Raw genomic sequence first — 43,628 nt, forward strand, 5'->3', positions numbered from 1 at the left:
CACGTGGTATCCGACGCACGACGCGCCCTTCCGCACGCCGTTCATCACGCGGCACGTGCGTGCCATCGCCCGCGACCACGACGTCCACGTGGTCCACGTCCAGCTCCTCGACGGTTCGCCCGTCACCCAGGAAACTTACGACGGCGTTGCGGTCACCCGGGTGGGCTTCGATCCGCGCAAGCCACTCACCATGGTCAAAGCGCTGGCCGAGATCCGGCAGTGGGCGCGGTCCTCGGATGTCGTACACACTATGGCCTTCTCGTCGGCCCTCATCGCTGCGCCGGTCGTGGGCCGTACGCCGTGGGTGCATACCGAGCATTGGAATGGAGTCCTGTTCCCGGAGCACGTGAATCAGCTGTGGGAACGCACCGCGTGGCTGCGTCATGTACTGCGCCTGCCCAGGGTTGTCACGGGCGTGAGCACCTTGATGACCCGCAAACTCGAGGAGTTCGCTCGCCCCGGAGCCACGGCGTTGATCGGCAACGTGATCGACCACGCGCCGCAGGTCGCGCCCCTTCCCGACGACGCCGCGCTGCGTCTCATCGCCGTGGGTAACGCTACCGAGCACAAGGGTGCACTGGTCGCGGTGGATACGGTCGCCTGGTTGCGCGCACAAGGCCACGACGCCTCGCTCGTGTGGGACGGGGACGGGCCAATGAGGGAGCGAGCGCAGCAGCGCGCGCGGGAACGGGGAATAGCGGATCACGTGGATTTCCAAGGTTTCCGCGGCACCGAGCAATTGTGGGGTGACCTCGCTGAATCTACCGTCTTTGTCCTTCCTTCCAAGTCCGAGACGTTCTGTGTGGCAGCAGCCGAAGCGCTTGCCGCCGGCCGACCCGTGATCATGGGTGACCAGGGCGGTCAGGGCGATTTCATCACGGAGCGCAACGGCCGCATGGTGTCCGAGCGAAGCCCGGAGGCCTTCGGCCGAGCGGTCCTCGATCTGACCCACGACCCCGCAGCGGCATCACCGGAGGAGATGGCACGGGAGATCCGAGCCCGCTACGGATCGGATGCCGTCAGTGACCAACTGACCGAGCTGTACCGCCGCGCGCAAGGCGGCGAGCGCCGTCGTTGACCGGTGTGAACAGACGCTCGAGCTGCGTTGGCTTTGACCCGCGGCTCAGGTGACCGATAAGCTAACCTTCGTTGTTTTCTTGCCGGGCCCGTCCCGAACGGAAATGCGACGTGGAGACGTGCCAGAGCGGCCGAATGGACTTCACTGCTAATGAAGGGTCCGGATTAAACCGGACCGGGGGTTCAAATCCCCCCGTCTCCGCCAAAAAATCTGAGGGCCTCACATGTGAAATGTGAGGCCCTCAGTCGTGCCGTGACCTATCTAACAGTGATTTGCAGGTGTAAACTCCGAGCCACTAGCAGTTCGGAATTCCTGCCAACGGACGTCAGTCAATGAGGGCCAGCGCTGATCACGGCGACAGGGGGCTGTTTCCTAGGGGGAAACCATGAAAAAGAGCTCCGCAAGATCCTTTCTGACACTCTCACTCTCGGCGCTGTTGATCGCCACGGCCGCACCTGCGGTGGCGGCACCGCCCGAGGGACCATCACCGGAACAGCAAGCCCAAGTTCAGCCACCCACCGTGGGCGGCATCGGGTCGCTCGGTAGGGGTACCGCCACCCAGGGCACGGTGTTGCCGGAAACCGACCGCATCGTCGTGAAATTCAAGGATCAGGTGCCCGAGGTCCAGAAGGAAGATGTCCTGACCGAGGTGGAGACCACCACCGAGATCGAGGACCCGGAAATCGTCAAGACCACCGGTAACGCCGAGGACGTCGTGGAATCTGACACGATGCTCAACAAGGCCGAGCAGGAAGCCGTGGTCGAAACCATTGAGGAAGATCCGGCCGTCGAATCGGCCGAACCAGATCAGATTGTGGTCAATGCGCTCGCCGCCCACGCCGGTACCAAACCCAATGACCGCTACTGGGGCTATCAATGGGGCCCCAGAAACATTGGCGTGCCGGATGCCTGGTGGCAAGGTACCGGGGACGGCGTGGTGATCGGCATCGCGGATACCGGCCAGATCAACCACCCGGACCTGAACCAGCGCACGGTCCGCGGCTACGACTTCCTGTCCGATCTCTATCACTCACGCGACGGCAACGGGCGGGACAGCAACCCCCAGGACATTGGCGACTGGAGCCCGGGTCGACCCAGCTGGTGGCATGGTGCGCACGTCGCGGGCATTGCGGCGGCCCACACTAATAACCGCACCGGCATTGCCGGGGTCGCCCCGGACGCCAGGATCCAGCACGCACGCGTGCTGGGTGCCGATGGTCGCGGCTACGTCTCGGATATCGCCGACGGCGTGATGTGGTCGGCCGGCATTGCCATCCCGGGAGTCCCGCGGAACACGACGCCTGCCAAGGTCGTCAATCTCTCCGAAGCATGGGACGCCTCGACCTGCGCGCCCGTGATGCAGAACGCGGTCAACCGCATGCACCAGATTGGCGTACCTCTCGTGGTGGCGGCGGGCAACGCGCGCAAGAGTGCGAATCTGGCCTCGCCGGCCAACTGTGGTGGCGCGATTGTGGTGGGAGCGACGTCGTCCCACAACCGGATGACCGGCTATTCGAACTGGGGGCCGATGGTGGATGTCGTGGCACCGGGTGGCGATACCAACGCGCAGATCTGGTCCACGGTCAACAACGGAAAGTTCTCCCTGGGATCGCCCACGTACGGCGATCTGAGCGGAACGTCCATGGCGGCCCCGCACGTGTCCGGTGTGGTGGCGCTGATGAAGGAGCGCAACCCGAACCTGGGTGTGGAATCCATTCGTAACACCCTGCGCAACACCGGAGTTAATGTGAGCGGCTACCGCAAGGTGGACGCGAATCGTGCTGCTCGCGCGGTGGCGCCGACGGCGCGCGGTGCGATCGCCAGCTACTATAACTCTCGGGGTGGTGCGGCTGTGTACGGTGCCCCGACCACAGGTGAGCAGAGCACCGGAGTGGGTGGAGTGGTGCAGACATTCGTGAAGAACGGCCGGGCCACCAAGATCTACTGGTCCTCCCGAACCGGCGCTCGAGAGGTGAAGACTTGGTCAGGCATTGGGGCCAGGCACGTCTCGCTGGGCGGCGCTCGCGGGGTGGGCATCCCGTTCAACAACGAACAACCGACCTCCACGGGCGGGGCATACCAAACGTTCGTGAACCCGCAGACGAACAAGACCACCAAGATCCTGTGGAGCTCGCGCAGCCGTGCCAACCCGATCGTTGAGCGTTCGGGCATCGGTCAGACCTGGGCGCGCAACGGCTATGAGGCTAAGGCTGGGTACCCGACCACCGGCGAAGTCCGGACCTCGACCGGTACGTATCAGCGCTTCCTCAACATCAAGACCGGAGTGCGGACCCAGTACACCTGGACTCCGCGCGGGGGAGTGAAAGTGACGCGACTGTAAGGACCATTCGACCCGTCGATTCACCGTGACCAATAGTTCGTTACGCGAAGTCACTAATGCTGACAGACGTAGGGTCCCGCTTGAAACAAGCGGGGCCCTACGTCTGTCCCGGGACGAGACCGGCAATTTAGTGCGCTGCCGGTTCGGATCCCTCCACCGTCACGCGGTTGTTCTCCGGAGTGGACTTGCGCATGAAGAGCGTCAGCACGAACGCCACCGCACCCAGCGCAGTGGCCGTGAGGAAGGCCGCGTGAACGCCCGGAATCGCATCGGTGGTCGTAGAACCGTCCGGGTTCTGGAGCACCGTGGTGCCCGCTTGCATGATGCCCACCAACAGCGCCGTACCGGCCGCACCGGCCACCTGCTGGAGGGTGGACAGCGTTGCCGAACCGTGTGAGTAGAGCTTGGGCGGCAACGGGTTCAGGCCTGAGGTGAACGCGGGGGTGAAGATCATGGCCAGGCCCACGGACATCGCAACCTGGAGTACCACGATCCACCACACGGCAGTATCGGCCTGCAGCCGTGAGAAGTTGAACATCACGAACGTCAGCAGCGCCGCACCGGGCACGGCCAGCGGACGGGGCCCGTACGCGTCGAACAGACGACCGATCACGGGACCCAACAGGCCCATGATCAGGCCACCGGGCAGCAGAATCAGACCGGTCTGGAGCGTGTCCAGTCCGCGAATGGTCTGCAGATACAACGGCAGCACAATCACGCCGCCGAACAGGGTCATCATGGCGATGGCCATGAGTGCCACGGACACGGTGAAGTCGCGGTGTTTGAAGGTGCGCAGGTCCAGGAAAGGATTGTCCTTGCGCTGCAATTGAAGCTGACGCAGTGCGAATGCCGCCACGAGCAGGACACCGAGGGTCAGGATGACCGCACCGCCACCGGCGGACGTGGCCCATCCCATGAAGGAATCGGAATCGCCGCCCTGTGTGCCGCCGGCACCCACCGTGGACAGACCGTGCACCAGAAGACCGAAGCCGAAGACGGACAGCACCACGGAAAGGATGTCCAGCCGCAAGTCGCCACGCGAACCGACGTCCTTCAGACGGGTCAGACCGATGATCAAGGCAAGCACGGCAATAGGGAGAACGAACCAGAAAATGCTGCGCCAGGGAAAATGCGCCAGGATGAATCCGGAAATCGTGGGGCCGAGGGCCGGAGCCACGGAAATCACAATGGACACGTTGCCCATGACCAGGCCGCGGCGTTGCTTGGGAACCAGCGTGAGAATGGTGGTCATCAGCAACGGCAACATGATGGCCGAGCCGAACGCCTGGACCACGCGAGCCACCAGTAGGACCGCGAAGCTGGGGGCCAGGGCAGCGAGCAATGTGCCCAGCGCGAAGGACCCCATGGCCAGGCCGAAGACGGCTCGCGTGGAGAACTTCTGCAGCAGGAAGCCCGTGGTCGGGATGACCACGGCCATGGTCAGCATGAACGCGGTGGCCACCCACTGCACAGTGGCAGCGTCAACATGCAGGTCCTCCATCAAGTGGGGGAGTGCCACGTTCAAAATGGTTTCGTTCAGGATGACCACGAAGGCCGCGATCAGCAGAACGGCAATGGTTCCCATCGCGCCCGGAGCGATCTGCGGTGGGTGTTCCGCGGTGCCGCCCGATGCGGGTTGAGAGGGTGAAGAAGGCAAAGATGATCTCCAACGTCGTAATGTCTTGAGGATGTGCCCGTTGGCAGATCTGTACCAGGGCCGTCAGCCAGGATAGCCATGGTGACTTGCCAGTGGTTAACGGCCCTTCGGATTCTCGAGCATCTGCCACATGAACTCGTGGGAACGGGCGTGCAGCGCCGCAGCCTGTCGGTTGTCCGAGGCACCCGCGTGGCCGCCGTCCGTGGCCTCGTGGAACCATACGTTCTGGTGCCCCTGATCGAGCATTTTCGCCGCCATCTTGCGGGCCTGAACGGGCCCCACCCGATCATCGGAGGTTGCGGTCCAGATCAGAGCGGGCGGATAACACATCACGGGTGACAGCAGGTGGTGGGGGGAGAACGTGCGGATGTACTCCCATTGCTCCGGTTGCTCGGGGTCACCGTATTCCGCGATCCACGAGGCCCCGGCCGAGAGCTTGGTGTACCGGCGCATGTCCAGCAGAGGCACACCGCACGAGATCGCACCGAACAGCTCCGGGTAGGTGGTCAGCATGTTGCCCACCAGCAGTCCGCCGTTGGAGCCGCCGGCGCACGCGAGTTTCCTGGCGGTGCATACGCTGCGTCGATGCAGATCCTCCGCGACCGCCGCGAAATCCTCGTACGCACGGTGGCGGTTTTCCTTGAGTGCGGCGGTGTGCCACGACGGCCCGTATTCGCCACCACCGCGAATATTGGCCACCACGTAGACGCCCGTGCGACCGCGCTGGTCCTCCCGGGTCAACCAGGTGATCCCGGTGGCTCCCGAATATCCCGGGGTGCGGGAGACCTCGAAACCTCCGTAGCCGCTGAGCAGCGTGGGGTTCAGCCCGTCCAGCTCCAGATTGCGCGGGCCTACCTGGAAATACGGCACGCGCGTACCATCCGCGGACGTGGCGAAATGCTGAGTCACGTCCAGACCCTGCGCGTCGAAGAACGACGGCGCTCGCTTCAGGATTGCGGGCTCGCTCGCCGGGCGTTCGGTGCTGTCTGCAGTGCCTTCGGGGCCGGAGACTTCGGGCAGGGAACCCCGCCCCAAGGAGGACGGTGTGAGGTACCCGGTAACCGAGAAGAAATAGTCGTTGCCGACCTCGGGATCTTCATCGTCCACGGCCCACGCGGAAGCGCTGTGCAGCGGCGGGATGCCCGGCAGGGGAGTGAGCTCCCACTCACCGGGCACCGTGGAGTAGAGCGCGGAGGAGACATCATGCAGGGTGTTGAGGATCAGGTGGTCGCGCGTCCAGGACCACCCCTCCAGACTCGAGTGTGCGTCCGGAGTAAAGACCGATTCCACGGAGCGGTCGCCGTTCATGAACGCTCGGAGATCCGCGGCGAGCAGACAACCGGCGGGGTACTCGGTCCCGTTGAGTTCCAGAGTGTGCCGCGGGCGTATCAGGAGCCACTGTTTGTGGAGATCCACGCTCACCGTGGGGTCCAGGTCGAGTTCAACCCACTGCTCCTCGCTCCACAGGTATGTGCGCACCGTGAAGAAATCCACGAGATCCATGGCGATCACGCGTTCGAAGCCGGGTGTGTGGTCCTTGTAGACCGCGGCCTGGGCGTGGTCAGCGGGCACCTCGAAAATCACGGGAGCGTGCGCGGTGTTCTGCCCGCGGGACACTCGGCGCACCTGGCGCGGATATGAGGACTCGGTCATGGAGCCGGGGCCGGTATCGGTCGCCACGAATACGGTGTTCGCGTCCACCCAGGAAACGGAAGACTTGGCCGTGGGGACGTCGAAGCCACCGGTCACGAATTCCCGGCTCTCCAGGTCGAATTCCCGTGTGCGCACGGCGTCGCCACCATCCGGGGAGAGCCTGACCAGAGCGCGCTGCCACTGCCCGTCGGTGTACTGCGGTCGCAGCAGCCGAGCACCGGAGAAGACCCAGTCCACGTTCTCGGTGCGCGCCAATTCATCCACGTCCAACAAGACGTCCCACTCGGGGCTGTCGCTGACCCAGGACTCCCACGTGGTGCGCCGCCACAGCCCGCGCGGGTGCTGAGCGTCCCGCCAGAAGTTGTAGTAATAGGGCCCGTGCTTGGTCACGGCCGCAATGCGGAAGGGGCTGTCCATCACGTCCACGACGCGTTCGGTCATGGACGTGAGTTCCGGGCCGTCCACCAATGTTTCAGTGCGTCGGTTCTGCTCCCGCACCCACTCCATGGGGCGCTCGCCGTGAATGTCCTCGAGCCACAAGAACTCATCGACAAGCTCATCCTCGAGATGCGTGGGAGAAGTAGAAGTGGTGACCATGGGCCCATGCTACGGGCGGGGTAAGACACGCACAGATGGCTCGTTATCCTGGTGGTCATGGTGAGTCAGCGACGAGTGGTAGTGGTAGGTGCGGGCCCCCGAGGGCTCTCCGCGGTGGAACGGCTGACGGCGCAGGCGGCACAGACACGCGCCCGGGTGCACATAGATCTGGTGGACCCCTTCCCTCCCGGAGCCGGCCACGTGTGGCGCACCGATCAATCACTGCTGTTCCTGATGAACACCCCGTCCCTGTTCCCCACGGTGATCGCGCCGGACGGCGCCCTGGCGGTGGATCCGCTGGCCGAGGTGCGGAACATGAGCTTCGACAGGTGGCGGCGCGGCGTCGTCGACGGCAGCATCACCCCGGTGAGCGCCCTTGATCAGGCCGAACGCGATGCGCTGGAGGCGCTGACCTCGCAGGACTTCCCGCCTCGCGCCATCTACGGGCGGTATCTGGAGTGGATCTTCACGACCCTCAACAACCACCTGCCGAGCAACGTGACCCTCACCGTCCACCGCGCTGAGGCCGTGGACGCGTGGGTTCACGAAGAGGCGCGGCACCGTTACGCCGTGGAGCTCGCGGGCGGTCAGTCGATCCCCGCGGATGCCGTGGTGCTTGCACTGGGCCATTTGGACGCCCACCTGCGCCCCGGCCAGAAGGAACTGGTGGACGGTGCGGCCGAACACGGTCTGACGTACTGGCCGCCCACCGTGCCCGCCGATGCGCCGTGGGCGGACCTCCCCGAACAGGAAACCGTGCTCGTACGCGGCATGGGTTTGAACTTCTGCGACGCGCTCGCCCAGCTTACCGAAGGCCGCGGCGGCACGTTCGAGCCGGATAAGAACAACCCCGAACGGTTGATTTACCGGCCGTCGGGCAAGGAACCGCACATCGTCGCGGGCTCACGCCGCGGCACGCCCTACCGCGCTAAGCCGCAGCTCGAGGGTTACTACGCACACACCCTGGAGACTCGGTTTTTCACGCTCGAGGCCGTCCAGAACCTGCTCGATACCAGCAGCGAACAGCTGTCGTTCGAGCGCGATTTGTGGCCCCTGATCCGCAAGGACGCGAATTGGAACTACTACCGCGTCCTGGCGCGCACCTCCCCGGATGCCTTCACCCAGCCCGCGGGCGAGTTCTTACGCAAGTTGGACGCCATCCTTCTTGATGACGACGGCGCTCGCTGGTCCCAGCGCGTCGAAGCCTTGGTTACGGCCTCCGTGGTGCCGGGCAGGCAGCTCCAACAAGAACGATTGGCGCGACCTTTCGAGGACGTCAACTTCGACAGCCACGATGAGTACGCCGCCGCGGTGGTGCATTATTTGGACCGGGACGTTCACGGCTCGCTGCGGGGTGAGGACGACCCCGTCAAGATGGCCATTTCATCTCTCAACGCGGCCCGCACCGTGCTCAAGTGTGTCCTGGCAGAGGCCGGAATCTCGGACTCGTCCTGGGTCAATGAGCTGCGACGGGATTTCGAGCCCTTCGTGGAAGGTCTGGCTTCGGGTCCGCCCGTGTTGCGCATCCAGCAGTTGGCGGCCCTGACGCGGGCGGGTGTGGTGCGGTTCCTCGGCCCCGAGCCTCGCTTCGTGGTGGACCGCAACGAGGGCTGCTTCGTGGCGGCGTCGCCGTGGGTCAGCGATACGCCCGTTCGTGCTCGCTGGCTTATCGAGGCCATGTCGCCCGCCAACGATGTGCACCGCAACATCTCCCCGCTGCTGTCCAATATGCACGAGCGCGGTTTGGTGCGCGGCAAGCTCATGGAAACGCGCGACGGCGCGAGCCCCGTCACGAGCACGGGTCTGGACGTGAGCGCGAGCGCCCGCCGCGAGGACACCGCTTTGGGCGGCCTCACACTCGGCACCGGGGCCTTCGCTTATCGCGTCGTGGGGCAGAAGGACGCCGTGGAGCCCGGGATCTTCGTGCTGGGTCTGCAGCTGTCCTCGGTGCAATGGGGCGTCTCGATTGCCGCTGAGGCAGAGGCACCGGCGCACCTGGGTGCCCGCACTATCGCGGATGCGGATCAGGTGGCGCAGGCGATCCTGGCGGAGTAACCGGCTCCGGCCAGCCGTCCCGCTGCACCTCACCCAGTCATCGGGACGGCAGCGGCCACGAGCACAATCGATGAACCCTCAATCGGTCAACCGCGCGAGGGAACTACTCGGCGTCCATCAACGCGTAGACGCGCGACGGGCTGCCGGTGCCACCTTCGATGGGCAGCGGTGCAACCACCAGCAGTGCCCCGGTGGGTGGTAGCTCACTGAGGTTCTGCAGCGACGTGATGCCGTACTTGTCGTTGCCCAGCAGGTAGTAGTGCATGGGGAAGGCCGGATCCAGGGCGCCGGCGGCTCCGGCGTCGATGCCCACGGTCTCGACACCCACACCCGAGATCGCTCGTTCCTCGCCGAGCCAACGGGCACACTCCACCGTGAAACCGGGGCTGTGGGGTCCGTTCTCGTCCTTGTTCAAGAAGGCATCCCGATCCTGAGCGAAGCGATCCCAACCGGTGCGGAACAACACCCAGGCGTTGTCCGGGATGGCACCGTGCTCGGCCTCCCACTCCTGAATGTGGGAAACGTCCACCAAGAAATCTGCGTCCTGTTCGGCCTCCGCCGTGAAGTCCAGCACCACGGCCGGTCCGATCAGCCGGGCGGGTTCGATCTGGGAGACGTCCTTGCCCTCGCGACCCGTGGCCCAGTGCACGGGAGCATCGATGTGCGTGCCGATGTGCTCACCGGTGTGGATGTTGTGGTGTTTCCAGAAGGGACCGGGCTCGTTGTAGGCCGACACTTCCTCCAGTGAGAAGTCGATCAGATTGGAAAACGGTTCCGGCAGCTCCAGCGTGGGTGTGGTGGCGCTGAGCTTGTTGGTGAGATCGACCAATCGAACCTGCTGATCGGTCAGTGCCCGGGTGAGTTGCGAGATGACGCCCACGGCGTGCTCCTTGTCTATGCCTATGAATGGTGACGGATGTCTGCTGAGGGAAAGGATCGGTTGATGGTGCGGGGTGCTCAGTGGCCCTTGAACGCTTCAGCGAGCCACCAGGCTCCGCCGTCCGAGGTGATGCGCGCGTCCACGACCAGCGGGGTATCGCGCGCTCCATTGAGCCAGTCGGTGATACCGGACAGATCGGCGACCGTCCGCACGGTCGCTCCGTGGGCACCGTAGCCTCGGGCGATCGCAGCGATGTCCGTGTCCGGGAAGGTCACCGTTTCAAGGTCCTTGTTCGAGGCCTGATCGAAATGATGGATCTCGGCCCCGTACGCGGAGTCGTTGTAGACCAGCACCACCAGGGGTAGCCCCAGGCGCACGGCCGTTTCCAGTTCGGAGATGGCCATGAGAAAGCCGCCGTCTCCGGTCGCGAGCACGGGGAGCCGCTCAGGTTGCGCGATTGCCGCTCCGATGGCGGTTCCCAACCCCAGGCCAATGGACTGGAACGCCTGCGTGAAGCAGAAGCCGAATTCGTCCGGCACGTCCAGATATGCACTGGGGTATCCCATGAAGTTGCCCGAATCCACGGAAACCACCCGTTCAACCGGCAGAAGCTTGTCGACCTCACGCGAGAACACGCGCGGGTCGATGTGGGTCTCCGTGGAAAGGTCCTCGATCGCCTCGCTGGCCCACCGCGCATGCGACTTGATCCGCTGTGCCATTTCAGGGGTTCGCCACGTATCGCCGCCGACGCCGCTCAGAGCCTTGGTCACGTCAGTTGCGGATTCCGCGCAGTCACCGAGCACTCCGAGGTCGATGGGGCGGTTGGCACCCAGGGCGTCCAGGTCCGTATCCACTTGAACGACCGTCGCTTCCGGGCCGATCAGGGATCCGTGCCGCATGGTCCACATGTTCAAGGCGCAGCCCCACCCGACGATCAAATCCGCGTCGGCAACAGTGGCCGCTGTGAAGGGGGAGGAGAAACCACCCGAGATGCCCAGGTTGAACGGGTCATTGTGGAACAGCCCGTGAGCCACAGCAGACGTGGCCAAAAGTGCGCCGGACGCTTCGGCCAGTTCCCTCAGCTGGTCAGCCGCATGACGTGCGCCGCGACCGGCCACGAATACGGGTTTCTTGGCTTTGGTGATGAGTTGCGCGAGTTCGGCCACGGCCTGCCGTGAGGGGCGAACCGGCTGCGCGGTGGACACCGTGGGAAGTAAAGCGGGGTCGAAGTCAACCTTGGCCTGTTGAATGTCCGTGGGAACCGACAGCACCACGGTCCGTCGTTCTGTCAGGGTCGTTCGGTAAGCCCGCACCACATCGGCTACGGCGCTCGCGGGGGAGTGGACGCGCTCCGGGACGGCACTCACACTGCGGGCGAGAGCGTCTTGGTCCACGTTGAAGTTCGATCGCACCGCAGCGCTCGCCGTGTCCGCGGTGAGCACGATCAAAGGTGTTCTGCTCTTGGCGGCCTCGGCGATGCCCGTGAGCGCATTGGTGAGCCCGCAGCCCTGGTGAGTGGACAGCACCGCAACGCGACCGGACATCCGGGCAAACCCGTCCGCCATCATGGCCGCCCCACCCTCGTGGCGTGCCGCGGTGAACGGGACACCTGCCCGGCGCAGCGCCGCGGTCATCTCGAAATTCCCGCTCCCCACCACGCCAAAGCAGTGACCGGCGCCCAGCTCGGCCAGAACAGTGCCCACCACATGGGCCACGGGGCGGGTGCCGGAAGGGGCCACGGAGTTCTCCTTGTGCATCATGACCCGCGCGTCATTACGGGGTCTTGAGCCCAATATGACACACGCCACCGACGCGCAGAACCAGCCGCAGAACGGTGTCGGATCAGGCGAGAACGGCCCGGGCGGTGTCCTCGTCGGTGACCAGGTGGGACACGTATCCGGCGCCCAGAGCGGCCTTCAAGGGGCGAACCTTTTGTTGTCCACCGGCCACGCAGATTCGGGTTTGTTTAGCACGCAGGTTCTGCAGGGACACCGCCACCGTGCGTTCCTCGAGCTCCGGCAGGCATGGCTCTCCCTGCTCATCGATGAAGCGTGAGCAGATGTCGCCCACGGCGTTGTCCAACAGGGCAGTTTGTTCGGCCTCGGAGAGGTAACCGAGTTTCAACAACGTGGATTCCGGGCTCATGGTGCCCACCGTGAAGATGGCGGTCTGGGCGTCCCTGCCCAGGTCCAGGATGTGTTTGATGTGCCGATCTTCCTCGACCACCCGTTTGACCTCTGCGTTGTCGAAGATGACCGGGAGGGGCAGGGTCTGCGGGTAGGCGTTGAACGCTTCGCAGAACAACCGGATGGTCTCGTAGTGACTCGTGGAACGGGAGGTCAGCGTGGCCCCACCCTTGAGCTGAACCACCTGCACCCCGTGACAGTTCTGGTGCTTGAGGGACCGGGCCACCGCGTGCAAGGTGCGGCCCCACGTGATCCCGACCAGATCGCCGTCGGCAACGTTTTCCTCGAGCATGAGGGCGCCCACGGCACCTAACTCGCGGACCAGCTCCTCGTCCGTGGGCTGACTGGTGATGACTCGGGCCTCGGCCAGGCCGAAACGCTCGCGCAGCTGATCAGCCACCGCCGTGGACACCTGACGGGGGTCGTGAATCTCAATGGTCACGAAACCGCGATCCTTGGCGTGCTGGATCAGTTTGGAGACGGTTGGACGAGAGACCCCCAGTTCACGGGCCACATCTCCCTGGGACAGGCCGCGCTCGTAGTAGAGGCGCGCGGCGCTCAGTCCCTGGATATCTCTGGGGCTCAATGACATGGGGGTCTCTCGTTCGTGAAAGGTGGTGATCAGCGGGGATCAAAGCCCCAGAATCACGCCCACCAGTGCAGCGTTGAGCATGTTGGTCAGGAAGCCCGCGAACAGTGCGAACAGACCCATTTGCGCCACGTCGCCGCGGCGATCCGGTGCCAGGCCGCCGATCGAACCGATCTGGATCGCGATCGAGGACAGGTTGGCGAAACCGGCCAGGGCGAACGTGGTGATCAGCACGGACTGGGGATCCATGTTGGGGATCTCCGGACCGAACGAGGTGTAGCCCACGAACTCGTTGAGGATGGTCTTCTGGCCGATGAAGTTGCCGACCATGGCGGCGTCGTTCCAGGGCACACCCAATGCCCACGCGAGCGGGGCGAAGATGATGCCGAACAGGCCTTCCAAGGACCAGCCTTCGAAGCCGAACAGGCCGCCGAACCAACCGAGCACGGCGGAGACCAAGCCGATCAGGGCGATGAACGCAATGAGCAGGCAACCCACGATCACGGCGATCTTGCCACCGCTCATGGCGCCGGTGCCGATCGCGTCGATGATGTTCTTGGATTCGGTGTCGCGCACCTTGAGGACGTTCACGGATGCTTCGGACTTCTCGGTCTCGGGCATCAGGGCCTTGGCGACGAGCAGTGAGCCCGGTGCGTTCATGACGGCGGCGGCCAGGAGATAGGGCAGCGGGGCACCCAGCAGCGAGTAACCCACCAGGGTGGAACCGGCAACGGCCGCGAAACCACCGGTCATGCACGCGAACAGTTCGGAGCGGGTGAGCTTGCTCAGGTACGGCTTGATCATCAGCGGGGCTTCGCTCTGCCCCAGGAAGATCACGGTGGAGGCGAACACGGATTCGATCTTGGACGTACCCATGATCTTGTTGAGCGCGGTACCCAGCAGGTGCACGAAGAGTTGCACAACGCGCAGGTAGTAGAGCGCACCAATGAGCGCCCCCAGGAAGATGATTACTGGCAGCACGTTCAACGCGAACACGAATCCGCTGTTCTCACCGAACAGACCACCGAACACGAAGGACGTGCCCTGATCGGTGAACGAGATGAGTCCCTGCACCAGACCGGAGAACCACTTGAGGGCCTCGAAGCCCGGCCCCCATTTCAGGATCAGCAGCGCCACACCGACCTGCAGGGCCAAGCCCACGGCCAGGGTGCGCCACTTGATGGCGCTGCGGTGTCGGGAGAGAAGAACGATGATGCCCAGAATGAGCACAATGCCAATCAGGCCTTGGAAGCGATCCACGATGATCCTGCCTTCACATGGGGCGCCGTACCGGCGCGAACATTTGTCAAAAGAGTGATTGACAAAATTTCTCATCAGCAGCTTAGGATGTGAGCACCGGTTCCACAAGCCAGGAACACGTGTTTTCGAACCCCAATCCCGAGGGAGTGATCGCGGTGGTCGAGGCCTACGACGCTGTAGATGTCATCCGTATCAAGCGAGACCGTCAGAAGTTGCCCATGGACGCCATCGACTGGGTGGTGGACGCCTACACCCGCGGGGTTGTCGCGGACGAGCAGATGTCCGCACTGGCCATGGCGATCTTCCTCAATGGCATGGACCGGGAAGAGATCGCGCGCTGGACGCAGGCCATGATCAACTCCGGCGAGACCATGAACTTCCAGGCCTTGTCCAAGGCCACCACCGACAAGCACTCGACCGGTGGCGTGGGTGACAAGATCACCTTGCCGCTGGCACCCCTGGTCGCCTCCTACGGCGTGGCCGTTCCGCAGCTGTCCGGCCGCGGGTTGGGCCACACCGGTGGCACCCTGGACAAGCTCGAAGCCATCCCGGGCTGGCAGGCTGACCTCAGCAATGACCGCATGATGGAGATCCTGGAAGACGTGGGCGCTGTCATTTGCGCCGCAGGTTCCGGCCTGGCTCCCGCGGACAAGAAGCTCTACGCCCTGCGCGACATCACCTCCACCGTGGACTGCATCCCGCTGATTGCCTCCTCGATCATGTCCAAGAAGATCGCCGAGGGCACCGGCGCCCTGGTGCTGGACGTCAAGGTGGGCCCCGGTGCGTTCATGAAGAAGGAAGCGGACGCCCGTGAACTCGCACGCACCATGGTCGACCTCGGCACCGACGCCGGCGTGAACACCGTGGCGCTGCTGACCGATATGTCCCGCCCGCTGGGCCTGACCGTGGGCAACGCCCTGGAGGTCCGCGAGTCCGTGGAGGTCTTGGCAGGTGGCGGCCCGAGCGACGTCGTTCGTCTGACCGTTGCCCTGGCCAAGGAAATGCTTGAGTCCGCCGGCGTCAAGGACCCGGACGTGGAGGAAGCCCTCAAGGACGGCCGCGCCATGGACTCCTGGAAGCGCATGATCTCCGCGCAGGGCGGAGATCCGGGCGCCCCGCTGCCCGTGGCCACCGACACCCACGAGGTCACTGCCGAAGAAGACGGCGTCATGACCGAAATGGACGCGCTCGCCGTGGGCGTCGCGTCGTGGCGTCTGGGTGCGGGCCGCGCTCGCCAGCAGGACCCCGTGCAGGCCGGTGCCGGCATCGAGATCCACGCGGTGCCCGGCGACAAGATCACCAAGGGCCAGAAGCTGTTCACCCTGCACACGGACACCCCGGACCGTTTCGACCGCGCGCTGGATTCCCTGCGCGGCGGCTACACCATCGATCCCCAGGCGGCCGAGGGCACCGGCGCGCGCGACGACGTCGTGCTCGACCGGATTTCCTGACCTCACCCACCGCCCGGCTCACCGAACCAAGGAGTTAATTCATGACCACCCGCGCCGAACTGGCCACCATGATCGATCACACGCTGCTCAAGCCGGAGGCCACCGCCGAACAGGTGGCCGAGCTGGCCCGCGAGGCCGGTGAGCTGGGCACCTTCTCCATCTGCGTCTCACCGTCCCAGCTGGACGTGGACCTGCCCGAGGGCGTCAAGCTGGCCACGGTGTGTGGTTTCCCGTCCGGCGCGCACGCCGCTGCCGTGAAGGCTGCGGAGGCCGCGGATTCTGTGGCCGCGGGCGTGGACGAAGTGGACATGGTCATCAACCTGGGTCTGGCCAAGGTCGGCGATTGGGACGGCGTCCAGGCGGAGATCGCAGCGGTGCGCGAGGCATGCCCGTCGAACGTGGTGCTCAAGGTCATCATCGAGTCCGCAGCTCTCACCGATGACGAGATCGTGGCCGCATGCAAGGCCTCCGAGGCTGCTGGCGCGGACTTCGTGAAGACCTCCACGGGCTTCCACCCGGCCGGCGGTGCGTCGGTCGAGGCCGTGCGCCTCATGGCGGACACCGTGGGCGGTCGCTTGGGCGTCAAGGCCTCCGGCGGCATCCGCGATACCGCTACTGCGCTGGCCATGGTCCAGGCCGGTGCCACCCGCCTGGGACTCTCCGGCTCGGGCGCCGTGCTCGACGGCCTGTCCGACTGATTCGCTCGCTCACCCCGCGGAGGTACGCATGACCGTTGAACTCTTATCGTCTGTCCGCAGTTGGATCGAGCAGGATCCGGACCCGACCACTCGGGCCGAGCTCGAAACGCTCGTGACCAGTGCTGAGTCGAATGATCAGGCCGCTCTGGAGGATCTCGCGTCTCGCTTTGCGGGGCCGCTCATGTTCGGCACCGCAGGCCTGCGCGCTGCCGTGGGTGCGGGTGAATCCCGCATGAACCGCGCGGTGGTCATTCGCGCCACCGCCGGTCTCGCGGCATTCCTCACCGAACGCGTGGGGGAGCGGCCCGTGGTGGTCGTCGGTTGCGATGCCCGCCACGGTTCGGAGGATTTCGCCGCCGACGCCGCCGCCGTCCTCGCTGCCGCCGGTTGCCGAGCCATTCGGTTGCCCGCCCAGCTACCCACTCCCGTGGTGGCCTATGCCGTGCGGGAACTCGGGGCGGACGCCGGCTTGATGGTCACGGCGTCCCACAATCCTCCGGCCGATAACGGGTACAAGGTGTACCTGGGCGGTCGCGCGGTCGATTCCGATGACGAGCGCGGCGTGCAGATCGTGCCCCCGGACGACGCGCACATTGCCGAGCGGATTGCGGCGGCCCCGCTCGCCAACGAAGTGGCGCGGGATGAAGCTGGTGTGGAATGGGCGGATGACTCACTGCTCGATGGATACGTGTCCCGCGCGGCGTCCCTGCGTGGCACCGCGGAGCCCTCCGATGTGCGGATCGTCCTGACCCCGATGCACGGTGTGGGTGGCGAGACCGCAGTTCGCGTGCTCGATCAGGCCGGTTTCCCGAACGTCACGGTGGTTCCGGAGCAGGCGCAGCCCGACCCCGAGTTCCCCACCGTGGTGTTCCCGAATCCGGAGGAGCCGGGTGCCATGGACCTGGCCGTAGCCCTGGGCTCGGTGGAGAACGCGGACGTGGTTATTGCTCTCGATCCGGACGCAGACCGCTGCGCCATCGCGATTCCGAGCACCTCGGACACCGGAGAGACCTCGTGGCGGCGACTCACCGGTGACGAGCTCGGCGCGCTGTTGGGCGAGCACGCGGCGTCGGACCCTGAACGCAGCGGCGACACCCTGGCCTGCTCGATCGTCTCGGGACGACTGCTCGGCCGGATTGCTGAGCATCACGGACTGAAGTTCCGCCAGACCCTCACCGGCTTCAAGTGGATCGCTCGCACCCCCGGGCTGCGGTTCGGTTATGAAGAGGCCATCGGGTACTGCACGGATCCGCTCGCGGTGCGCGATAAGGACGGCATCACTACCGCCGTGCGCGTGGCGTCTTACGTGGATCGGCTCAAGCATTCCAGCGCCACGGTGCAGGGTGAACTGGACCGGCTCGCGCGCCTGCACGGGCTTTACGCAACGGCCCCGCTGACCTTCCGCGTGGCGGATCTGGAACTGATCCCGCAGGGCATGCAGCGGCTGCGAGAGAACCCGCCCGCGGAACTGGCCGGCTCCCCGGTGGTCGAGTACACGGACCTGTCCAAGGGTGGCCCCGAGTTGCTTCCCACCGAGGGCGTGCTCATCCGCACCGAGGCCGACGACCGCGTGATCGTCCGTCCCTCCGGCACCGAGCCCAAGCTCAAGTGCTACCTGGAAGTGGTCCTCCCGGTCGAGGAGGGCGCGGAGATCCCGCGGGATGAGGCAACATCCCGCCTCGAGCGGATCAGCGACGAAATCCGTCAGGCCGTGGGCTTCTAGCGCCACTGCCTGCGATTTATGGTTCCCTATTACCGAAATCGGGCACGAAATCGGGGATAGGGAACCATAAATCATCGCTGCGGACCACGAAGGCCCCGGCACTCCTCAATGGGAGTGCCGGGGCCTTCGTCATGGGCGGAAGGTAAGGGATTTGAACCCTTGGTACGGGGTTACCGCACACTGGTTTTCAAGACCAGCTCCTTAGGCCGCTCGGACAACCTTCCTGACCGTTCGCGGCCGCCCGCGGGGGGCGGTCGCGAACGACACGTCATTATTCCACGTCATCACGGCGCAGGGCCAATACGACGCCGCTCGGGCCGGTGACGCGCGTGGCGAACCGGCCGAGCGGCGTCGGAATCTAGCCGCGACTGTGAATCCGCGTAAGGATGGAGGGAGAAGGAAGACAAGCAGCGAGAAGGAGAATCCATGCGCGCGGTACGAGATATTGAATCGGGTGGCCCCGAGGTCCTGAAGGTCACGGAGATCGACGATCCTTCGGTCAGCGGGGATGGCGTGCTGATCGAGGTGGTGGCCGCGGGTATCAATCGCGCGGACGTGCTGCAGCGGCAGGGTAACTACCCCGTGCCTCCGGACGCGACCGACGTGTTCGGCCTCGAGGTTTCGGGAACCGTTGCCGAACTCGGCCCGGATGTGCCGTCTGAGGCGGGACTCAACGTGGGAGACAAGGTTGTAGCCCTGCTGGATTCCGGCGGTTACGCGGAAAAGGTCGTCGCACCGTGGCCGCAGGTGCTCCCCGCACCGGAAGGAATGGACCTGGTGGAGGCGGCCGCACTGCCGGAGGTGGCAGCCACGGTGTTCTCCAACGTGTTCATGGCCGCGGCCGCGCGCGAGGGGGAGACCCTGCTCGTCCACGGCGGCGCCGGTGGCATCGGAACCCACGCAATTCAGGTGGCCAAGGCCCTGGGCCTGACGGTGCTGGCCACCGTGGGCAGTCAGGAGAAGGCCGACTTTGTGACCGAACTCGGAGCCACGGCCATCAAGTACGAGGACGAAGACTTCGTGGAGCGGGTCAAGGAACTGACCGACGGCCACGGGGCGGACGTGATTCTCGATGTCATGGGCGCCAAGTACCTGGAGCCCAACGTCAAGGCACTGGCGAACAACGGCCGCATCACCATCATCGGCATGCAGGGTGGGGTCAAGGGAGAGCTGAACATCGGCCGCTTGATGAACAAGCGAGGCGCGGTCATCGGGACCACACTGCGTTCGCGTCCCCTGAGCGAGAAGGCCCAGATCATGGGTGCGGTGCGTCAGATCGTGTGGCCGCACGTGGAGTCCGGTGAGGTGCGACCCATCCTGGACAAGACCTTCCCCTTGGAGCTGGTTCGCGAGGCCCACGAATACTTCGACTCCGGCTCGCACATCGGCAAGGTGCTCCTGACCATGTGAGAACCGGGTTGACACGGCGGCGGCCGTGGTTGTTTGGGATGCGTGCCATGTGGAATAGAATCCCGCTTGCGGAGTCCCCAAGGATTCTGAGCGAATTCACACGAGATTCGGAGCTTCCCCATGAGCACTACCCACCGCGGCCCCGCCGCCGGGTCTCCCCAGCCGGGCGGATCCCCCTCGACTGATCTACCACCCAACCACGTGGACCCCGAGGTCCTCGAGGCCGAACAAACCCGCTGGACGCCCCTGCGCATCGCGGTGTGGGTCGGCATCGCCCTGCTCGGCGCTTTCGCGTGGGTCATGATCGCCTTTGCCCGCGGCGAGTCGGTCAATGCCATTTGGTTCGTTTTTGCCGCGGTGTGCAGTTACTTCATTGCGTACCGGTTCTACTCCAAGTTCATCGAGGCAAAACTCACGCGGCCGGATGACCGCCGCGCCACTCCGGCCGAGTACATGGCCAATGGCAAGGACTACATGCCCACGGATCGCCGTGTGCTGTACGGCCACCACTTCGCCGCCATTGCCGGTGCCGGTCCGCTGGTCGGACCCGTGCTCGCCGCCCAGATGGGCTACCTGCCCGGCACCATTTGGATCATCGTGGGTGTGATCCTTGCCGGCGCGGTCCAGGACTACCTGGTGCTGTTCTTCTCCATGCGCCGCGGCGGTCGATCCCTGGGCCAGATGGCCCGCGAGGAACTGGGCACCGTGGGTGGTTACGCGGCCATCATCGCGACCCTGGCGATCATGATCATCATCGTGGCCATCCTGGCGCTGGTGGTCGTCAACGCCCTGGGCGAGTCCCCGTGGGGTGTGTTCTCCGTGGGTATGACCATCCCCATCGCGCTTTTCATGGGCGTGTATCTGCGTTACCTGCGCCCCGGCAAGGTCATGGAGATCTCCATCATCGGCTTCATCCTGCTCATGGCGGCCATCGTGGCCGGCGGGTGGGTGGCCGAGACCGAGTTGGGCGCTCAGCTGTTCACCCTGGACCGCATCACTCTGGCGTGGTGCGTGATCATCTACGGCTTCATCGCTGCAGTGCTGCCCGTGTGGTTGCTGCTGTCCCCGCGTGACTACCTCTCCACGTTCATGAAGGTCGGCACCATCGTGCTGTTGGCCGCCGCGATCGTGGTGGTGCGCCCGGAGATCACCGTTCCGGCCGTCTCCGAATTCGCGGGACGCTCCGACGGCCCCGTGTTCACCGGTTCGCTCTTCCCGTTCCTGTTCGTCACCATCGCGTGTGGTGCGCTGTCCGGGTTCCACGCGCTCATTGCCTCCGGCACCACCCCCAAGATGATCGAGAAGGAACGCCAGACCCGGTTCATCGGCTACGGCGGCATGCTCATGGAGTCCTTCGTGGCGATCATGGCGCTGGTTGCTGCCGTGTCCATCGACCGCGGTATCTACTTCGCGATGAACTCGTCCCCGGCCGTGACCATGGGAACCGTCGAGGGCGCCGCCGCTTTCGTGAACTCACTGGGCCTCTCCGGTGTGCACGTCACGCCCGAACTACTGCAGGGCACCGCGGACGCCGTGGGCGAGGAATCCATCGTCTCCCGTACCGGTGGCGCGCCGACCCTGGCCGTGGGCCTGGCCCACATCATGAACCAGTGGATCGGCGGCGCATCCATGATGAGCTTCTGGTACCACTTCGCGATCATGTTCGAGGCGCTGTTCATCCTCACCGCAGTTGACGCCGGTACCCGCGTGGCCCGCTTCATGCTCACCGATACCCTGGGCAACTTCATTCCCAAATTCCGCGACACCGACTGGAGACTCGGGGCGTGGCTCACCACGGCCATCATGGTGGCCGGCTGGGGGTCCATCCTGATCCTGGGCGTGACCGACCCACTGGGCGGTATCAACACGTTCTTCCCGCTGTTCGGTATTTCCAATCAGCTGCTGGCGGCCATTGCGCTCGCGGTGTGCCTGGCGATTGCAGCGAACCTCAAACGGTTCAAGTACCTGTGGATCATCATGATTCCGCTGCTCTTCGACGTGGTGGTCACCATGACGGGTTCGTGGCACAAGATCTTCTCCTCGGATCCCACCGTGGGGTACTGGGCGAACCACTTCCGCTTCAAGGAGGCCCTGGCCAACGGCGAGACCAGCCTGGGCACCGCCCAGAACGTGGAGGCCATGGAAGCCGTGGTCCGGAACACCCTGGTGCAGGGCACGCTGTCCGTCCTGTTCGCGGTCCTCACGATCATCGTGGTGACCATGGCGTTCATCGAGATGGTCAAGGCCTTCCGCGGTCATCAGCGCGCGTCCCACGAGGACCCGGCCGTGGAGTCCCGCTACTACGCGCCGTCGGGAATGCTCTCGACGCCTTCCGAGAAGGCCCTGGCCAAGGAATGGGACGCCCTGCCGTACGAGCAGCGGGTCCCCACGGGACACGGTCACCACTGATGTCGGATTCACGGACGACGCCGCTCGGGGACCTTGCGCGGTCATGGGCCCGTTCCGCACTCCGGTTCGGCAACGGTGTGCTGGGCGCGGACAAGTATGAGAAGTACCTCGACTACCACCGAGCGAGTGGACAACCCGGTGAGCCCATGACGGAACGCGAGTTCTGGAGGGATTATCAGGACTGGCAGGACCACAACCCGCAGGGTCGGTGCTGCTGAAGCGATACCATGAACCGCCGCGTCTTGGACGCGGCGGTTCATGCATGAAAGGGGCACTGCGTGGGTTTCTTACGCGATTACGTGGCTACCCGTCGCGACGACCAGGAATTGGGTCGCGGCGTGTGGCGGCGTGCTCACGACCGTTTCCAGCGAGGTCTGGACCGGTACCACCAGATGTTGGAGGGCGTGACGGACCCCGATCTTCGCGCCGGGGCGATCCCGATCGCCAACGACCTCGCGGATCTGTTGCCGCGAGTGCGCCAGGTCTGTATGGAGGCCCACCGTCGCGCGCCGTCCGAAACACAGGACATCCCCGCGTCCAAAGGCGGTTATCTCTCGGACGTCCACCGCCAACTGTCCCGCAGCGGGAATGCCATGGCACAAACGGCGGAGGCGCTGACCATGGCGCGGTTCGCGGCGTCGTCGGCGAATTCGACGGACGAGGAAAGCAAAAGCGACCCGCGCGTTCAAGGAATCGAACGACGGGCCGCCAGCGTGCACGAATGCGTGGAGCAGGCAGAAGCCTTGCTGCGCGACTAGACCTTGCTGAGAGACTAGGCGGCGAGCTGCTGGGGCTGTGCCTCCTGGATGCGACGATTCCGGTAGTACTGCAGCGTGTCGAGTACGGCGGAATCCGTGGCGGCCGCGTGACGGCCGCGGCGGCGCTTCCGCACCGTGAACCACACCGAACGCACCGTGGTGATCAGGGCGAGCGTGGCAAAGAAGAGGACACCCACGGACAGGATGTTCTGTGAAACGGTGAGACTCACGCCTGCGAGTCCTGCGGCGGCTACGGGCATGGCCTGGGTGAGATCTACGCTATACATTGACGGCGGTACCTTCCTCTACTTCTACGTGGTGCCACGAGCCGGTCTGGCCCGTGAGGTGCTGGTGGACAGCCGCGACGAACGCGGACTGCAGGATCAGTGCATAAATCAGTTCGGGGAGTACGAGCGCCGCGGTGAAGCGGGCCTGCCAGCCGAGCTTCCACACTGTGACGGTGCGTTCCACGGCGAACACGGCGCCCACCGCGAGCCAGAACGGGTTCAGTGCGAACCAACCGAACACGAGTGACATGGCCGTGAGCGTCAGATACAGGGACATGAGCCCCACGGACAGGCAGAGCATGAGCTGCTGGCGCCAGTACGGGGCCGAGACGCGTGTGAAGCCGTAGGCGGTCACGTTCTGCAGAGCGCCCAGGTACCAGCGGCGGCGCTGCAGGAACAGCAGCTTGACCGACGGCATCATCTCGGTCGTGGACTCGCATTCGACCGGTGAGCACAAGCGGTACCCCACGGTCTTCAGATCCAGCGTTAGACGCATGTCCTCGGTGATGGAGCCCAGGTCGTAGTAACGACCGAAGTGCTCCTTGACCGCTTCCATGGCGTCCCAGCGGATCAATGCCGCGGTGCCGGAGAGTACGAAAGTCTGATCGGTGCGTTCGATCTGCTCCGCGTAGCGGGCCCATTCCAGACGCTGCATGTACTGCAGGTAGCCTTCCGGGTCCACACCACCGAAGACAGCTCCCACGGCACCCATTTTCGGGTCGCGCAGCCGCTCAAGGGCGATCTCGATGAATTGCGGTGCCAATTCGGTGTCCGCGTCCATGACCATCACATGCCGTGGGTTCATGGTCGAGACGACCTCGAGGGCCTGATTGAGCGCACCGGCCTTGCGGTGCGTGTTGTCGACACTCTCCATCACGTCCGCCCCCGCGGCCCGTGCGATCTCCACGGTGTTGTCCGTGGAGTTGTCGGAAACCACCAGAATACGATCCGGTGAATGTGTTTGATGTAACAAGGACGTGATGGTGCCTTGAATACTTTGTGCTTCGTTATGGGCAGGAATGATCGCAACGATCATGTTGGTGATCGGTCCTTCTACGTGTGATAAAGAGCGTGGAAGACTCTCAACCTCTCCCCAAGGTTTCTTACTGAAAGTCCACCGCACTCGCGCGTCCCCTGTGCGCTTTGAATCGCTGACCGAGAGCCCAATCCCCGTCAGTGTTCGTTATTAAGAGTATAGGCGCTGGTAGTGCACTAAAATCCACCCTGCTGGGGACAACGCCCCAGGTTACAGCAGCTTTTTGGGGGACAAGTATCAGATAATGCGTTGTTGTCTGGCTCGATCGATGGCCGCTGTCCGATTGTCCACATTGAGTTTGTTGTAGACGTGAACTAGATGCGTTTTCACGGTTGCCTCGGAGATGAACAATTGCTTTGCCATGCTGCGATTACTTGCACCGGTAGCCGCTAATTCAAGTATTTCAATTTCACGCGGCGATAAAGCCGATGCGGGTTTTGTGGTGCGCATCACTAATTGCGCGGTTACTTGTGGGGAAAGCACCGGGCGATTCGCGGCGGCGTCGAGAACTGCCTGGCGCAATGTTTCTTCCGGTGCGTCCTTCAACAGGTACCCGGTGGCCCCGGCTTCCAGTGCGGAGAGGATGTCCGACTGCGTGTCGTACGTGGTGAGGATCAGCACGGGAGGTCCGCCGGCGGCGCGAATGGCACGTGTCGCATCGATGCCCGTGGGCCCGGGGCCCATCTGGATGTCCATGACCACCACATCGATGTCGTCGTGGCGGGATCGCTGTTGAGCGGACAGCGCGTCCCGTGCCTCAGCCACCACGGTGATGTCCGGGAGACCTTCCAACACGGCCCGCAGTCCGGCACGCACCACGGGGTGATCGTCGACCAATAGGACTCGAGTGCTCATGATGATTCTCCGGAGAGGTCGTTGTCGGGGGAGCTCTGAGGTTCCGTGCTGTTGAGGGCGGGGTCAACAAGGCTGGACGCCGGATTCGGACGCGGCGGTTTCAAGGGAAGCCGCACGGTCACTGCGGTGCCGTCCCCGGGTGCGGACTCAACGGTGGCGATTCCACCGGCGGCCGTCACCCGTTCATGGAGGCCGGGCAAACCGAAACCGTTGGACCCGTCCCTGGGTGGCAGCCGATCCGGTGAGAAGCCCACACCGTTGTCGACCACGTCCACGCTCACCTCGTGCTCCCACCAGGAGAGGCTGGCCACGGCCTGGCGAGCGTGTGCGTGTGAGGCCACATTGGCCAGCAGAGTTTGCGCGGCGCGCAACAGCACCGTCTGCTGAGCGAACTCGGCCTGTCCCGCGCCGTCCTCAGTGAACGTCACGGTGAGATCTTCCCCGCGGGCGCGGGCCTGCTCCGTGGTTCGCTCGCTCAGCTGACGCAGCGCATCGGCCAACGGAACAGCCAGGGCCGGGGACGAGAGGTTGTGGACGAACCGCCGTGCCTCCGCCAGGTTCTCGGACGCCGCGGTCTCGATGGTGCCCAGCCGTTCATCGGTGCGCCGCATGTCTACCTCGGACAGGGACGACCTGGCGGCACGGGACATCAGGACGATCGACGAAAGCCCCTGAGCCAACGTGTCGTGGATTTCGCGGGCCAAGCGTTCACGTTCGGTGGCCTGGCCGGCGGCACGTTCGGTGCGGGCCAGTTCCGAACGTGTGTTTTCCAGCGCAGTCAACGTGCGCTGATACCGCAGCACGTCCTGATACATGGCCCGGTAGGAAGAAGCCATGATCACGGAGAACACCGCGCCCAGGGCGGGACCGTAGACCATGGCGGACGTGAACTCATCGGCACCGATGTGCAGCCGTTGGGACAGCACCACCACGCCCGTCATAACCACCACGCAGGCCAGTGCGACGGCCCGCGGTAGTAGCAGCAGGAACAAGAAGAAGAGTGGGAACACCACGGAGATGAAGTCGACGCTCATGAGGACCAGGGCGCCCCACAGCACGGAGATCATCACGAGCCACGGAATCGCCAGGAATCGAGGATTTCGATCACTGCGACCGTGGGCGTACCGGTTCTCCCACACGGTGCCCACCAAGTACACGGCAGCCAGCAAGCACGCCAAGCACAGGGACCACGCGAACTTCATGGGCGGGTCCGAGGCCATCCGCAGCACGCCGAGCAACAACAGCCCCGCGAAACTCACGTGGAGGGCCAGCCGCAGTGCCCGCAGCACCCGGGCGGTCGAGGTCGTTTCCACCTGAGTCTGCCTTTCGTGCCGGTTCGCTGGTCTCAAAGCGAGGATGACGACGCCGCGGCGGCGTCGTCGGTCTCGCTAGCGCAGCATACGCGGCGAACCCGAGCGGCAGATCCACCAAAAGGTGGATTGTGCACTCAACTCAACGGCATCGGAAGGTCGCTCGGATGCGCGATGTGACGGCGAGGGATTTTCGGGAACCTGAAATGGAAGAAATCTGTCATGAAGGGACCGGAGGTACCTATGTTCGTCTCGGTGAGAGACATCGTTTTCGCCAAGGGGCGTGTAGCCCTGGTGGCGTCGGTGGTCGCGCTGATCACCATTCTCCTGATCATGTTGAGCGGGTTGACCAACGGATTGGGCAAGCAGAACACCGCCGCGTTGGAAACGCTGGACGCGCAGCGCATCGTGTTCGGTCCGGCCGAGGGCACGGAGGAAATGCCCTCGTTGACCACCTCGCAGATCACCCAGGAGCAGCTGGACGCCTGGACCGCGGAGCCCGCGGTTGAGCACGCCGAACCGCTCGTGGTCACGCTGACGCAGGTGGGCTCGGATTCAAAGGTAACCACCGGTGCCGTAATGGGCCTGCCCCAGGATTCGATGTTCGCGCAGAAGGTCGACCTGCTCGAAGGTCAGCACCGCCCCGACGACGGCCAGATCGTGCTGTCGGAGTCCTATACGGAGGACCTGGGCATCGGCCTGGGTGACACCGTGGGTATTGGCGGCAAGGATCTTGAGGTCGTCGGGTTCGTTGCGGACGAGTTCTACAGCCACCTGCCCGTGGCGTGGCTGACCGATGCGGACGCCCTGGCGGTCGCTCATCAGCCCAGCGCCACCGTGGGGACCGAGATCATGGTCCAGTTCGCGGACGGCACCGATTCCGCTCAGATGGACGAGATCGCGACCAACCTGGACGGGCGGGTCGACACCATCACCCAGACGACCCGAGAGTCGTTCCAGGCCATCCCGTCCTATTCCTCCGAGAACGGCTCGCTCATGCTCATGCAGGCTTTCCTGTACGGGATCTCTGCGCTCGTGGTGATTTCGTTCATCACCGTGTGGACCGTTCAGCGCACCCGCGATGTAGCCGTACTGCGCGCACTGGGCGCCTCACGCGGGTACCTGGTGCGCGACTCCCTGGTGCAGGCCACGCTCGTGGTCGGCCTGGGCGTGATCATCGGCGCTCTCATGGGTGGCCTGATGGGCTGGCTCGTGGCCACGCAGGTCACCGCCGTTCCTTTCCTGTTCTCGCTGGCCGCCGTGGCCATTCCGGCGCTCGGCGTGCTGCTGCTGGGCATCGTGGGTTCGTTGCTCGCCGTACGCCGCGTTGCCAAAGTCGACCCCATGATTGCCCTGGGAGGTAACTGACATGTCCACCACCACTCACACCGCGCCCTGGAACGAGCAGGATCGTGCCGTGGCCGCGCCCGCTTTCGAGCTTCGCAACGTCACGCTGTCCTATCCGGACGGCAAGGGGCCCGACGGCGCTCCCCGCACCATCACCGCGCTCGACAACGTGTCCTTATCGGCCGTTCCCGGCACCATGACCGCGTTGACCGGCCCGTCGGGTTCGGGCAAGTCTTCCCTGTTGGCCGTGGCGTCCACGCTGTTGAAGCCGACTTCGGGTGAGGTGCTCATCGGCGAGACGTCCGTGGGAACACTGTCCGAGAAGGAACGCGCTCGCCTGCGCCGCAACGAGGTGGGCACCGTGTTCCAGCAGCCCAACTTGATTCCCTCGCTCAAGGCCGTGGACCAGTTGGTCGTGACCAGCCACATCCGCGGCGCTCGAGGTGCGGCCAAACGACAGGCTCGCGAACGGGCCCGGCAACTGCTCGAGCTGGTGGGCCTCGAGGACGCCGGGCGGCGCCGCCCGCACGAGCTCTCCGGTGGCCAGCGGCAGCGCGTGAACATTGCCCGCGCGCTCATGGGCGAACCCAAACTGCTTCTGGTGGACGAACCCACGTCCGCTCTGGACCAGCAGCGCTCGGCCGAGGTCATGCAACTGCTCAAGAACCTCACCCGCAAGTTCGACCTGGCCACCGTGGTGGTCACCCACGACCTGGAATTCGTGGACATGGCCGACCGCGAGGTCACCATGCTGGACGGCAAGCTGACCGTCTGATCGCAACTCACCTCGTGGGCGCGCTCCGGTCCGGAAAGGGACACCCCCCGGGGCCAAGCGTGACCATCCGAGCGGAAGTCGCTCGGATACGAGAAAACCCCGGGAACCTGATCAGGTTCCCGGGGTTTTCTTCTGTTCGGAGCCACCTGCCGGAATCGAACCGGCGACCTATTCTTTACGAGGGAATTGCTCTACCGACTGAGCTAAGGTGGCGCAGCAGAACCGAGCACGGTTCAGATGCACCCAAGACAGTAGCAGACAACCCCGCTCAGGCCCCAATCGGCGGGGGTTTTCACCGCATCAGGCGTTCGCGTAGCGGTTCTCCGCCGGTGGCAGGCCCAGGCGCGCGCGCAGGGTGGATTGTTCGTCCGGTGACTCATCAGTGCCAACCAGCTCCGGGACCACCCCGGCGGCCGCGCGCACGGCCAGTTCCACGTCATAGGGGCCGGTCTCCAGGACGACGCCGCTCACTCCGACCTGAACCCACCTCGCCACGATTTCCGGGTCCAGAGCGTCTGCATCGGCGTCAATCACGGCGAGCACACACGCCGACGGGTTCCAGTCGAGAACCTTAACGGCCTCGGGGCCCACGGACTCCGCCGGCAGCAGCACCACGTCGGCCTGTTCCACCGCGCCCCGCAACGCCTCCAGAGGTGCGTCCGGTGCGTGTTCCACGAAGACCGGTAGATGTCCCTGCGTGGGACGGGGGACGATCGAGGGCCCCTTCACAGTGAATTCTTCACTCGCAGAATCGGTGCCACTGAAGTCCACGTAGTGCAGTTTGGAGCGGTCCACGAAACGACCCGTGGCCTGATCGCGGATCTCCGCGTCCGCCTCCCACGAGTCCCACAACCTACGGACCACGTCGATGACGTCCGCGGTTTCCGCCCAGGCGGGGTCTGCGGAAGGTGTGGCGCGCCGACCCACGTTGGCGGCGGCGTCGGCCCCCAGCGAGGGCGCGAACAAGACCCCGGCGCGGCCGTGCGTCGCCCAGTCCAGGGAGGCGCTCTCGGTGCCCATCAGGAACGGCTCGGTGTGAGTCGTGCGCAGGGTCGGCACGACTGCGATGCTCGAGGTCTGCGGGCCAAGCCACGCGGCGGTCTGCAGCGCAGACAAGCGGCCAGCGGCGGGCCCGGCCGCAGGCGCGGTGTCAAGATCGTCGTCGAGCAGCACGAAGGCCGCGCCGGCGGTCTCCGCGTCGAGGGCAGCCTGACGAACAGCGGCACCGGAGAAGTACTTGGCCGGATCTACACGGTCGATTCCCGGGCGAGGGGTAATGCGGGCGGCGATCACGAAGGATGGGGTGCTCATGTCAGGCCTCCTGACCGTTGGTTGCTGCGGCACGAACGTCGGCGCGTGCCTGCGACCACTCGGTCGCGGGGCGGTATTCGTTCAGCTCCATGGTGGCGCGCAGGGCGGGATCGTCTGAGGGATAGGAGTCCGGGTACACGCCCATCTCCTGCAAGCGAGGAATCACCGTGTCGACGAACTCGTCCAAGCCACCCGGGACCACGGTGGGGATCAGGATGAACCCGTCCGCAGCGCGTTCCTGGATGTACTGGTTCATCTTCCGTGCCACGGTGTCCGCCGAACCGACGAACGCGAAACGGGGAGATTCCCGTACCACCAGGTCACGAATGGACAGGTTCTCCGCCTGGGCGATCTCACGCCAGCGCTGTGCGGTGGCCACCGGGTCCTTGACGTGCTTAACGCGTCCCTGGGAGACCTCGGGGCCGTCCAACACGGGGTCGAAGTCGGGGAGCGGGCCGTCCGGATCGAAGGACGACAGGTCCGTGTTCCACACGCGTTCCAGGGTCGCGATTGCGGTGGCGCCCGAGTGCTGGGCATAGGCCTGCTCGCGGGCGCGTCCGGCGGCGTCGGCATCCGTATCGCCCAGGACGTAGGACACTCCGGGGTAGATGCGCAGGTCGTCCTCGGCGCGGCCGTACTTGGCCAGGCGGCTCTTGGTGTCCTTGTAGAAGGCCTTGCCGTCCTCGAGTTCGGAATGACGGGTGAAGATGACGTCCGCGGAACCGGCAGCGAATTCGCGCCCGGAATCCGAATCGCCCGCCTGGAAGATCACGGGATGAACCTGCGGGCTGCGGGGCACGTCGAAGCGCCCGGAGATGTCGAAGAACTCGCTGCGGTGTTCGTACGCACCGGCGGTGTCGTCCGCGTCCTGTGCGGAGGCGGGCCAGGATTCCCAGAGCGTGCGAGCGGCGTCGATGAAGTCCTCGGCCCGCTCATAGCGCTGGGGGTAGGGGAGGTAGCCGCCGCGGCGGAAGTTCTCACCCGTGAAAGCATCGGGGCTGGTCACCACGTTCCACGCAGCGCGGCCACCCGAGAGGTGATCGAGAGTCGCGAACTGGCGTGCCAGTTCGTACGGTTCGTGGAAGGTTGCGGTCAGCGTTCCGGCCAAGCCAATCCGTTCGGTGGCTCCGGCCACGGCGGACAGCACCGTGAGGGTGTCCGGCCGGCCCATGACATCAAGGTCGTAGATCTTGCCGTTCATCTCGCGCAACCGCAGGCCCTCGGCCAGGAACAGGAAATCCATGAGGCCGCGCTCGGCGGTCTGCGCCATGTGAATGAACGAATCCACCGCGATGTGACTTTCGCTGCGCGGATCCGACCAGATCGTGTTGTTGTTGACGCCCGGAAAATGCGCCGCCAGGTGAACTCTGCGCGGTGAGCTGCTCATGACCTACCCTCTAGTCGACTTCGGTCCCGGACACGGTCGAGCGACCGGGCACTCCCGTCCATGGTGCCGCCGCTGCCGCGGAAGATGCCAACCGGCTGACTTGATTCTTCACACGCTGTCACAGAGCGTCACGCCGACCTGCGCGCCCAGGGCAGGCGGGGATAGCGTGACAAGTACTGTCCGCAGTGCCCGCCCGCAGCGCGTGCACGCAACGATCTGGAGGTCACCGGTGGACTCACGCAGCGTCACGTTCGTGGGCGGGGGTCCGCGCGCGGCCATGGTTCTGGAGCGCATCACCGCCAACTACCCGGACGACGCCGCTCCGCTCACCGTTCACGTGGTGGAACCGTTCGAGCTCGGTGCGGGTCGGATCTGGCGATACGACCAATCACCCTTGCTCAAGCTCAACTCCATGGCGCAGGACATCACCATGTTCACGGACGCTTCGGTGGAATGCGAAGGACCGGCTCGCGAAGGTCCCACGTTGTTGGAATGGTGCCATGCCGTCATCGCCGGCGAGATCACCGATCACCGGATCACCGACCCGGAGATCATGCGTCAGGTCCGTGAGTTGGGGCCGGAAAGTTTCCCCACCAGACAACTGCAATCGTTTTATCTGGGATGGTTCTATCGCCGGACTGCGGAGTTGGCGGCTGATAACGTGCGCGTGAAAACCCACCGCGGCATGGTCACCTCCGTGACAGAGAGCGCGAACGGCCACGTGGTGGAGCTCGACTCGGGCGACACCATCGCCACGGACGCCGTGGTCTACACGGTGGGGCACACGGACAGCATGGGCTCCAACACTCAACTCAGCCGCGAACGCACGGCCAGTGCCCGCGGCGGTTTCTACGCCCCGCCGGCCTACACGAACGACGTCGATTACTCCGCCGTCCGTCCGGGGGATCGCGTGATCGTGACCGGTATGGGGCTGGCCTTTATCGACCTCATGGTGCTGTTGTACGAGGGCCGCGGCGGTCGCTTCGAAACCACGGGTGAGCGAGTGGACGGTCAGCCCCGCGAGGGGATTCGCGACGGCGGTCCGCTCAGCTACGTGGCGTGCGGCCAGGAACCTCAGCTCTACGTTGGGTCCCGACGCGGGGTTCCGTACCACAGCAAGATCACCTCCGTACTTTCGGTCGATTCCGAGCCCCTGCAGTTCATCACCCCGGAAACCGTCACCCGATTGTTGGAGCAGCACAGCACCCTCAACTTCCACGAGCATCTGTGGCCGCTCATCAATCAGGAACTCGGCTACCACGTGTATCGCGAGCTGATCGTGGGTCATCCCGAGCGCGCACGGATGAGCTGGGAGGAATTTGCCCCGGCCTACCGCGCGGCTCACTGGGGGAGCAACGAACTGCACCAGTTGGTCCGGAAGGCCATCCCCGACTCCCGCTACCGCGTGGACCTCGCCTCGATCGACCGGCCCTTCGACGACATATTCTTCGAGGACACGCAGCAGGTCCAGGACGCCCTGGTACGCTACATCGAACGCGACCTGACCCTGCGGACCCACCCGGACCACTCAGAGACCCAGGCTCTGTTTCTTGCGCTGTTGCGCACCTACATGGAAATCGGACGACTGGTGCCGTTGGAACACCTGGACGACGAGTCACAGCGGCTCGTTCCCGGTTGGTGGCACGGGTTCTTCAGCTTTGTGGATTCCGGACCTCCGGCCCACCGGTTGCAAGAACTACTGGCGTTGCACCGTGCCGGGTTCATCACGTTCCTGGGCCCCGACCTTGAAATCACCACCGCGCACCCGGACGCCCCCGAGGGTACTCCTGCGTTCCGGGCGCGCTCGCGGGCCGGTGGCGCGGACGTCTCCGCCAACAGCTGGATCGAAGCACGGCTACCCGCACCCACGGTGGTCTCCTCCGCGGACCCGGCGCTGCACCATGTGCACTCCAGCGGAGCGGGGGTCGAGCAGAACTTCGAAACTGAGGACGGCGCCACCGTCAGCACCGGAAAACTCGTCGTGGAATCCACCGGTCACGTGGTCGATCGGGCGGGCGATGTCCGGCCCACCGTGTTCGCCGCGGGTCATTTCACCTCGGCGTGGAACGTGGGGGCATTTGCGCGCCCGAACTCCAATTCCGCACCTTTCCGGCAGTGCGATGCACTGGCACGGACCGTACTGACCGCGCTGGGACTACCGGTGGTTCCAGCCACCTGAACTCGATGCAACCCCCGCGCGTCCGGGGTGCAGGATCCGGGTAAACGGCGATCGTGTCCTCAGCGCTGCCACCGAACCAGCGGCCTTGGCGACATCGCTATGCGCTACCGCACGTGGCGCCCTCGTCAGGCACCGCACCCGAGACGAGGTAGGTATCCACGGCGTCCTTGATGCACGAGTCACCGGACACGTACGCGGTGTGACCCCAGCCGTCGTTGGTCAGGAGCCGAGCATTGCCGAGCTTCTCGACCAGGGCTTCGGACCATGCGTACGGGGTAGCGGGGTCGTGGGTCGTGCCCACCACGAGCAGTGGCTGATCGGTATCTGCGGCGTAGGAATCGAGTGGCTCCACGGGCTCGTCCGGCCAGCCCTGACATGCGGCATCGCCGTAGCTGAGGTAGGGACCGAACGTTGGGGCTTCCCGCTCCATCGTCTGTGCGGCCTCTGCCATGTCCTGCTCCGAGACATTGCGCGAGACGGTGTCCAGGCAATTAACCGCAGTGAAGGCCTCGGACACGTTGGACGTGTACTCGCCGGAGGAGCTGCGGCCATGGTTGGAATCCGAGTAGCTCAAGAGCTCGTCGAAGTTTCCGTCGAAGGCCTTGTCGAGGGCGGAGTTCAGTTGCGGATAGGACGCCGTGGAGTACAGCGGCACCAGGATGCCCTCCACCGCGTTCACCGGGGTGATGCGACGCCCGTCGGACACGGTGATTTCCTCTTCGGCGACCTTGGCGAGCAAGTCCTGGATCTTCTTCATGCCGGCATCCACGCCGTCGTTGCCGACCACGCATTGGTTGTTGGTTTCCTGGCAGTCTTCGACCCAGTGCCGGAGGTTGTCCTCGAAGCCCTTGGCCTGATCGAGTGTCACGGCGCGTTCGTCCATGGTGGGGTCCACCCCGCCGTCCAGTACGAAACGGCCGGTGCGCTGCGGGAACAGGCTCGCGTAGGTGGCGCCGATCTCGGTGCCGTAGGAGAAGCCCAGGTAGTGGGTGGCCGGCTGATCGAAGACGGCACGCATCACGTCCAGGTCCTTGGCCACGGACTGAGTGTCCATGTGGGAGACCACCGGGGACGACTTCTCCTTGCACTTGGTCCCGATCTCCGCGTAGGTGGCGCGCATGTCCGCCACTGTCTCGGACCCCGGATCGAACGCGGGTTCGGCCCGCCACTCGTCCATCTCCTGATCGGTCAGGCACTCGATGCCGTCCGATCGGTCCACGCCGCGGGGGTCGAAGCCCACGATGTCGTAGTTGTCGCGCACGGAGGCGGACGCAAAGAACCCGGCGGACAACATCATGTCCACCCCCGAGCCACCCGGTCCGCCGGGATTGAGGAACAGGGTTCCCTGGGGGTCATCCTCCGAAGACGACAAACGAGAAACCTCCACGAACGTGTCTCCGGCACCCGGGTTCGCATAATCCACGGGAACGATCACTCGCGCGCAGTCGAGGTTCTCGGCGGCGTCCTGATCTTCCGGGGGGTAGTCACATTCGCCCCATGACAGGTCCTGGTTGTAGTAAGTGGCCAACGCGGCATCGGTTCCCGCGGTGACGTTCGGATCAGCCTCGGACGTTGCCGCTGGCTCGGAGTCTTGGCCCGACTGAGGCGCACAACCGGTCAGGGCGAGAGCCGCTACGGCAACGGAAGCGGCCAGCGAACGGGCCGTGCGAGTACGAGTCACGAGTTTCCTTTCGGTACCGCTCAGACGAGCGAGACCATCATGGCTTCGAAGGCCAGCTGCGCACTGACGTTGGTGCGGATCCTGTCCCTGGTCTCACTGATCACGTCGATACGCTCCAGGGTCTGCTCCGCGCTGCTGTTGCCCGCGTAGTCGTGGATGTCGCCGCTCAGATGCTGATTGATCAACTCGGTCCCGGTGTGGAGCTGCACGCTGAGCACGTCTCGGTAGAACGTGGTGAGGTCGATCAGGAATCGGTCCAGTGTGTCCGTCTGGATTCGGCGGGAACGCCGTTTCTGATCGGCCTCCAAGCGGTTGAGGGCACCGCGGATCGCGGGCGGCATCCGACCGGATTCCGGGGCACCGAGGGCCACGAGCAGCTGCGCGCGCTCTTCGTCGTTACGGGCCTCGGCGTTGGCAGCCGATTCGTCCACTGCCAATCTGTGTAGCCGGTCCGCCGCGCGAACGGCCTGGGTAACACCGCGCATGTTCAGCGGCAGGGACACCACTTCTTGGCGGCGCGTGCGGGCATCGTCGTAGAGGGCCAATCGCGTAGCAATGCCCACGTGGCACTGGGCCAAGCGTGCGCACTCGATAGCGCGTTCCTGGTTCACCTTGTGCCGGCTGACCAGCAACTGCGCGACGTCCTGAGCGGACGGCACCTTGAGCGTCACCGGGCGGCAGCGCGAACGGATGGTGACCAGGACGTCCATGGGGGAGGGCGCACACAACAACCAGATGGTGTGCGGCGGCGGTTCTTCGATGGCTTTAAGCATCACGTTGGACGTGCGCTCGGTCATCCGGTCCGCGTCCTCTACGATCATCACGCGCCACTGGCCCACGGAGGGCCGGTCCTGGGCTTTGACCACGAGCTCGCGGGCCTCATCGATGCTGATCTGGGGATTCTCCGTGACGAAATGCATCACATCAGCGTGCGACCCCGCAAAGGCAGTGCGGCACGAGTGGCATTCACCGCAGCCGGTTCCGTGGTCGCACAACAGTGCCGCGGCCAGCGCTCGCGCGGCCGTGGAACGCCCCGATCCCGGAGGGCCGGTGAACAGCCACGCGTGGGTGGGGTTGTTGTCCCGGGCGGCGCGTTCGAGCTGTTCCACCACGTGGTGCTGACCCACGAGCTGATCCCACACGGTCATGAGAGCACCTCCGTGAGTCGCTCGAGAATTCGGTCGGTGATGACTTGGACCGGCTGATCGGCGGCGAGTACCAAATACCGCTTTGGCGCGGTCGCGGCGAGATCCCGGAAGGCCTGATTGACCACGGTGTGGAAGATGCGGTCCTCGCCCTCCATGCGATCGGCGGCGAGGCCGCGGTCGGTGCGGCGGCTTTCCGCCACTGAGGTGTCCACGTCCAGCAGGACGGTAAGGTCCGGGGTCAGTCCGCGCAATGCCCACTCGTTGAGCTCCTGCACGTTCTCCACCCCCAAGCCACGGGCCGCACCCTGGTAGGCCACGGAGGAATCCACGAACCGGTCGGAAATTACCACGTCACCACGATCGATGGCGGGGCGGATGAAGCGGTTCACGTGATCCGCCCGGGCGGAAGCGAACAACAACGCTTCCGTGTACGCATCCACCGGAGCGTGGGCGGGATCGAGCACCAGTCCGCGCACGGATTCGGCCAGGGGAGTGCCCCCGGGTTCGCGCGTGCGGATCACGGTACGTCCCTGGGATTCGAGGGCGCGCGCCACCGCTTGGACCTGGGTGGATTTCCCAGCCCCGTCCCCGCCTTCGAAGACGATCAGTGCACCGCGCGCAGTCTCATTCACGCGCTCAACTGTACCGAGCGGGACCGACAGGCTGTACGTGGAACTCCCTGGGTGCAGTGCGAGTCTCACGGCGCTGGCGCATTACCCTGGAACCATGCGTAAAGACACCGTGGTCGTCTCCGGCGGCCGTCCCGCCCACGAGCACGACGCTCCCGTGAACCCGTCCGTCGTTCTCACATCCACCTATCGGGGTGCCGGTGACCTGAACGACCGTGACCGCACATACGCGCGGTTCACCAACCCCACGTGGGAAGCGTTCGAGGAGGTCCTGGCCAATCTTGAGGAGGCCCCGGTTCCGGCGCTTAGCTACGCCTCCGGAATGGCCGCGGTTGCTTCCGTGCTCACGCTGGTGCCCGTGGGTGGCACCCTGGTCATGCCGCAGCATTGCTACCAGGGCACACTTCAGCTGGCCCACCGACTCGAGGACCGCGGGATTTTCTCGGTGCGCACCGTGGACGTCGAGGACACCGAGGCCACCATCGCCGCCATTCAGGGCGCGGACGTCCTGTGGTTGGAGAGCCCCACCAACCCCATGCTCGAGGTCGCCGATCTGCCCGCGGTCCTCGCCGCGGCTCGCGAGGCGGGCGTGCTCTCGTGCGTGGACAACACCTTTGCCACGCCGCTACTGCAGCGCCCGCTCACCCTCGGTGCGGATCTCGTGGTGCATTCGGTCACCAAATACTTGGCCGGTCATTCCGACGTCGTTCTGGGCGCCGTGGTCTGCTCGACCCCCGAATTGCGCGCGAACCTCAAGAAACAGCGCTCGCTCGAGGGCGCCATCCCCGGCCCTTTCGAAGCCTGGCTCGCGTTGCGTGGGGTGCGCACACTGTCGGTGCGGCTCGAGCGTTCAATGGCCAGCGCGGCGGAACTGGCGCGTCGACTCGGCGATCATCCCGCCGTGGCGGAGGTCCGCTATCCCGGACTGCCCGACGATCCCGGGCACGAGCGCGCCGCGGCCCAGATGGACGGCGGTTTCGGCTCGATCATCTCGGTCGTCCCACACGCCGACGTCGCCGCGACCCAGGCGCTCGTGGAGGGCCTGCGTGTGTGGACCCCAGCCACGTCCCTGGGAGGCGTCGAATCCCTGGTGGAGCGGCGTCGTCGTCATCACGACGAACCGGACACCGTGCCGGACACTCTGTTGCGGCTGTCCGTGGGAATTGAGAACGTGGATGACTTGTGGGAGGACCTGAAAGCGGGTCTGGACGAACTGGTAGATCGGTAGACTGACAACGTGACATCAATCCCCTGGGCCATTGCACTGGCCAGCTACCTGGACTATGCCATCACTCTGGTGGTGGCCGCACTGAGCCTCATGGCCGTACTGGACTGCGTGCGCCGTTCCGCGCCGCAGTTCGAACGCGCCTGGAAGCGGACCAAGACTTTCTGGCTCGCGTTGACCGCCGGCGCTGCCGTGGTGAGCGTCCTGAGTGCCGTGTTCTCCACCCTGGCGTTGTTCAGCAACGGATTCCCGGGCCAGGGTTCGCTGATCCTCATGTTGATCGCCGCGACGATCTCCGGCGTGTACCTGGCCGATGTGAAACCCGCCGTGTCCAGCGAGTCCGGCAACCCCGGTTACTGGTAGGCCATCAGCGTCAACGACTACAGACCCCGGTCATGAGTGAGCGATGCTCCCTCGAGACCGGGGTCTTCGTCATCCCGCCGAGTACTAGTACGTGCTGACGAGGGCCGTGACCTAATTGAGACAAATTATGGCCATATGGTCAGTGTGGATCACGTACAAACACCCTAGAGTGAATTGATATACATTTCTCATAGTTAAAGGTATTTAATGCGTTGGCTCATTTTAGTGTTGATAGTTTTTGTCGCTTTGGTGGTGACCTGGCAAGTCGATGCTCGCGGCGGCGATCAGTTTGCCGCCATTGCCTATCCTGCAATCATCCTTTTTACCGCGATATCCACGCTATTTCTCAAATATTCGGTATTCCTCAAGAAGGACGATGCCACGAACCGTAGGGCCTCTCGTCGCTGACGGCCCTTGAAATCACCTACTGCTCGTGGAGCGTCTCCGCAGGGCTGGCTGCGTGCGCAACCGGGGCAAGTCTCGACGTCTGGACCGACGGCAACAGGAAGACCAATGACCAATTGACATGGTCGGTGCAATAGTAAAAAACTGAATAGCGGCGTCTTTGCTGGTCGTATTCTAGTTGGTTATCTTAGTCGATAACCCACGTTCGAAACCTCTTCTATTCCCGGTACTCCGTGATCGGGAAAACTTTTTCCTACTGTTGCGCCGTCACCGCGTCCCACGCGACCGTGAGTTCCCCCAAACGCCAACGTGATTCACGGTGCAACACGGGCCAGCCCTCTGCGCGCAATCGTGCGCACATGGCCACCCAACGCTGCCGCGCTCCGAAGGAGCCCAAGGGCGCGAGAGCCAGCCAAGCGGCGTCGGCGGCGGACAAGAAACGGTGGATGCGTTCGCCGGGCACGTTGTGATGGATGAGTGCCTTGGGCAGACGCTCGGCTACATCGGACGGTCGATCGAAGCTCCCCAACTGCATGCTGATCGTCAGGGTTTGCGGGCCGGTCGCATCACAACAGATCCAGGTGGCTCGGCGGCCGATCTCGTCGCACGTGCCGTCCAGGAACACCCCGCCGGGAGCCAGGCGTGAGCACGCGAGCTCCCACGCAGCCGGAACTTCTTCCTCGTTGTATTGGCGGAGCACGTTGAACGCCCTGATGAACGCGGGGGAGCGCCCGGGGATCGGAATCTCGAAGCCACCGCGGCGAAAACTCAATCCCGGCCGGGCAAAGAATTGTGCCGTGGCCACGCGGTCCGGGTCGATCTCCACGCCCACCACGTCAACGTCAGGGCGGACGCGCAGCAACCGAGCACTCATTTCCACCGTGGTGGTGGCCGCGGCTCCGAAGCCCAGATCGACAACGAGCGGATCTGTCGCATGCCGAAGTACGGGGGCCAACGGTCCGGCCACGTAGCGGTCCGCTCGCCGCAACCGATTGGGGTTGGTCGTTCCCCGAGTGATGGTTCCTACGGGGCGGTAGCTGGCTGGCACATCGACACTGTAGCGGCGCTCGGTGACACATGCGAATAACACGTGCCAACGGGTCACGCGGGTGGAAGAATGAAGTCATGGCTAATGATTCAGCAACGTACAAGCTCATCCTCCTGCGCCACGGGCAGTCGGAGTGGAATGAGAAGAACCTGTTCACCGGTTGGGTGGACGTGCCGCTGACCGAGAAGGGCATGGCCGAGGCCAAGCGCGGCGGTGAGCTGATCAAGGACAACGATCTCGCACCGGATGTGCTCCACACGTCGCTGTTGCGCCGCGCCATCAACACTGCCAACATCGCGCTGGATGCGGCGGACCGGCACTGGATTCCCGTGAAGCGCTCATGGCGCCTGAACGAACGCCACTACGGCGACCTCCAGGGTAAGGACAAGACCCAGGTGCGCGACCAGTACGGTGAGGATCAGTTCATGGTGTGGCGCCGTTCCTACGACACCCCGCCGCCCAAGTTGGATGACTCCTCGGAATTCTCACAGGCTGATGATCCCCGCTACGCGGACGTGGCGGATCTGCCCCGCACCGAGTGCCTCAAGGATGTTCTCGAGCGCTTCCTCCCGTACTGGGAGGAGCAGATCGTGCCGGATCTGAAGGCCGGCAAGACCGTGCTCGTGGCCGCGCACGGTAACTCGTTGCGCGCGCTGGTGAAGCACCTGGACGACATCTCGGACGAGGACATCGCCGGGCTGAACATCCCCACCGGCATCCCGCTGTACTTCGAGCTGGATCAGAACCTCAAGCCGGTGACCATCGGCGGTACCTACCTCGATCCCGAGGCCGCTGCCGAGTCCATCAAGGCCGTGGCCAACCAGGGCAAGAAGTAACCCCTGGTTTCCAGACCATGAAAAACGCCCCACCTCGTGGTGGGGCGTTTTTCTGTGGATCTTCGCTTGGATCGGGAGACCGGGTGGCGCGTCAGGATCGTAACGCGCCTCCCGGTTTCCGGGAGTCCTAATTATTCACCGGTGTCGGTACCGATGTGACCGTGGCCGGTGGGGTGGGTGTCGGACACCGGAGCCCAGTCGCCGGTGACCAAGTAGGAGACCTTACGAACCACGGACACACCGTGGTCTCCGATGCGCTCGAGGTAACGCGAGGCCAGAGTGACATCCACGGCGGTGGGGACCGAGGAGTCCCAGTTCGGGTCCGCCAGCATGTCGAAGACCTGCTGGTGCTTCTGGTTGAGCTCGGACTTCAGCGCGTAGATCTCATCCGCAACGCTCATGTCACGGTCCTCAAGGACGGAGATGACTCGCTCGATGAGCTGGAGGTCGATATCGAACATCTCCGCGAAGTGCTGGTTCAATGCCTCGGGAAGCACCGGCTCCGGGAAACGCATGCGAGCGAGCTGGGCCAAGTGGCGGGCCAGGTCACCCATGCGCTCGAGCGAAGCGCTCATTCGCAGGGCGCCCACGATCATGCGGAGATCGGAAGCGACGGGGGACTGCAGCGCCAAGATGTCAATGGCGCGCTCATCCAAGTCGTTCTGGAGGAAGTCGATTCGGGCGTCGTTGGAGATGACCTCTTCGGCCACCTGAACGTCTGCCTCGAGGAATGCGACCTTGGAGCTCTTCAGTGCCTGCTGCACAAGAGTGGCGATCTGAATCAGCTCTTCACCTACCTGGTGAAGTTCAGCCTGGAAAACCTTGCGCACAGAGGGCGTCCTTTCGTTCAGAGCATTCGTTGGTCACGTAGCTTACGTGATGTTGGTGTCCAGCTAGCAGCTGGGACGCGGGGGCACTGTACTTACGCACGAGCGCTATCACAGTCGCAGGGGCGAATGAACTAACGCTCATCCTAAGGTGAACGTTGGTTGAACCCGACCTGGAATGGCCGGATTGCGTACTTGGCACCCAAACGGTCCGTCTAAGCTGGGCAGAGTGAGCGTGACCTCGGTTGCCCTGTTGGCGGGCTTTGTCGGATTCCTGCTCGGTATCAGTGGATTGATTGCCGTGCGGGTCAGCCAGCGACGCCGCCGTTCCTTGGTCGCTGTGGAGGAACCCACCCTGCCGGAAGGCACCGCCGAGATCCTGGCGGCCCTGGGGCTGGCCTATGTAGTGGTCGACGGTGTGGACGGCGTGATCAGGGCTTCCCCGGCCGCGTATGCGTACGGGATCGTTCGGGGACACACCGTGGTTCACCCGGAACTCCTGGATATGATCCGGCGAACTCGCCGCAATGGCGTGGTCGAAGAACGTCGCCTGGAACTCACTCGTGGCCCTCTTGAAAAGAGCGCCATCGTGTTGGACATCCGGGTGGTCATCATTGCGGAGGAATACATTCTTTTGCTCGCGGACGACCAGACGGAGATCGTGCGCGCGCAGTCCATCCGTAACGATTTCGTGGCCAATGTGTCCCACGAGCTCAAGACACCGGTGGGTGCCATCAGTTTGCTTTCCGAGGCCCTCGATGACGCAGCAGAGGACAAGGACGCCGTCCGGCACTTCGCCAAGAGCCTCCACAAAGAAGCGATCCGGCTCTCCGCTCTGGTGCAGGACATCATCGAACTGTCCCGCTTGCAGGGCACGGACGTCGTGTCCAAGGGGACGGTCGTGGACCTCAACAGGGTGGTGAGTGAGGCCGTGGACCGCACGCGCCTGACCGCGGAGAACAAGGGCATCACCATCAAGGTGGGCGGTAACCTCAAGACCCCGGTCTACGGCGACCCCGACCTGCTGGTCACGGCCACTCGGAATCTGATCGACAACGCAGTTCGGTACTCACCCGAAAACACTCGCGTGGGCGTGGGGTTGCGCGAGCGTGACGGAATGGCCCAGATCATGGTCACGGACCAGGGGCCGGGCATCCCCGATGTCGAGCAGGACAGAATCTTCGAGCGCTTCTATCGCGTGGACAGCGCCCGGTCGCGACAAACCGGTGGCACGGGGCTGGGGCTGAGCATCGTCAAACACGTCATGGCTCAGCACGGTGGAGAAGTGTCCGTATGGTCGCAGTCCGGGCGGGGTTCCACGTTCACCCTGGTCATTCCGCAGGTGGAAGACCTGGACGAGTACAACGGCCCGGTGGCCGCCTCCACCAATGAACGTATGCACCTAGAGGAGGAGCGTAAGTGACCCGCATTCTGATGGTCGAGGACGAAGAGTCTCTCAGCGATCCCCTGGCCTACTTGCTGGGTAAAGAAGGCTTCGAAGTGACCGTGGTGGCTGATGGCCTGTCCGCGGTGAGTGAGTTCGAACGGGCGGGCGCGGACCTCGTGCTCCTGGATCTCATGCTGCCCGGCCAGTCCGGAACGGAAGTCTGCAAGCAGATCCGGCAGCAGTCGACCGTTCCGATCATCATGCTCACCGCCAAGGACGCCGAGATCGACAAGGTCCTGGGGCTGGAGCTGGGCGCGGACGACTATGTCACCAAGCCGTATTCCTCGCGCGAACTCGTGGCTCGGATCCGGGCCGTGCTGCGCCGGCGTGCGGAACCGGATGAGCTCATCACCGCCACGGTGGCCGCCGGGCCGGTGCGCATGGATGTGGAACGACACGTGGTGAGCGTGGGCGGGGAAGCCGTCACCATGCCGCTCAAGGAATTCGAGCTGCTCGAGATGCTGCTGCGCAATGCCGGTCGTGTGTTGACCCGCGGGCAGCTCATCGACCGGGTCTGGGGGTCGGACTACGTGGGTGACACCAAGACCCTGGACGTGCACATTAAGCGGCTGCGTTCCAAGGTTGAACCGGATCCGTCACAACCCCGCCACATCGTCACGGTGCGCGGACTGGGTTATAAGTTCGAGGCCTGATCGAGCACCCTCAACGGGTCTCCGCCACAAGAGACAGACTGAGGGCCGCATCCCCATTGAACTGGTCCCAAGAAGTTGGACTGGCCAAGTAAAAGCTTAGGCCGCTAGGGCCTGGGTCCGGTATTCCACCGGGC

General features: G+C 64.5%; 36 protein-coding genes and 3 tRNA genes (1 of these 39 only partly in view). 20 read left to right on the forward strand and 19 right to left on the reverse strand.

What is annotated here, in order from left to right; all coding sequences use genetic code 11:
• From EWV37_RS07470 to EWV37_RS07480, 3 genes are all read left to right on the forward strand, one after another.
• A protein-coding gene (locus EWV37_RS07470) for a glycosyltransferase (protein ID WP_129700796.1) crosses the window boundary here: on the forward strand, nt 1–1,078 show its 3' portion. The gene continues 20 nt to the left of window position 1, outside the view; only the last 1,078 of its 1,098 coding nucleotides appear in the window; the start codon falls outside the window, past its left edge; it ends in the stop codon at nt 1,076–1,078.
• 112 nt (nt 1,079–1,190) lie between these two features.
• Nucleotides 1,191–1,282, forward strand: a tRNA-Ser gene (locus tag EWV37_RS07475).
• A 181-nt stretch (nt 1,283–1,463) separates the two neighbouring features.
• Nucleotides 1,464–3,419, forward strand: coding sequence for a S8 family serine peptidase (locus tag EWV37_RS07480; RefSeq protein WP_238663131.1), 1,956 nt, complete (start codon nt 1,464–1,466; stop codon nt 3,417–3,419).
• Nucleotides 3,420–3,546: 127 nt separating this feature from the next.
• Here EWV37_RS07480 and EWV37_RS07485 read toward each other — a convergent pair whose 3' ends face one another.
• Both EWV37_RS07485 and EWV37_RS07490 read right to left on the reverse strand, forming a co-directional pair.
• Nucleotides 3,547–5,076 carry an MDR family MFS transporter gene (locus EWV37_RS07485; protein WP_238663132.1) on the reverse strand — a complete coding sequence of 510 codons (1,530 nt, stop codon included), beginning with the start codon at nt 5,074–5,076 and terminating at the stop codon, nt 3,547–3,549.
• A gap of 96 nt (nt 5,077–5,172) precedes the next feature.
• On the reverse strand, nt 5,173–7,326 hold the full coding sequence (locus EWV37_RS07490) for a prolyl oligopeptidase family serine peptidase (protein ID WP_129700798.1): 2,154 nt from the start codon (nt 7,324–7,326) through the stop codon (nt 5,173–5,175).
• 57 nt (nt 7,327–7,383) lie between these two features.
• On the opposite strand from EWV37_RS07490, the gene EWV37_RS07495 reads away from it, so the two are divergent.
• Nucleotides 7,384–9,381 carry an FAD/NAD(P)-binding protein gene (locus EWV37_RS07495; RefSeq protein ID WP_129700800.1) on the forward strand — a complete coding sequence of 666 codons (1,998 nt, stop codon included), beginning with the start codon at nt 7,384–7,386 and terminating at the stop codon, nt 9,379–9,381.
• Nucleotides 9,382–9,484: 103 nt separating this feature from the next.
• On the opposite strand, the gene EWV37_RS07500 is transcribed toward EWV37_RS07495, so the two are convergent.
• The 4 genes from EWV37_RS07500 to EWV37_RS07515 form a co-directional block, all read right to left on the reverse strand.
• Nucleotides 9,485–10,261 carry a cyclase family protein gene (locus tag EWV37_RS07500; protein ID WP_129700802.1) on the reverse strand — a complete coding sequence of 259 codons (777 nt, stop codon included), beginning with the start codon at nt 10,259–10,261 and terminating at the stop codon, nt 9,485–9,487.
• A gap of 77 nt (nt 10,262–10,338) precedes the next feature.
• Complete coding sequence (locus EWV37_RS07505) at nt 10,339–12,000, reverse strand: thiamine pyrophosphate-binding protein (protein WP_238663134.1); 1,662 nt, start codon at nt 11,998–12,000, stop codon at nt 10,339–10,341.
• A gap of 103 nt (nt 12,001–12,103) precedes the next feature.
• Nucleotides 12,104–13,039, reverse strand: coding sequence for a sugar-binding transcriptional regulator (locus tag EWV37_RS07510; RefSeq protein WP_095797802.1), 936 nt, complete (start codon nt 13,037–13,039; stop codon nt 12,104–12,106).
• Between the two features lie 39 nt (nt 13,040–13,078).
• A complete protein-coding gene (locus tag EWV37_RS07515) occupies nt 13,079–14,296 on the reverse strand; it encodes a NupC/NupG family nucleoside CNT transporter (protein ID WP_129700804.1) in 1,218 nt (405 codons plus the stop codon).
• Nucleotides 14,297–14,451: 155 nt separating this feature from the next.
• Between EWV37_RS07515 and EWV37_RS07520 the strand changes: the two genes are divergently transcribed.
• From EWV37_RS07520 to EWV37_RS07530, 3 genes are read left to right on the forward strand one after another with little or no spacing between them, the layout of a single operon-like run.
• Nucleotides 14,452–15,747, forward strand: coding sequence for a thymidine phosphorylase (locus EWV37_RS07520; RefSeq protein ID WP_129700839.1), 1,296 nt, complete (start codon nt 14,452–14,454; stop codon nt 15,745–15,747).
• A gap of 41 nt (nt 15,748–15,788) precedes the next feature.
• Nucleotides 15,789–16,445 carry a deoxyribose-phosphate aldolase gene (gene deoC / locus EWV37_RS07525; RefSeq protein WP_129700806.1) on the forward strand — a complete coding sequence of 219 codons (657 nt, stop codon included), beginning with the start codon at nt 15,789–15,791 and terminating at the stop codon, nt 16,443–16,445.
• Between the two features lie 28 nt (nt 16,446–16,473).
• A complete protein-coding gene (locus EWV37_RS07530; RefSeq protein ID WP_129700808.1) occupies nt 16,474–18,168 on the forward strand; it encodes a phospho-sugar mutase in 1,695 nt (564 codons plus the stop codon).
• Nucleotides 18,169–18,304: 136 nt separating this feature from the next.
• On the opposite strand, the gene EWV37_RS07535 is transcribed toward EWV37_RS07530, so the two are convergent.
• Nucleotides 18,305–18,392, reverse strand: a tRNA-Ser gene (locus tag EWV37_RS07535).
• A gap of 202 nt (nt 18,393–18,594) precedes the next feature.
• Between EWV37_RS07535 and EWV37_RS07540 the strand changes: the two genes are divergently transcribed.
• The 4 genes from EWV37_RS07540 to EWV37_RS07555 all read left to right on the forward strand — a co-directional run bounded on the left by EWV37_RS07540 (nt 18,595) and on the right by EWV37_RS07555 (nt 22,745).
• A complete protein-coding gene (locus EWV37_RS07540; protein ID WP_129700810.1) occupies nt 18,595–19,578 on the forward strand; it encodes an NAD(P)H-quinone oxidoreductase in 984 nt (327 codons plus the stop codon).
• A 120-nt stretch (nt 19,579–19,698) separates the two neighbouring features.
• Nucleotides 19,699–21,987 carry a carbon starvation CstA family protein gene (locus EWV37_RS07545; protein ID WP_095797807.1) on the forward strand — a complete coding sequence of 763 codons (2,289 nt, stop codon included), beginning with the start codon at nt 19,699–19,701 and terminating at the stop codon, nt 21,985–21,987.
• A complete protein-coding gene (locus EWV37_RS07550) occupies nt 21,987–22,205 on the forward strand; it encodes a YbdD/YjiX family protein (protein WP_202976195.1) in 219 nt (72 codons plus the stop codon). Before EWV37_RS07545 ends, EWV37_RS07550 begins: the two co-directional genes overlap by 1 nt.
• Nucleotides 22,206–22,265: 60 nt before the next feature.
• On the forward strand, nt 22,266–22,745 hold the full coding sequence (locus EWV37_RS07555; protein WP_095797809.1) for a hypothetical protein: 480 nt from the start codon (nt 22,266–22,268) through the stop codon (nt 22,743–22,745).
• A 14-nt stretch (nt 22,746–22,759) separates the two neighbouring features.
• Here EWV37_RS07555 and EWV37_RS07560 read toward each other — a convergent pair whose 3' ends face one another.
• From EWV37_RS07560 to EWV37_RS07575, 4 genes are all read right to left on the reverse strand, one after another.
• The gene (locus EWV37_RS07560) at nt 22,760–23,032 is read right to left on the reverse strand and encodes a hypothetical protein (protein ID WP_095797810.1); all 273 of its coding nucleotides are present in this window, start codon (nt 23,030–23,032) and stop codon (nt 22,760–22,762) included.
• On the reverse strand, nt 23,025–24,068 hold the full coding sequence (locus tag EWV37_RS07565; RefSeq protein ID WP_095797811.1) for a glycosyltransferase family 2 protein: 1,044 nt from the start codon (nt 24,066–24,068) through the stop codon (nt 23,025–23,027). The genes EWV37_RS07560 and EWV37_RS07565 overlap by 8 nt, the downstream gene beginning before the upstream one ends.
• A gap of 237 nt (nt 24,069–24,305) precedes the next feature.
• Complete coding sequence (locus EWV37_RS07570) at nt 24,306–24,923, reverse strand: response regulator (RefSeq protein ID WP_095797812.1); 618 nt, start codon at nt 24,921–24,923, stop codon at nt 24,306–24,308.
• Entirely contained in the window at nt 24,920–26,236 is a 1,317-nt protein-coding gene (locus tag EWV37_RS07575; RefSeq protein WP_129700814.1) for a sensor histidine kinase, read from the reverse strand. The genes EWV37_RS07570 and EWV37_RS07575 overlap by 4 nt, the downstream gene beginning before the upstream one ends.
• A gap of 219 nt (nt 26,237–26,455) precedes the next feature.
• Here EWV37_RS07575 and EWV37_RS07580 point away from each other — a divergent pair, with 219 nt between their 5' ends.
• Together EWV37_RS07580 and EWV37_RS07585 are read left to right on the forward strand one after the other, a co-directional pair.
• Nucleotides 26,456–27,601 (forward strand): ABC transporter permease, encoded by a 1,146-nt coding sequence (locus EWV37_RS07580; protein WP_238663135.1) that lies wholly within the window; start codon nt 26,456–26,458, stop codon nt 27,599–27,601.
• A gap of 1 nt (nt 27,602) precedes the next feature.
• Complete coding sequence (locus EWV37_RS07585; RefSeq protein ID WP_095797815.1) at nt 27,603–28,355, forward strand: ABC transporter ATP-binding protein; 753 nt, start codon at nt 27,603–27,605, stop codon at nt 28,353–28,355.
• A 140-nt stretch (nt 28,356–28,495) separates the two neighbouring features.
• Here the strand turns inward: EWV37_RS07585 and EWV37_RS07590 are convergent.
• The 3 genes from EWV37_RS07590 to EWV37_RS07600 all read right to left on the reverse strand — a co-directional run bounded on the left by EWV37_RS07590 (nt 28,496) and on the right by EWV37_RS07600 (nt 31,053).
• Nucleotides 28,496–28,568, reverse strand: a tRNA-Thr gene (locus tag EWV37_RS07590).
• Nucleotides 28,569–28,655: 87 nt separating this feature from the next.
• Complete coding sequence (locus EWV37_RS07595) at nt 28,656–29,666, reverse strand: LLM class flavin-dependent oxidoreductase (RefSeq protein WP_129700816.1); 1,011 nt, start codon at nt 29,664–29,666, stop codon at nt 28,656–28,658.
• 1 nt (nt 29,667) lies between these two features.
• Nucleotides 29,668–31,053 (reverse strand): NtaA/DmoA family FMN-dependent monooxygenase, encoded by a 1,386-nt coding sequence (locus tag EWV37_RS07600; protein ID WP_129700817.1) that lies wholly within the window; start codon nt 31,051–31,053, stop codon nt 29,668–29,670.
• Between the two features lie 229 nt (nt 31,054–31,282).
• On the opposite strand from EWV37_RS07600, the gene EWV37_RS07605 reads away from it, so the two are divergent.
• Nucleotides 31,283–33,232, forward strand: coding sequence for an FAD/NAD(P)-binding protein (locus EWV37_RS07605; protein ID WP_238663137.1), 1,950 nt, complete (start codon nt 31,283–31,285; stop codon nt 33,230–33,232).
• A 97-nt stretch (nt 33,233–33,329) separates the two neighbouring features.
• Here the strand turns inward: EWV37_RS07605 and EWV37_RS07610 are convergent, their stop codons facing one another.
• Genes EWV37_RS07610 through tmk form a run of 3 tightly spaced genes read right to left on the reverse strand, consistent with a single transcriptional unit; the run spans nt 33,330 to nt 36,693 of the window.
• On the reverse strand, nt 33,330–34,913 hold the full coding sequence (locus EWV37_RS07610) for an alpha/beta hydrolase (RefSeq protein ID WP_129700821.1): 1,584 nt from the start codon (nt 34,911–34,913) through the stop codon (nt 33,330–33,332).
• Between the two features lie 20 nt (nt 34,914–34,933).
• Entirely contained in the window at nt 34,934–36,061 is a 1,128-nt protein-coding gene (locus EWV37_RS07615; RefSeq protein WP_095797820.1) for a DNA polymerase III subunit delta', read from the reverse strand.
• Complete coding sequence (gene tmk, locus EWV37_RS07620) at nt 36,058–36,693, reverse strand: dTMP kinase (RefSeq protein ID WP_095797821.1); 636 nt, start codon at nt 36,691–36,693, stop codon at nt 36,058–36,060. The genes EWV37_RS07615 and tmk overlap by 4 nt, the downstream gene beginning before the upstream one ends.
• A 94-nt stretch (nt 36,694–36,787) precedes the next feature.
• On the opposite strand from tmk, the gene EWV37_RS07625 reads away from it, so the two are divergent.
• From EWV37_RS07625 to EWV37_RS07635, 3 genes are all read left to right on the forward strand, one after another.
• Nucleotides 36,788–37,918 carry a trans-sulfuration enzyme family protein gene (locus EWV37_RS07625; protein ID WP_129700823.1) on the forward strand — a complete coding sequence of 377 codons (1,131 nt, stop codon included), beginning with the start codon at nt 36,788–36,790 and terminating at the stop codon, nt 37,916–37,918.
• Between the two features lie 9 nt (nt 37,919–37,927).
• Entirely contained in the window at nt 37,928–38,278 is a 351-nt protein-coding gene (locus tag EWV37_RS07630; RefSeq protein WP_016997030.1) for a DUF2516 family protein, read from the forward strand.
• A 207-nt stretch (nt 38,279–38,485) separates the two neighbouring features.
• The gene (locus EWV37_RS07635) at nt 38,486–38,686 is read left to right on the forward strand and encodes a hypothetical protein (protein WP_095797823.1); all 201 of its coding nucleotides are present in this window, start codon (nt 38,486–38,488) and stop codon (nt 38,684–38,686) included.
• 250 nt (nt 38,687–38,936) lie between these two features.
• On the opposite strand, the gene EWV37_RS07640 is transcribed toward EWV37_RS07635, so the two are convergent.
• On the reverse strand, nt 38,937–39,731 hold the full coding sequence (locus EWV37_RS07640) for a class I SAM-dependent methyltransferase (protein ID WP_129700825.1): 795 nt from the start codon (nt 39,729–39,731) through the stop codon (nt 38,937–38,939).
• Between the two features lie 77 nt (nt 39,732–39,808).
• Between EWV37_RS07640 and EWV37_RS07645 the strand changes: the two genes are divergently transcribed.
• Nucleotides 39,809–40,567 carry a phosphoglyceromutase gene (locus EWV37_RS07645; RefSeq protein WP_095797825.1) on the forward strand — a complete coding sequence of 253 codons (759 nt, stop codon included), beginning with the start codon at nt 39,809–39,811 and terminating at the stop codon, nt 40,565–40,567.
• A 131-nt stretch (nt 40,568–40,698) separates the two neighbouring features.
• Here EWV37_RS07645 and phoU read toward each other — a convergent pair whose 3' ends face one another.
• Complete coding sequence (gene phoU, locus EWV37_RS07650; RefSeq protein WP_095797826.1) at nt 40,699–41,397, reverse strand: phosphate signaling complex protein PhoU; 699 nt, start codon at nt 41,395–41,397, stop codon at nt 40,699–40,701.
• Between the two features lie 226 nt (nt 41,398–41,623).
• Here phoU and EWV37_RS07655 point away from each other — a divergent pair, with 226 nt between their 5' ends.
• Together EWV37_RS07655 and EWV37_RS07660 are read left to right on the forward strand one after the other, a co-directional pair.
• Nucleotides 41,624–42,817, forward strand: a complete 1,194-nt coding sequence (locus EWV37_RS07655; RefSeq protein ID WP_095797866.1) for a sensor histidine kinase — start codon at nt 41,624–41,626, stop codon at nt 42,815–42,817.
• Entirely contained in the window at nt 42,814–43,494 is a 681-nt protein-coding gene (locus tag EWV37_RS07660) for a response regulator transcription factor (protein ID WP_129700827.1), read from the forward strand. Before EWV37_RS07655 ends, EWV37_RS07660 begins: the two co-directional genes overlap by 4 nt.
• The last annotated feature ends 134 nt before the right edge of the window (nt 43,495–43,628 follow it).

Source organism: Kocuria carniphila, from assembly GCF_004136555.1.
GTDB classification, from domain to species: Bacteria; Actinomycetota; Actinomycetes; order Actinomycetales; family Micrococcaceae; genus Kocuria; species Kocuria carniphila.

Bases quoted from the DNA above. Each gene is read 5' to 3' on its own strand.
- EWV37_RS07595 (WP_129700816.1), bottom strand. From the start codon at position 29,666: ATGAGCACCCCATCCTTCGTGATCGCCGCCCGCATTACCCCTCGCCCG.
- EWV37_RS07585 (WP_095797815.1), top strand. From the start codon at position 27,603: ATGTCCACCACCACTCACACCGCGCCCTGGAACGAGCAGGATCGTGCC.
- EWV37_RS07560 (WP_095797810.1), bottom strand. From the start codon at position 23,032: ATGTATAGCGTAGATCTCACCCAGGCCATGCCCGTAGCCGCCGCAGGA.
- EWV37_RS07580 (WP_238663135.1), top strand. From the start codon at position 26,456: ATGAAGGGACCGGAGGTACCTATGTTCGTCTCGGTGAGAGACATCGTT.
- EWV37_RS07490 (WP_129700798.1), bottom strand. From the start codon at position 7,326: ATGGTCACCACTTCTACTTCTCCCACGCATCTCGAGGATGAGCTTGTC.
- EWV37_RS07645 (WP_095797825.1), top strand. From the start codon at position 39,809: ATGGCTAATGATTCAGCAACGTACAAGCTCATCCTCCTGCGCCACGGG.
- EWV37_RS07540 (WP_129700810.1), top strand. From the start codon at position 18,595: ATGCGCGCGGTACGAGATATTGAATCGGGTGGCCCCGAGGTCCTGAAG.
- EWV37_RS07570 (WP_095797812.1), bottom strand. From the start codon at position 24,923: ATGAGCACTCGAGTCCTATTGGTCGACGATCACCCCGTGGTGCGTGCC.
- EWV37_RS07550 (WP_202976195.1), top strand. From the start codon at position 21,987: ATGTCGGATTCACGGACGACGCCGCTCGGGGACCTTGCGCGGTCATGG.
- EWV37_RS07625 (WP_129700823.1), top strand. From the start codon at position 36,788: ATGCGTAAAGACACCGTGGTCGTCTCCGGCGGCCGTCCCGCCCACGAG.
- EWV37_RS07600 (WP_129700817.1), bottom strand. From the start codon at position 31,053: ATGAGCAGCTCACCGCGCAGAGTTCACCTGGCGGCGCATTTTCCGGGC.
- EWV37_RS07480 (WP_238663131.1), top strand. From the start codon at position 1,464: ATGAAAAAGAGCTCCGCAAGATCCTTTCTGACACTCTCACTCTCGGCG.
- EWV37_RS07615 (WP_095797820.1), bottom strand. From the start codon at position 36,061: ATGACCGTGTGGGATCAGCTCGTGGGTCAGCACCACGTGGTGGAACAG.
- EWV37_RS07545 (WP_095797807.1), top strand. From the start codon at position 19,699: ATGAGCACTACCCACCGCGGCCCCGCCGCCGGGTCTCCCCAGCCGGGC.
- EWV37_RS07510 (WP_095797802.1), bottom strand. From the start codon at position 13,039: ATGTCATTGAGCCCCAGAGATATCCAGGGACTGAGCGCCGCGCGCCTC.
- EWV37_RS07565 (WP_095797811.1), bottom strand. From the start codon at position 24,068: ATGATCGTTGCGATCATTCCTGCCCATAACGAAGCACAAAGTATTCAA.
- EWV37_RS07530 (WP_129700808.1), top strand. From the start codon at position 16,474: ATGACCGTTGAACTCTTATCGTCTGTCCGCAGTTGGATCGAGCAGGAT.
- deoC (WP_129700806.1), top strand. From the start codon at position 15,789: ATGACCACCCGCGCCGAACTGGCCACCATGATCGATCACACGCTGCTC.
- EWV37_RS07495 (WP_129700800.1), top strand. From the start codon at position 7,384: ATGGTGAGTCAGCGACGAGTGGTAGTGGTAGGTGCGGGCCCCCGAGGG.
- EWV37_RS07635 (WP_095797823.1), top strand. From the start codon at position 38,486: ATGCGTTGGCTCATTTTAGTGTTGATAGTTTTTGTCGCTTTGGTGGTG.